Source organism: Mycobacterium sp. NTMscope_Eco_3, from assembly GCF_976985685.1.
On sequence record NZ_CDRJYZ010000001.1, the window covers coordinates 798,201 to 855,871 of the forward strand.

The following is a 57,671-nucleotide window of genomic DNA, read 5'->3' on the forward strand; positions in this document are numbered from 1 at the left end:
CACCTGTCGCGGATCGTGCTGGGCATACCGAGACAGGGGTCGATGCGGGGCGGGGCGTGGCCGCTGACCGCCAGCCAGAAGGCGATGGTGATGGCCGCGAAGATCCTTCCGGCACCGGTGCTGCAGCGCCTGGCATCGCTGGCGGCCAAGCGCCACAAAGGAAACGAGGGGGAATAGTGGAGCAACTTTTCGACGACTTGGAAGACTTCGGCGCGTTCGACGACGCGGTCTCGGGCGACGTGCGCGACCCGTACACCGAGCTGGCCCGGCTGCGCCGCGAGGAGCCGATTCAACGCCTGGACACGTCGGGGATGCCGCATGAGGAATCCAAGCCCGTCTTCATCGTCTACCGTCACGAAGAAGCCCAGCAGATGCTGCGCGACAACGAGACGTTCTCCTCGGCGGCCGTCATCGCCGCGTTCGGCCCGGTGCTGGGGGAGCGCGTCATGCTCGGCATGGACGAGCCGGTGCACGGCCGGCTGCGATCACTGGTGTCCAAGGCCTTCTCGCAGAAGGCCTTGGCGCGGTGGGAAGACGAGCTGGTCGGCCGCGTGGGCAACAGCCTGATCGACAAGTTCGCCGCCCACGGCAAGGCCGATTTGGTCAAGGAATTCACCTTCGACTACCCCAGCCAGATCATCGCCGGCCTGCTGGGCCTGCCGCAGGAGGACTACCCGCAGTTTCAGCGCTGGTCCATCTCGCTGCTGAGCTGGATCCTGAACCCGGAACGCGGCCTTGCCGCCTCGGCCGCGCTGTGCGACTACTTCGCGCCGATCCTCGCGTCCCGCCGCGCCGAGCCCCAGGACGATCTGATCAGCGCTCTGTCCCAGGCGGAGATCGACGGCGAGAAACTCGAGGACGAGGAGATCTACTCGTTCCTGCGCCTGCTGCTGCCCGCCGGGGTGGAGACGACCTACCGGTCGCTGGGCAGCCTGCTGTTGGCGCTGCTGTCCGACCCCGTGCAGCTCGACGCCATCCGCGCCGACCGGTCGCTGCTGCCGCAGGCCATCGAGGAAGGCGTGCGGTGGGAACCGCCCCTGCTGACCATCACCCGGGTGGCCACCCGCGACACCGAGCTCGGCGGGGTGCCGATACCGGCTGGTTCGACGGTAATGCCGATGCTGGGTGCGGCCAATCGGCAGGAAGACCGCTATCCCGAACCGGACACGTTCGACATCTTCCGCGCACCCAAGAGCCACCTGGGCTGGGGGCACGGTGTGCACGTCTGCCTCGGCATGCACCTGGCGCGGCTCGAGATGCGCACCGCCATCAACCTTTTGCTCGACCGGCTGCCGAACCTTCGGCTGGACCCGGACGCGGACGATCCGCACATCCGCGGGCAGGTTTTCCGGTCGCCGACGTCGGTGCCGGTGCTGTTCGACCCGCACTAAGCGGCCCCGCGGCCGGCTACACCTTGCCAATCGGCTAGTTTCCGGTAAGGCTCTCCGTAGCCCCTCAACGACCCAGAAGAGAGTGACAGATATGACTGAGGCTGTAAAGGTCCGCTTCGAGCCGAAGATGATGATCGACGGCAAGCTCGTCGACGGGCAGGCCGGCACCTTCACCAATATCAACCCGGCCACCGAGGAGCCGCTCGGCGAGGTTGCCGACGCCTCGAAGGAGGACATGCAGCGGGCCATCGACGCCGCCCGACGCGCCTTCGACGAGACCGACTGGTCGACCAACCGCGAACTGCGCAAGCGCTGCCTGTTGCAGCTGCACGAGGCGATCGAATCGGAGAAGGAAGAACTGCGCGAGGAACTCATCCTCGAGGTCGGCTCGCCGCGGGCCATCACGTTCGGCCCCCAGTTGGACGCCCCGCTGGAAGACGGGCTGCGCTATCCCGCCCGGTTGATCGACGAGTACGCGTGGGAGACCGACCTGGGCGACAAGGTCATCAGCCTCACGGGCACGCTGACCACCCGCAAGGTATGGCGGGAGCCGGTCGGTGTGGTCGGCGCGATCGTGCCGTGGAACTTCCCGTTCGAGGTCACCCTCAACAAGCTCGGCCAGGCGCTGGGAACCGGCAACACGGTGGTGCTCAAGCCGGCGCCGAACACGCCGTTCAACGCCACCCGGCTCGGCCGGCTGATCGCCGAGAAGACCGACATCCCCGCCGGCGTGGTCAACGTCGTCACCGCGTCGGACCACTTCGTGGGCGAGGAGCTCACGCTGTCACCGAAGGTCGACCTGATCTCCTTCACCGGTTCGACGGTGGTCGGCAAGCGGATCATGGAAAAGGGCGCCGCCACCATGAAGCGGCTGTTCCTCGAGCTCGGCGGCAAGTCGGCCACCATCGTGCTGGAGGACGCCGACTTCGGGACGGCCTGCATGGTCGGCATCGCGCCGTGCATGCATGCCGGTCAGGGTTGCGCCAACCCGACCCGGCTGCTGCTGCCGCGGTCCCGCTATGACGAGGGCGTGGAGATCCTCAAGAACATCTACGAGAACGTCACGTGCGGCGACCCGCAGGACCCCGGCACGCTGTGCGGCCCAGTGATCTCGCAGCGGCAGCTCGAGCGGGTGACCGGCTACATCAAGAAGGGTGTGGAAGAAGGTGCCACCGCACTGGTCGGCGGTCCCGACGCGCCGACGGGTTTCGACAAGGGATACTTCGTGCGGCCAACGCTTTTCACCAACGTCGACAACAAGATGACCATCGCGCAGGAAGAGATCTTCGGCCCGGTGCTCTCGGTCATTCCGTTCGACGACGAGGAGGACGCGATCCGGATCGCCAACGACAGCGTGTACGGGTTGGCCGGCAACGTGTTTGCGGGTTCCCTCGAGCGTGCGCTGTCGGTGACCCGCCGCATCAAGGCCGGCTTCATGGGCGTCAACGGTGGCGCCCCCTACGGCGCCGACACCCCGTTCGGTGGTTACAAGGAAAGCGGCGTGGGTCGCCAGAACGGTGTCGCCGGGTTCGACCAGTACACCGAGATCAAGTCGGTCGCCTACCCCGCCGGTTGAGGGCGGCGCGACTTGGTCGCGCCACCCAAAACGGCTGTGCCGGCCTGCTTTACGTGGCTTTCGAATCCGCTCGCACATGCGGTAGCGCGTGCGACGGCGTAGTTGGTCACCTCGGTCGATACGGGGGAGAAGCACCCCGGGGTTCGCCCTCCCAACCCCTTGGTTGACAATCGAGGCAAGACTCAACTCTTTCGAAGTCCACGTGTCAAAGGAGACAAGACCATGGCTGAAGCCGTCATCGTCGAGGCAGTGCGTTCACCGATCGGGAAGCGCAACGGCGGATTGTCCGGGCTGCACCCGGCGGATCTGTCCGCGCAGGTGCTCAACGGCCTGGTCGACAGGGCCGGCGTCGATCCGGGCATCGTCGACGACGTCATCTGGGGCTGCGTCATGCAGGCCGGCGAGCAGGCCCTCGACATCGGCCGCACCGCGCTGCTGACCGCCGGCTGGCCCGAGACCGTCCCCGGCGTGACCGTCGACCGCCAGTGCGGGTCCAGCCAGCAGTCCATCCACTTCGCGGCCGCCGGGGTGATCGCCGGGCACTACGACGTCGTCGTCGCCGGCGGCGTCGAGTCGATGTCGCGCACCCCGATGGGGGCGTCGCTGGCCAACGGGGGCAGGCCGTACTCCCAGGCCTTCCTGGATCGCTACGAAGGCCAGATCCCCAACCAGGGCATCGGCGCCGAGATGATCGCCGAGAAGTGGGGCTTCGACCGCACCGCGCTCGACGAATTCTCGTTGGCCTCGCACGAAAAGGCCGCGGCCGCACAGGATTCCGGCGCCTTCGACGGCCAGATCGTCGGCATCAAGGATCAGGACGGCAACGTCGTCCTCAAGGACGAGGGCATCCGCCGCGGCACGCCGATGGAGAAGATGGCCTCGCTGAAGCCGGCGTTCAAGGAGGACGGCGTGATCCACGCCGGCAACTCGTCGCAGATCTCCGATGGTTCGGCGGCGCTGCTTTTCATGTCGGCCGAGAAGGCCAAGGAGCTGGGCCTCAAACCGATCGCCAAGGTGCACACCGCGTCGCTGGCCGGGGCCGACCCGGTGATCATGCTGACCGCGCCCATCCCGGCGACGCAGAAGGTGCTGAAGAAATCCGGGCTGTCCATCGACGACATCGGCGCCTACGAGGTCAACGAGGCGTTCGCGCCCGTCCCGCTGGCGTGGCTCAAGGACATTGGCGCCGACGAGAAGAAGCTCAACCCCAACGGCGGCGCCATCGCGCTGGGCCACCCGCTCGGCGGATCGGGCGCCCGGATCATGACCACCCTGCTGTATCACATGCGGGACAAGGGGATTCGCTACGGTCTGCAGACCATGTGCGAGGGCGGCGGCCAGGCCAACGCCACCATCGTGGAACTGTTGTGACGGAAGCGCTCGGCGCCCTGGCGGAACGCCGGGGCAACGTGATGGTGATAACCATCAACCGGCCGGAGGCCCGCAACGCGGTCAACGCCGCGGTCAGCATCGGCGTCGGGGATGCGCTGGAAGCGGCGCAACACGATCCCGAGGTGCGGGCGGTGGTGCTCACCGGCGCAGGCGACAAGTCGTTCTGCGCCGGCGCCGACCTCAAGGCGATCGCTCGCCGCGAAAACCTTTACCACCCCGACCATCCCGAGTGGGGTTTCGCCGGCTACGTCCACCACTTCATCGACAAGCCGACCATCGCGGCGGTGAACGGGACCGCCCTGGGCGGCGGCACCGAGCTGGCGCTGGCCAGTGATTTGGTGGTGGCCGACGAGCGGGCCCAGTTCGGGCTCCCCGAGGTCAAACGCGGGCTGATCGCCGCCGCCGGTGGCGTTTTCCGCATCGCGCAGCAGCTGCCCCGCAAGGTGGCGATGCAGCTGCTGCTGACCGGTGATCCGCTCACCGCGGCCGCCGCCTGCGAGTGGGGGTTGATCAACGAGGTCGCCCCGCAGGGATCGGTGCTGGACGCCGCGCTGGCGCTGGCCGCGCGGGTCACCGTCAACGCGCCGCTGTCGGTGCAGGCCAGCAAGCGGGTCGCCTACGGCGTCGATGACGGGGTCGTCGTCGACGACGAGCCGGGTTGGGAACGCACCGTGCGCGAGATGCGGGTCCTGATCCGCTCCGAGGACGCCAAGGAGGGACCACTGGCGTTCGCCGAGAAGCGGGACCCGGTCTGGAAGGCGCGTTAAAAGGCGCGAGCAGACACAGATCGCACGCGAACTGCCCGCACAACGCGATTCTGCGTCTGCTCGCGCTTCAAAGCCCCGTGTCAGTGCGCAAGGATGTTCACCCCGCGCCGAAACACGCCGGGTAGCAGCGTGCACGCCGGCACGACGGCGCGCCGCACCGCGGGCGGCGTGCTGGCCAGCACCAGCCCGCGGGTGAGCAACCGGTAGTCGCGGGTGATCCGGTGCCACGCCTTCTCGTACGAGGCGGGAGTCTCGTCGGCGATGGCCTCGACGGCCGCGGCGGCCTGCTTGAGGGCGAGGCTGATGCCCTCGCCGGTCAGGGCGTCCTCATAACCGGCGGCGTCGCCGACCAGCAGGACGCGGCCCGCGACGCGCCGCGAGACCACCTGGCGCAGGGGGCCGCAGCCGCGGGGCTGCCCGGCGCCGGCGCCGTCCAGCTGCCGGGCCAGCCGCGGGAACCAGGCCAGGTCGGGCCGTCCACGAGACAGGATCGCCACGCCGACCAGATCGGGCTCGACCGGCGTCACGTACGCCTCGCCCCAGCGCGACCAGTGCACCTCGACGAAGTCGGTCCACGCCGGCACCCGGTAGTGCCAGCGCACGCCGTAGCGTCGCGGTGTCCCCGCGCTCGCCGCGATGCCGACGGCCCGCCGGACCTGAGAATGCAGGCCGTCGGCCGCCACCAACCATTTCGCGCGCACCCCGGCGGCCGAGACGCCGTGCGCATCCTGCCGGACGCCGGTCACCCGCGTGCGGATCCAGTCGGTGTCTTGCTCTTTGGCGCGCGCGGCCAGCGCCGCGTGCAACGTCGTGCGACGCACGCCGCGCCCGGGCCCCCCGCGAAACCGAGCCTGGGCCCGCCGTTGTTCGCTCACATAGGCGATGCCGTGAAACGGCATGCCCACCGGGTCGACGCCCAGCGCGGTCAGTTCGGCCAGTCCGCCGGGCATCAGCCCCTCGCCGCACGCCTTGTCGATGGGGCTCTCGCGCGGCTCGGCCACGATCACCGAAAGTCCAAGGCGTCGAGCGTGTAACGCCGTGGCCAGGCCGCCCGGACTGCCGCCGACGATCAGCAGGTCCGCGTCGTAATCGCTCATGTGTAACCCAGAGCCGAGTTCTCCACCTGCAGACGCACCTTCAGCAACGCGGCGTTGGCCAGGGTGAAGATGGCCGCGGTCAGCCACGCCGTGTGCACCAACGGCAGCGCCAACCCTTCCGCCACCACTGCAACATAGTTCGGATGGTGCAGCCAGCGGTAGGGACCTCGTCGCACCAGCGGGGCCGCCGGCAGCACGATCACCCGGGTGTTCCACCGCCGGCCCAGCGTCGTGATGCACCACCAGCGCAGCGCCTGACTGGCCGCCACCACCGCCAGCATCGGCCAGCCCAGCCAACCGATGAAGGGCCGGTGCAGCGCCCACGGTTCGACGAGGCAGCCGACCAGCAGCGCGGTGTGGATGACCACCATCACCGGGTAGTGCGATCGACCAAACTCCTTGGCGCCCTGGGTAAACGACCATCGCGCGTTGCGGGTGGACACCACCAGCTCGGCGACGCGCTCGACCCCGACGGCCAGCACCAGCAGGTAATACATGGATACAGTCTTTACCAGCCCTACCAGGCCAGCAGCACCAGCTCGGAGCAAAACGCCGGCCCCATCGCGATCATCAGGCCGATCGAGCCCGGTGGCGGCGGATCGGCCATGTTGGCCGCGAGCACGTCGAGCACCGAGACCGACGACAGGTTGCCGTTCTCCCGCAACGACTTTCGCGTGCGGTCGAGGGCGTCCGCGGGCAGGTCCAACACGCTCTCGACGGCCTCGATCACCCGCGGCCCGCCCGGGTGGCAGACCCAGGTTGTGACGTCGTGCGGGCGCAACCCGTGATCGGCGAGGAATTCGCGGACGTCATCGCCCAGGTATTTCTCGGCGATGGTGGCGATGTCGGCGGAGAGCACGATGCGGAATCCGTCCCCGCCGATCTTCCAGCCCATGACGTCTTCGGTGTCGGGATAGATCCGGCTACGGGTGGCCAGCACCCGCGGGCCGGTGTGTTCGGCGCCGGTGCGCTGGGCGCCTTCGCTGATCACCACGGCCGCGCCGTCGCCGAAAAGGCTGGTGGCGACCAGGTTGGCGACCGACGTGTCGTCGCGCTGGATGGTCAGCGAGCACAGTTCGACCGCGAGCAGCGCGGCCGTGTGGTCGGGGAAGGCGCGCAGATAGTCGTGCATGCGCGCCACCCCGGCCGCGCCGGCGACGCAGCCCAGCCCGAACAGCGGGACGCGTTTGACGTCGGGCCGCAGCCCGACCCGCGTCGCCAAGCGGGCCTCCAGCGTCGGAACGGCGAGGCCGGTGACCGTCGTCGAAAACACGATGTCGAGTTCCGACGGCTTCACCTTGGCGTCGTCCAGGGCCGCCACCAGCGCCTGCTCGCCCAGGTCGAGCGCCACGTCGAGATAGGCGTCGTTGGCCTCGGTGAAGCCGTTCAGCTCGCGGTAGCGGGGCAGCCGCAACGCGGTGTTGCGGAATTCGACGCCGCTGCTGAGGCCGAAGCGGCGAAAATCGGGGCCGGCGATGTCGGTCAGCGCGCGGATGGCCTCGTGTTGCGTATAGCGGTTGGGCGGGAACTTCACCGCCACGCCGGCGATGGACGGATATTTCACCGCGACGTCCGCGGTGCCCCCAGTGAACTTCTTCATGCACCCGGGAACGATGCCGCCGCCGCACCGGTTCAAATCCGTCTTTGCGTCGCGCGGGCCAGGGGCCTGGTCGTCGGGCTAGGGTCGGGGTATGCGGGTTCTGGTCACCGGTGCCACCGGCTATGTGGGATCACGACTGGTCACGGCGCTGCTGCAAAACCGGCACCAGGTTGCGGCCGCAACTCGAAACCCGTTGCGTCTCAAGCGCTTCGGCTGGTTCGACGACATCACGCCGGTGACCCTCGACGCCGCTGACCCGGATTCGCTGCGAGCCGCCTTCGCCGGCTGCGGCCCCGTTGACGTGGTGTATTACCTGGTGCACGGCATCGGTCAGCCCGGTTTCCGCGACGCGGACAAGTCCGCGGCCGCCAACCTTGCGACCGCGGCCCGCGACGCCGGGGTGCGCCGCATCGTCTATCTGGGCGGCTTCGTGCCCGCCGCCGAGGCCTTGTCCGAGCACTTGACCAGCCGGGCCGAGGTCGCCGAGGCGCTCACCGTCCCCGACGGCCCGGAGCTGGTGTGGCTGGGCGCGGCGATGATCATCGGTGCCGGCTCGACGTCGTTCGAGATGATGCGCTACGTGGGAGATCGCTTCCCGGTCATCCCCATTCCGAGCTGGATGGACAACCCGATCGACCCGATCTCCATCCGCGACGTTCTGCACTACCTCGTCGCCGCGGCCGATCCCGACCGGGTGCCGGCCGGGGCATATGACATCTCCGGGCCCGAAACCACGTCCTACCGCCGGCTCCTCAAGACCTATGCCCGCATCTCCGGGCGATGGCATACCGGCTTGTCGGTCGGCAGGGTCGACACGGCGCTGGCCTCGCTGATCACCGGCGTCGCCCTGCCGGTGCCCCCGGGCCTGGCCGGGGACCTCGTCCAGTCGCTCGACCACCCGATGGTGGCGTCCGTCAGCGACCTGCGCGACCGGGTACCAGATCCGCCCGGCGGACTGCTCGGCATCGACGACGCCATCGCGCTGGCCCTGGCCGGCCGGTCGAATCAGCGGCCGCGCCCCGTCAATGCCCTGGCCGATCCGCACGACCTCGCCAACACCGATGCCGCCTGGGCCGGCGGCGACGCGCGGCGCATCCGGCAACTCGTCCAGCGCGTCACACCCCCCATCGTGCGGCCGACCCTGGGGCTGGTGAACAGGGTCCCGGGTCCGGTTGCCGGAGCGCTTCGCACCGGCCTCGACGTTCTGCTCGCCCTGACCCCGAAGGTGCGTCCCGCATGAGCCAGTCAACGACCCCCTACCACAGCAGCGCCTTCGCCGAGTTGCGCCGCGCCGTCACCAATGTTGCTGTGCCGCACCATGAATCGCCGTCCGTGGTGCGGCGGCGCCGCGTCATCGTCGCGATCACGCTGGTTGTCGGCGCGGCGGTGCTGGGGTACTCGTTGCGGCGCCATCCGGGGGAGGCCAGCTTCTACTGGCTGACCCTGGCGCTCGCGGCGGTGTGGACCGCCGGTGCGCTGGTCTCCGGTCCGTTGCACCTGGGCGGCATCTGCTGGCGGGGCCGCAACCAGCGGCCGGTCATCACCGGGACGACCGTCGGCTTGCTCGTCGGTGGCGCGTTCGTCGTGGGCGGGCTGATCGCCCGAGAGATCCCGGCCGTCTCCGAGCTGATCACCCGGGTGCTGCTCTTCGCCCATCAAGGCTCTTTCGTGTTGGTGGTGCTGATCACCGTGATCAACGGCGTCGCCGAGGAGCTGTTCTTCCGTGGCGCGCTCTACACCGCGCTGGGCCGGTATCACCCGGTGCTGATCTCCACGTTGCTCTACACCGCCGCGACCATGGCCAGCGGCAACCCCATGCTGGGATTCGCCGCGATCATCCTCGGGACGGTGTGCGCGCTGGAGCGCCGGGCCAGCGGCGGCGTGCTGGCGCCGGTGCTGACCCACGTCGGCTGGGGGCTGATCATGGTGCTGGCCCTGCCGCCCATGTTCGGCGTCTGAGTCAGGCCGACGAGACGACGTTGTGCGCCAGAGCGCGCAGGGCGGCGACCCGCAGCGGCCACACCGTGAGCCGGTACATCCGGCCAGCGACGCCGCGCGGCACGAAGATCACCCGTTGCGTGTACCGGCTGCCGCCGCCGTCCGGCCGCACGGTGATCTCCAGCCAGGCCCGGCCTACTCGACCCGGCATGGAGTGCAGCCGCAGCCTGGCGCCGGGATCGCTTTCCTCCACGCCCCAGCCCGACAGCGGCAGGCGTCGCTGCCAGCGGCGCGCGGCTGTCGCGGCGCGGGCCGCCGACCATACGTCGGCGGGCGCGGCGGCGGCGGTCGCGGTCTGCACGCTGGTGTAGACGATCTCGCCGGCCCAGTCGGGGTCGCTGGGCAGCGGCTCGGCCGGCTCGGACCGCAGCGACGACCAGCTGGCATCGGGGAGGCCGCGCTTTGCGCGCTGCAGCGCCAACTCGACCGCGCGGCGGTATCCGGTGAGTCCGTCCGGTGGCGGCTCGATGATCATGTCGATATCGGAATCACGCGCCACCGCATCGCATTCCAGCGACTCGATCAGTGGCCGCGCCAGGCCGGACGGAATCGGGGTCACCAGCCCCACCCAGAGGCTGGCGATCGCCGGGGTCAGAAACGGCAGTACGAACAGGTAGCGGTTGCCCAGCCCGGCGACCTCGGCGTAGACCCGCATCATGTCCCCGTACTCCAACACGTCGGGTCCACCGATGTCCCAAGTTCGTGACTTCGGGACCGGGGCGCTCGAAACAGAAGCCGCCGCGGCCAGGTAGTACAGCACGTCGCGCACCGCGATCGGCTGGATTCTGTTGTGCACCCACTTCGGCGTGGTCATCACGGGCAACCGGTCGGTGAGGTGCCGGATCATTTCGAACGATGCCGATCCCGAGCCGATGACCACCCCGGCCTGCAGCACCACGGTCTCGATGCCGGAGTCGATGAGGGCCTCCCCGACGGCTTTGCGCGACGCGAGATGTGGTGAGAGGTCGGTGTTTTCCGGATGCAGTCCACTCAGATACACGATCCGACGCACCCCGGTGCGCCGTGCGGCGGTCACCACATTGCGGGCGGCGCGGGTCTCCTCGGCGGCGAAGTCTTTCGAACTTCCCATCGAGTGGACCAGGTAGTACACCACGTCGATTCCGTCGAACGCGGCGATCAGGGAATCGACGTCACCGAGGTCACCGCGCGCCACCTCCGCGTGCCGGCGCCATGGCGCCTGCGCCAGCTTGTCGGGGTTGCGCGCCAAGGCCCGTACGTGATGACCGTCCTCGAGCAGCCGGGGCACCAGGCGCCCGCCGATGTAGCCGGTCGCGCCGGTCACCAAGCACCGCACGGGTTCGGGCATCGATCCTCCGTCGCTCGTCAGCCATTGGGGTCTTACGAGGAGGATTACCGCATCGACGCGGACTCAAGCGTTGCGCCGGGTCAGCGCAACGACATTCAGCGATCGGTGAAGTTCGGCGTGCGGCGCTGCTGGAAGGCCGTTGCGCCCTCGACGAAGTCGGGGGACTTCAGCAGCACCGACTGTCCGTCGAATTCCCGCTGCAGCGCGGGATCCAATTCGGTGAGCGTGGCCGCGTTGATCGCCAGCTTGGTCTTCGCGAAGGCGACGGCCGGGCCGCCCAACAACCGCGCGATCACCTTGTCCACCTCGGCCTCGAAGTCGTCGGCCGGATAAACCGCGGTGACCAGCCCCCAGGACAGTGCGTCGGCGGCGGTCAACCGTTCGGGAAGCAACGCCATCTGCATGGCCCGGATCCGGCCGATCGCGGCCGCGATCAACGCCGATGCGCCGCCGTCGGGCATCAACCCGATCTTGGTGAAGGCGAGCATGAAAAACGCGCTCTCCGAAGCCAATACGACGTCACAGGCCAGGGCGATGGAAACACCGACCCCGGCCGCGGGTCCCTGGACGGCCGCGACCACCGGGTGGGGCAGCGCGGCGATCGCGCGCACCAGCCGGTTGATCTCGAGGATGATCTCGTCCGGCGGGACGGCGCCCCCGCCGGACACGTCGTCGGCGCTGATGCCCGCGCCGGAGCTGAAGCCGCGTCCGGCGCCGCCGATCCGCACCACCTTGACCTCGGGGTCGGTCGCCGCGTACTCCATCGCGTCGGCGATCCCGGTGATCACCGGAATGGTCAGCGAATTCAGGCTGTCGGGCCGATTGATGGTCACCGAGAACACGCCGTCGGACAGCGTGACGTCGAGGCCTGCGACTGGGGCGAGGGTGGCGATCGCGGATGAAGGCATGGGCTCACCATAAGTGACCGGGCTGCGCGGGCCGCGGGCACGGCTGCGAAGATGTCGAACGACCGGTTGTTTGAGCACGAACGGTCAATGTCGTCGGAGCGGACGAAAGGTCGGTGGATCATGGCTGGACCGTTGAAGGGACTGCGCGTCGTCGAGTTGGCCGGCATCGGGCCGGGCCCACACGCCGCGATGATCCTGGGGGACTTGGGCGCCGACGTGGTGCGCATCGACCGCCCGTCGTCCGGTCCGGGCGGTGTGGCAAAGGACGCCATGATGCGTAACCGCCGCGTGGTGACCGCCGATCTGAAGTCCGACGAAGGCCGCGGCCTCGTCCTCAAACTGATCGCCAAGGCCGACGTGCTGATCGAGGGCTACCGCCCGGGCGTCACCGAGCGGCTCGGCCTCGGCCCCGAAGACTGCGCGAAGGTCAACGACCGCCTGGTCTACGCCCGGATGACCGGCTGGGGCCAGACCGGTCCGCGCAGCCAGCAGGCCGGCCACGACATCAACTACATCTCGCTCAACGGCATCCTGCACTCCATCGGCCGGGTGAACGAACGGCCCGTCCCGCCGCTGAACCTCGTCGGGGACTTCGGCGGGGGCTCGATGTTCCTGCTGCTGGGCATCCTGTCCGCGCTGTGGGAGCGGCAGACCTCCGGCAAGGGGCAGGTTGTCGACGCGGCGATGGTGGACGGCTCGAGCGTGCTGGTCCAGATGATGTGGCAGATGCGGTCGTCGGGCATGTGGACCGACGCGCGCGGCACCAACCTGCTCGACGGCGGCGCCCCCTACTACGACACCTACGAATGCGCCGACGGCCGCTACGTCGCGGTCGGCGCCATCGAGCCGCAGTTCTACGCCGCCATGCTCACCGGGCTGGGCCTGGACGGGGCGGACCTGCCCGGGCAGAACGACGTCGGCCGCTGGCCGGAACTACGCGCGGTGCTGACCGAGAAGTTCGCCAGCCAGGACCGTGACCACTGGGCCAAAGTGTTCGCCGACTCCGACGCGTGCGTGACGCCGGTGCTGGCCTTCGGTGAGGTGCAGACCGAGCCGCACATCACCGAGCGGGACACCTTCTACGAGGTCGACGGCGGCCTGCAGCCGCGGCCCGCGCCGCGGTTCTCCCGCACCGCGCCGGAGACACCGCGTCCCGCTGCGCCGGTGGCCGACGCCGAATCGGTACTCAACGACTGGGTATAGTCCCGACCAACCAGTTGGCTGGAATCGAGGGAAATAAGGAAGGACTCGCATGGAGATCAAAGACGCCGTCGCCGTCGTCACCGGGGGCGCCTCAGGGCTGGGCCTGGCCACCACCAAGCGGCTGCTCGACCGCGGCGCCCAGGTGGTCGTGATCGACCTGCGCGGCGAGGAAGCCGTCCGCGAGCTGGGCGACCGCGCCCGCTTCGTCGAGGCCGACGTCACCGACGAGGCCGCCGTCGGCAAGGCCTTGGACGCCGCCGAGTCGATGGGCACGCTGCGCATCAACGTCAACTGCGCGGGCATCGGCAACGCCATCAAGACGCTGTCCAAGGACGGCCCCTTCCCGCTGGACGGCTTCAAGAAGGTCATCGGCGTCAACCTGATCGGCACGTTCAACGTGCTGCGGCTGGCCGCCGAGCGCATCGCCAAGACCGAACCCATTGGGCCCGAAACGAGCCCAGAGCGCGGAGTCATCATCAACACCGCCTCGGTCGCCGCGTTCGAGGGCCAGATCGGCCAGGCCGCCTACTCTGCGTCCAAGGGCGGCGTGGTCGGCATGACGCTGCCGATCGCCCGCGACCTGTCGCGCGAGCTCATCCGCGTGGTGACCATCGCGCCTGGCCTGTTCAAGACCCCGCTGCTGGGTTCGCTGCCCGAGGAGGCGCAGGCCTCGTTGGGCAAGCAGGTGCCGCACCCGGCGCGGCTGGGCGACCCCGACGAGTACGGCGCGCTGGCCGTCCACATCGTCGAGAACCCGATGCTCAACGGCGAGGTCATCCGCCTCGATGGCGCCATTCGCATGGCGCCGCGCTAGCGGCGTACGCCCCTGCGAAAAACATCGACAAAACGAAAGCCCCCCGCATCGGCGGGGGGCTTTCGTGATAACCACGATTCGATGGTTACTTACGGAACCACCGACTGACGGAGGGTTCGGCCATTAACAGCCGTGCGAGCATGCTCATGTCGGGCCTCAGCTCGCCGCTTGCAGTTCGTCGAACTGCTCCGAGGTCTCGCCTTCCACCAGCACGTCGCCGTGGTAGAGGGCCTCGAAGTCGACCTTGATGACGTCGGCACTTGTGTCGTCGATCCACATGACACTGAGCGTATGGGCCACCATTAAGGAAACTTTGAGTCACGATTCGGAAAATGGTGGCAATTTACCGACGGGTAGGGTGGCCGCCATTTCCGCTGGGATTTGCGCCGTGAGCTGCTTACTTGCGACACATTTTTCTGGCCGGACTCTTACCGTCCCCGCGGTTTAAAAGCCGGCGTTGAACGGTCTGCGGGCCCTTTCACGTGCTTAGAGTCAACACTGTTCGACGCGTGGACATTAGCGTTTGTTACGTTGTCGCGGACTAGCCAGCGGCCAGCGCAAAGGGGCACCGGCAGCGGAAGGGCTTGAAAAAATGCTGCAGAAAATCGCCCGGGTCGCCATCGCGGCGCCGCGCCGGATCATTGCGATAGGGCTGCTGGTTTTCATCGCCGCCGCCGTCTTCGGCATTCCCGTCGCCAAGAGCTTGTCTCCCGGCGGCTTCCAAGATCTGGACTCGGAGTCCGCCCGCGCCATCGACGTGTTGACCGACAAGTTCGGGCAGAGCGGTCAGCAGATGCTGATCCTGGTGACTTCCCCCGGCGGCACCCACAGCGAACAGGCCCGCACGGTGGGCACCGACCTCGTCGACCAGTTGCAACGGTCCCCGCTGGTGTACAACGTCTCCTCGCCGTGGGCACGACCCCTCGCCGACGGCGCCCCGGGAGCGTCGGACGATCTGGTGAGCCGCGACGGCAAGTCGGGCCTCATCGTGGTCAACCTCAAAGGCGGCGAAAACTTCGTTCAGCACAACGCGCAGACCCTGGCGGACCAGTTCGTCCACGACCGTGATGGGGTGACCGTCCGCGCCGGCGGCGCGGCCATGCAGTACGCGCAGATCAACAAGCAGAACCAGGACGACCTGCTGGTGATGGAGATGATCGCGCTGCCGCTGAGCTTCGTGGTGCTGATCTGGGTGTTCGGTGGGCTGCTGGCCGCCGCGCTGCCGATGGCGTTGGGCGCGCTGGCCGTTGTCGGCTCGATGTCGGTGTTGCGCCTCGTCACCTTCACCACCGAGGTGTCGATCTTCGCCCTCAACCTCAGCACCGCCCTGGGCCTGGCGCTGGCCATCGACTACACCCTGCTCATCGTCAGCCGCTATCGCGACGAACGGGCCGACGGGCACGAGCGCGACGAAGCGCTCGTGCGGACCATGGCCACCTCCGGCCGCACGGTGCTGTTCTCCGCGGTCACCGTGGCGCTGTCGATGTCGGCGACGGTCGCGTTCCCGATGTACTTCCTCAAGTCGTTCGCCTACGCCGGGGTGGCCACCGTCGCCTTCGTCGCCACCGCCTCGATCGTCATCACCCCGGCCGCGATCGTGCTGCTGGGCGACCGGCTGGACGCGTTCAACGTGCGCCGGCTGCTGCGGCGGGCTCTCCGGCGACCCGAGCCGTCGCGCAAGCCCGTCGAGCAACTGTTCTGGTATCGGTCGAGCAAGTTCGTGATGCGCCGCTGGGCGCCGGTGGGCCTGGCCGTCGTGGGCCTGCTCCTGCTGCTCGGGCTGCCGTTCTTCTCGGTGAAGTGGGGGTTCCCGGACGACCGGGTGCTGCCGCGCTCGGCGTCGGCGCATCAGGTCGGTGACCGGCTGCGCAGCGATTTCGCCGACGATTCCGCGACGTCGGTGCCCGTCGTCATCGCCGATGCCTCCGGCCTGAATCCGGGGGACTTCGACGCCTACGCCGCCGCTCTTTCGCGGGTGCCCGACGTGGCGGCGGTGTTTGCGCCCGGGGGAACCTTCACGGGCGGAAACCGGATGGGGCCGCCGGCCGGGGCGACCGGGCTGGCCCACGGCAGCGCGTTCCTGACCGTCAGCAGCACGGCGCCACTGTTCTCCGCAGCGAACGACACCCAGCTCGCGCGGTTGCACGGCGTCCCCGGCCCGGCGGGCCGATCCGTCGAAATGGGTGGGGTGGCGCAGGTCAACCGCGACAGCGTCGACGCGGTGACCGAACGGCTTCCGCTGGTTCTCGGGCTGATGGCCGCGATCACCTTCGTGCTGCTGTTCCTGCTGACCGGCAGCGTGCTGCTGCCGGTCAAGGCGCTCGCCTGCAACTTCCTGTCGTTGACCGCGGCGTTCGGTGCGCTGGTGTGGATCTTCCAGGACGGCCATCTCGGCGCGCTTGGCACCACGCCGAGCGGGACGCTGGTGGCCAACATGCCGGTGCTGCTGTTCTGCATCGCCTTCGGGCTGTCGATGGATTACGAGGTTTTCCTGCTCTCCCGGATCCGCGAGTACTGGCTGGCGTCCGGCGCCGCCCGACCCGCCAAGCCGACCCCGAAGCAGGCCCACGCCGCCAACGACGAGAGCGTGGCTCTCGGCGTCGCCCGCACCGGCCGGGTCATCACCGCGGCCGCGCTGGTGATGTCGATGTCGTTCGCCGCGCTGATCGCCGCCCACGTCTCGTTCATGCGGATGTTCGGTCTGGGCCTGGTGCTGGCCGTTTTCGCCGACGCCACCCTGGTGCGGATGGTGGTCGTCCCGGCCTTCATGCACGTGATGGGCCGCTGGAACTGGTGGGCGCCCGGGCCCCTGGCGCGGCTGCACGACCGGTTCGGCATCAGCGAAGGCGAACAACCCGCACACCGCGAGCCCACTCCGGCGCCGGTCGCCGGGGCCGCGCTCGGGGAGCCGGTGCCCAATATCGGTTAACGGCGACCCATGCCGTCGCCGAACCCTATTCTGGGCCTCATCCGAGTCGGAAGGTTCACACACGTATGACAACGGCGGTCGACAACCCCTTCTTCGCGCGCGTCTGGCCCGTCGTCGCCAGCCATGAAGCCGAGGCGATCCGGGTCCTGCGACGGGAGAACCTGGCCGGCTTGTCCGGCCGGGTGTTGGAAGTCGGCGCGGGGATCGGGACGAACTTTCCGCACTATCCGGCCTCCGTCGACGAGGTGATCGCGGTGGAGCCCGAACCGCGGCTGGCGGCTCGGGCGCGCGCCGCGGCCGACGCGGCGCCGGCCCGCATCATCGTTTCCGGCGAGACGGCCGAAAGCCTCAGCGACGGGGAGCCATTCGACGCGGTGGTGTGCTCGCTGGTGCTGTGCTCGGTGCGCGACCCGGGCGCCGTGCTGCGGCGCCTGTACTCGTTACTGCGACCGGGTGGGGAACTGCGCTACCTCGAGCACATCGCCAGCGCCGGCGCGCGGGGCCGTTTTCAGCGTTTCGTCGATGCGACGTTGTGGCCCCGGCTATTCGGTAACTGCCACACCCATCGCGACACCGAACGCTCGATCGTCGAGGCGGGATTCGAAGTCGACACGTCGCGGCGGGAGTGGACGCTGCCGGCCTGGGCGCCGATGCCGGTTTCCGAGCTCCTGCTGGGCCGCGCGCGCCGGCCCGCCTGAGGGGCCCGCCTACTTGAGCAGTGCCGGCAGCCGCTGCAGCAGTCCGGGCAACGCCTGGCCGGCCGACTCGCGGATGCTGAGGGTGGCGTTGGCCGATAGCGGCGTGACTTCGGGATTGACCTCGATGACGGCGGCGCCGCGCGCCAGCGCCAGCTCCGCGAGCCCGGCCGCCGGATAGACGATCGCCGACGTCCCGACCACCACCATCACGTCGGCGGACTCGGTCGCCTCGAGGGCGCGCTGCCAGGGCTCGTCGGGCAATTGCTCACCGAACCACACGATGTCGGGCCGGATCAGGCCGCCGCATTGACACACCGGAGGCTCCACCTCCAGCGCCGGCTCGGCCATCTGCGGCAGCGCGCCGCTGTACGGCACAGCGCAACGCGCACAACGGAATTCGAAAAGGCTCCCGTGCAGGTGGTGGACGGAGTCGCTGCCCGCCCGCTCGTGCAGGTCGTCGACGTTCTGGGTGATCACGGTGACCTGGGCATCGTCTTGCCAGGCGGCGATGGCGCGATGACCCGCATTGGGTTGCACATCGGCGACCAGGTAGTGCCGCCACAGATACCAGCCCCAGACGCGCTGCGGGTTGTCGCGCCACCCTTGTGTGCTGGACAGCTCGTAGGGATCGAAGCGTGCCCACAACCCGTTCTTGTCATCGCGGAAGGTCGGCACACCGCTTTCCGCGGAGATCCCCGCGCCGCTGAGCACCGCTACGCGCATCCCACCAAGATAGCCGGAGCTGGGGGATACTGAACGGGTGGAACTGGGTGACTGGTTGCGGGTCGACGTGAAGGCGGGCAAGCCGTTGTTCGACCAGCTCAGGACGCAGGTGATCGACGGAGTCCGCGAGGGCGCGCTGCCGCCGGGCACCCGCCTGCCCACCGTGCGGGACCTGGCCGGCCAGCTCGGGGTCGCGGTCAACACCGTGGCTCGCGCCTACCGCGAGCTGGAAACCGCCGCCATCATCGAAACCCGGGGCCGCTTCGGCACATTCGTCGCCCGCTACGACCCGACCGACGCCGCGATGGCGGCCGCCGCCCGCGAGTACGTTCGGGTAGCGCGGGGACTCGGGTTGGACAAGGCCGATGCCCTGCGCTACATCGAATCGGTGCCCGACGAGTAAGCGGTATCGTCCGGCATCGAAAAGTGTTGGCGCACAGTCTGTGTGGTGCTGCCGCTCAGCGCAACACCTTGTCGAGCGTACGCAGGTTGCGCGTCGTGGTCGACGACTTGTAGCGGGCCTTGCCCATCGTCTTGCCGATGGTGCTGTCCAGGGTGGCGCCCTTGCGGACCTGCCAGTAGAGCACGCCGTCACCGCGGCTGATCCTCTCGTCCGGACCCGCGTCCTTGCCCAGCCCGGCGAGCTCGTCGAGCACCGCCTCATCGGCGACGAACGTGACGTAGGACTGGTAGCCGTCGGCGTCGCGCTCGAACGGATAGGCGGCGACCACGTCGCGCACGGTGCCGAGGTCATAGGCCAGCACCCAGGCGTCGTAGCCGAACCGTTCGCGCAACGCGGACTCGGCCTTCTTGCGCACCGCCGCCGCGCCGGCCGACGACTCCAGCAGGACGTTGCCGCTGGCCAAGACGGTTCGCACCGTGGTGAAGCCCGCGTCGGTCAGCGCGGCAGCCACCTCGGCCATCTTGAGGTTGACGCCCCCGACGTTCACGCCACGCAGAAACGCCGCGTACTCGGCCATGCCCCGATTCCACCAGCCCGGCCGCCAAACGGCCATCCCGGGCCGCCCGGGCGGCGCGCGACGTAGGCTTTCGTCATGGGACGCCAAGTCTTCGACGACAAGCTGCTGGCCTTGATAAGCGGACATTCCCTCGGGGTGCTGGCCACCATCAAGCGCGACGGGCGACCCCAGCTGTCGAACGTCAGCTACCACTTCGACCCGCGCAGCATGGCGATCCAGGTGTCGATCACCGAGCCGCGCGCCAAAACGCGCAACCTGCGCCGCGACCCGCGGGCGTCGATCCTGGTCGACGCCGACGACGGCTGGTCGTACGCCGTCGCCGAGGGCACTGCCGAACTGACGCCCCCGGCGGCCGCGCCCGGCGACAGCACCGTGGAGGCGTTGATTGCCTTGTACCGCAACATCGCCGGCGAACACCCGGATTGGGACGAATACCGTCAGGCGATGGTCACCGACCGGCGGGTGCTGCTGACGCTGCCGATCACCCACCTGTACGGCATGCCCCCGGGCATGCGGTAGCCGCGCCGGCCGCGGGCCCGCCCGGCAGACCGGGGCTAAGCTGCACCCATGGCTGAATCGAATGCCCGGCAGGGTTCAAAGTCGTCCAAATCTTCGGGGGCTTCTGAATCGCCCGGGTCGGACGAGGACACCAAGCGCAAGTTCCGCGAAGCCCTCGACCGCAAGATGGCGAAATCCTCGAACGCGTCCGACCACAAAGACGGCGCCGGCAAGCAGTCCCGGGCGCACGGCGCGGCGGGAAACCGCCGCGAATTCCGCCGCAAGAGCGGCTGACCCGAGAGTCGTTGGCAGACAGCCTGATTCGTTTATCCCCGGGGTGGGTAGAACAGGCCGACCGACGGGTCGTCTTGCCCCGGTCTGCCGCGTAGGCTTCCCCGCGTGCTGGGGTGTCCGAAGTTCACTTGGGACGGGTCGTTTTGGTATGCCCAGTCCGCCACGATGGTGCGTCGACTGAACTTCCAGCGCCCGTCGTGCTTGGTGTACTCGTCCAGGTACCGGCCGCCGATGACCACGTCGACGTCGTGCTCGGGGCCGGCGAAGGTGTGAAACACCAGGCAGTAAACCTCACCGCGGGCCGCCTCGCCCTCGATCACGAAGTTCGTCGTGGTGATGTTGTGTTGGGAGACACGCACATACGGCTCCGCGGCCTGCAACTGCGCGATGAACTGTTCGACACCGCCGGTCGAGAACGACCCGTGCGCGTCGGTCGCGTCGGGGTGATACAGGCCCCGGAGGCCGTCGTAATCGGCGCGGTCGACGGCCCGGCAATAGGAGGTGACGAGCGCGTGCAGTTCGTCGCGGGCCAGCATCAGCGCCAATCGGGCCTCATCCACCACCACGTCACGATAACTCGATGGTTAGGGTGCTGGTCATAGGCGCAATTTCGGTGGTTGGTGTCGCGCCAGGCGGTCTCGGTCGTAGGGTGTTCAGCGGAAGGAAGGTCGTTGACGGTGAAACTTTGGCTGGCTCAAGATCCCGAGGCCGACGCGCTGCTGGACGAGAATCCGTTGGCCCTGCTCATCGGGATGGTCCTCGATCAGCAGGTGCCGTTCGAGACCGCCTTTTCGGGACCGAAGAAGATCGCCGACCGCATGGGCAGCTTCGGCGCTCACGAGATCGCGGAGTACGACCCGGACAAGTTCGCCGCGCTGTGCTCGGAAAGGCCTGCGATCCACCGGTTTCCGGGATCGATGGCCAAACGTATCCAGACCCTGGCCCAGATCATCGTGGACGATTACGACGGCGACGCCGCGGGCTTGTGGACCGCGGGCGACCCCGACGGCGAGGAGCTGCTGCGGCGCATCAAGGGGCTGCCCGGTTTCGGCGCCGTTAAGGCGCAGATCTTTCTGGCGCTGCTGGGCAAGCAGTACGGGGTGACGCCGTCCGGGTGGCGACGAGCCGCCGGCGAGTTCGGCAAACCGGGCACGCACATCTCCGTCGCCGATATCGTCGACGCCGAATCGATGGGCGCGGTGCGTTCCTATAAGAAGCAGATGAAAGCGGCAGCCAAGGCGGCGAAGTAGTGGGTGCACAGAAGGGAAGGGCGGCAACGTGAAGACACACCTGACGTGTCCGTGCGGCGAAGCCATTGTCGGCAAGGACGAGGACGAGCTGGTCGAATTGACCCAGGCTCACCTCGCCAGCGTTCATCCTGGCCTCGAGTACGACCGCGACGCGATCCTGTTCATGGCGTACTAGTAGCGAACGCGCGTGACCCCGGTGCGGGGACACGCGCGTTCGCAGGTGGCGAGACGGTGACGGCGCCGGTCTGTTACGGCACCACCGTCGAGCCGATCGTGGGCATGAACTGGCACTGCTTTTCCTTGGTCGTGACCTGCCCGAAGATCGTCGACATGATGCTGCCCGAGCCCGTGTCGGCGATCGCGCTCAACGTCGTCGGCCCCTCCGGGTTGATGTCCGAACGCGGCTTGAGGGCGACGGTGCCGGACTTGCCGGTGGTCAGGTTCACCCAGGTGACGTTCAACGGCAGCTTCTGCACCTCGGCGGGTCCGGGCGTGCCGACCGCGGTGAACACGTAGGCGGTCTGCCCGGGCCCCGGGCCGGGAAGCGGAATCTTGGCCGGGCCCGCGACCGACAGTGCGGTGGCGATGGCGCTGCTGCCATCGGCAAGGCAGTTGGTGCCGATCGAGGGATACATGAAGTCCTGGGTCGGCGGCGTGTCGGCGCCGAACCCGGGGGCGGCCGCCGTCGGGGCGGCGTCCGGCGCAGCGGCGGGCGCCGGGGCTGGCGCCGCCGCGGCCTCCGGTGCCGGCGGCGCGGCGGCCGGCGCAGGTGGCGCCGGAACCGGTGCCGCGGCGGGCACATTCGCGGACTGGGCGGCGGGCTGGGCGGGCACGGGTGCCGGCGCTGGCCCGGCCGCGTGCGCCGGGTCGACGCCGGCGGGCAGGTGCGCCTCCGGTGCCGCTTCGGGTGCGGGACCCGCCGCGTGCACCGGGTCGATTCCGGTCGGCAGGTGCGCCTGCAAACCGGGTTCCACGCCGGTCGCGGGAACGTGTTGCACGGGTGCGGTGGGCTCTTGGACGAACTGATTCACCGCCGCCGCCACGTTTTTCGACTCGCTGGGAGCGGTCGGGCTGTGGGCGAAGGCTTGCGCGGCGGCCATCAGCAGTTGCGTCGCTTGCTGCGGGTCGCCCGCCGCTTGCTGGATGAGCGGGCTGAGCTGCGACAGGGCAGGCAGACCCGGCAGCTGTTGGGCCGCGTTGGATTGTGGTGTCGGCTGCGGCGCCGCCGGATCGGCTACCGCGCTCGGGCTAAGCCCGAGCGCGGCAACCGATGCCGTGACGACAGCGGCCAAACCTTTGGACAGATTCCAAGTGGTTGCCACGGTGTCCTCCGGTTCTCAGTGGTTGATTGGTCCGACTACGACGCTGCTCAAGGCAATGCGGCAAGCAGCGGCGCTGCCGGTCCGGCCGGGCTGGCAGCCGGCGCGGGTGCGGCCGGAGCGGCTGGTGCCGCCGGAGCCGCCGGGGTCTGGCCCGAAGCCAGCGCCGGCAGATCCTGCGGGAGCCGCACCTGCGAGGGCACCGGAAGGCCCGCGGGCATCGCCGGCATGTTGACCTGCGCCTGCGGGATTTGCGGTGCGGGCGGCGTGGCCGGCGCGCTCGGTGCCGACAGCCCCGGGATCGCGGGCAGGCCCGGGATCGACGAGGACGCCGGAGCGGCCGGGCTCGCGGCCGCCGGCTGTGCGCCGGTCAGGCCCTGAATCATTCCCGGAATGCCGGACGCCGCGGAAGGTGCCGCCGGCGCGGCCGGCGTCGCCGACTGCGCCAGCCCCGGAATGGACGGGAGCGCCGCCGGAGATGACGCGGGAGCGGCGGGTGCCGCCGGCGTCAGGCCGGGGATCGACGGGATGCCCGCCGTGGACGCCGACGCCGGCGAGGCGGCGGCCGGAACACCCGGGAAGCTGATGCCCGGTGTGGCCGGCGCCGAGGGCGGCGTGGCGCCCAGTGCGGTCGCGAGGTTTTGCAGGATTTGAGGTGCGTTGGCCGCCGAGCTGATCAGCTGCTGCGGAATGTTCGGCACCGCCGGAGCCGGCACGGGGTCGGCGTGGGCGATACCGCCCGTCAATAGTGCTGCGGACGAACCGGCCACGACGGCGGCTGCACGCAAGTAAGTCCAGATGGTTGGCATGACTCTCCCTGATTGATCGATTACAGGTCCCGCCGCTGAAGCTACTTTGATGCAGATGGGACTCAAGTGACACGTGTGGCATTTATTCATTCGTTACGGAGACGAGTGAGAGCGGTGACCGAAAGCGCGAAATGCGGTTCCCTAAATAGAAGTCCGGGACCGACGGGGCGGCGCCGCACGCCCCGATCGCTAAAGTCGGGCGGATAGAAACCATCTCGGCCGCCCCGGCGGCACCCATCACCCAGCGGTTGGCGAGTCTCCTCGAAGGGGGCGCGCCGATGCTGCTCATCGTGAGCCTGGCCCCCAACGGCGCGAACTTCGTCGACCTGCACGTCTATCGCCGCGCCTGGCCTGGACCTACCTGGCCCCCAACGGCGCGAACTTCGTCGACCTGCACGTCTACCTCGGCGGGGCCGCCGCGATCGACCATCCCGGCGCCCTGTACAGCTACGTCTACGCCGACCAGACACCGGACTTCCCGCTGCCGTTCACCTACCCGCCGTTCGCGGCCGTCGTCTTCTACCCGCTGCACCTGCTGCCGTTCGGGCTCGTCGCATTTCTGTGGCAGGTCGCGACCATGGCCGCCCTGTACGCCGCGATCCGGATCAGCCAGCGCCTGACGGGTGTGGCGGCCGGCCCCCGCGGCCGCCGACTCGCGATGGCGTGGACGGCGATCACGATCTGGATCGAGCCGCTGCGCAGCACATTCGACTACGGCCAGGTCAACGTGTTGCTCATGACCGCGGTGCTGTGGGCGGTCTACACCACGCGATGGTGGCTGTCGGGATTACTGGTCGGCGTGGCGGCCGGAATCAAGTTGACCCCCGCCATCTCCGGGGTCTATCTGGCCGGCGCCCGGCGGTGGGCCGCGGCGGTGTTCTCGGCGGTCGTTTTCGTTGCCACCATTGGGATTTCGGTCGTGGTGGTCGGGGATCAGACCCGCTACTACTTCACCGACCTGCTCGGCGACGCCCACCGGGTGGGCCCCATCGCCACCTCGTTCAATCAGTCGTGGCGCGGCGGCATCTCGCGCATCCTGGGCCACGACGTCGGGTTCGGCCCGCCGCTGGTGGTCGCCCTCGTCGTCACCGCGGTGCTGGCCGTCCTGGCCTGGCGCGCGCTGGACGCCGCCGACCAATTGGGCAGGCTGCTCGTGGTCGAGTTGTTCGGGCTGCTGCTCTCGCCGATTTCCTGGACCCACCACTGGGTGTGGCTGGTGCCGTTGATGATCTGGGCGATCCACGGCGCGGGGCGCACGCTGCGCGGGGCGCGAATCGTCGGCTGGGGCTGGTTGGTGCTGACCCTGATCGGCGTGCCGTGGTTGCTGAGCTTCGCTCAACCGACCATCTGGCAGATCAGCCGCCCGTGGTACCTGGCCTGGGCCGGGTTGATCTACACCGTGGCCGCGGTGGCGACGTTGATCTGGATCGCGGCCACCGGCAGCCGCGGGCGGTTCGCCACGCCCGGCGAACGCGCCGAGGCCACCGGCTAGCTGTCGACGATGCCGTTGATATCGCGGGCCATGTCGATATCGTTTTGTGTGATGCCACCCTCGGAGTGCGTGACGAGAGCGAAAGTGACTGTCCGCCAACGAATATCGATGTCCGGGTGATGGTCCTTGCTCTCCGCGTGCTCGCCCACCCGGCGCACGGCGTCGATGCCGGCGAGAAAACTCGGAAATTTGATTGAGCGGCGCAGGGCCCCATCGGCCCGCTCCCATCCGTCGAGCTCGGGCAGTGCGGCGTCTACTTGCTCATCCGTTAACACGGCCATATCGGACTCGTCCTCTCCTGTCGGATAACGGGTTGATCGAGGGGGCGGCCCCGAACGCGACCTCCCGCGAAGGTGGTCACCTACGAGGCTACGGCGGAGTTACCCGGTGCTTGCTTTTTCTGGTCCAACGCCACCACGACGTCCGCCTCCGGGAGGCTCTGTCTTTGCTGGTAAGCGGACTCCAGGCTGGTGGGAACGCCCTCTAGGTCGCGGGCCACGCCCATCAGTTCTTCCAGGATCATGATCCGTTGCTGATTCGCCTCGTCCATCGCCCGGTGGGCTCGCTCATCGAACTCGTGAGCTTTCTGCTTTGCGTCGGCGAGCAGCTGCTCACGTTCATGCTGGGCGTCCCGCGAGGCCGCATCGATCAATGCCTGGGCTTCGGCCCGCATCCCGGCGAGGTCGGCGTCGAGCTTCTTCCTGGTTTCCTCACACTCCACTTCGAGCGCTTTTCGCTGCACGGCCATGTGCTCCAACAACTCTCGGTGTTCTCGCCGCGCGGCCTCCCCCTCGGCCACGGCATCCGCGATCAGGGCATCCGCCTCGGCGCGCGCCTCGTCCTGCATCCGGGAAACCTCATCGAGCGTGCGCCGCAGCAGCTTCGCCATCCGATGCTGCATCGCATAGGGCGTCGGTGACGTGTCCGACAGTGCGGCGACCTCGTCCTTGAGGCAGGCGACCTCGATCCGCAGCCCGGCCGCTTCATTGCTGGATTCGTCTCGCTGGGTCCTGAGGTTCAGGACTTCGTCGATCAGTACCTTCTCCTTGGCGAGCAACGCCTCGATGTAGGGGTCGACCAGAGCCGGGTCATAGCCCCGGAAGATCCGAGTGAACGACTTTGCGGGTTTGGCGATCATTGTCAACTCCCCTCGTTGGAAGTGCCTGTAGTGGTCGTGACCGACTAGGGTCGAGTATTCCACGGCGGCGACTAAACCGTAAGAGAGTCGTTGTGTCCCAACATAATTCGATAGAGAAATCGACTGGGGTGGCCGTCTCGGCGGCAGTTTCGCGGGCGAGGCTGCACGGCCCTTGCTCCGATGCCGAGACGTTCGCCCTCGCGTGCGGGGCCCGAAGCTGTCCGGATCCCACCGGCGGTGCGGCCGGCGTTGCCGAGCGGTGGTGATTCGCAAGGGCGCCGTATACCGTCACTGGCCATGCCGACCCAGATCGTCGTCGCCGGCGCCCTCATCTGCGACGCGCGCGTCCTGGTGGCACAGCGCGTCCGCCCGCCGGAGTTGGCCGGCCGCTGGGAGCTACCCGGGGGCAAGGTCGCGCCCGGCGAGACCGAGCGCGACGCCCTGGTCCGCGAGCTGGCCGAGGAGCTGGGTTTGGCGACGGGCGACGTCGCGGTGGGCGACCGGCTCGGCGCGGACATCGCGGTGGACGGCGGGATCACGCTGCGCGCCTACCGGGCGCGTTTGCTCAGCGGCCGCCCGGACGCGCGTGATCACCGAGCCCTGCGCTGGATTACCGCCGCTGAGCTGCATGATCTCGACTGGGTGCCGGCCGACAGGGGCTGGCTGGCGGACTTGGCCGGCGCCCTGTGAACGCCCCTCATAACAAGCCCACAGACTTCCCGCAGCTGATGCACAGCCGCGTTGCAGGTCGCCACAGTCAACTGAATACGACGATATGACTTGTAGTAACGCCACACGAATCTGCCCTGGATGTGCGTGCCGATAGCCAGCCGAATGATTGTTCAGACCCTGCCGTCCCGGCTCGGTGCCCGACCGGGAGGCCCTCGCGTGCGCGAAAACCGATGCTCATGACCCTGTTTTCCCGGATTCACCGCGCGCGGCGAAGGTGATCGGCCCGTCCACGCCGACCTATGCTGGTGCTGTATCGCCGCCCAGGCCGCGGTCCCGAACTGCCGATGGTTGAGCCGATCCGAGTTGGTGCGGACGGGCGGATCACGGGGATGATCGCCGCACACAACTCAACTGGGATCACACGCAGGGCCGGACGACGAGGCGCGACGCTATCGACGAGGAGGAGTACTTCTTGACTGCCACACCGCACATTGGTGGAGTGCTCGAGGAGCTCTTGGAGCGCAGCGGGCGGTTCTTCACGCCGGGCGAGATCTCGGCTGACCTGCGCACCGTGACGCGGCAGGGCGGACGCGAGGCCGACGTGTTCTACCGCGACCGGTGGAGCCACGACAAGGTGGTTCGCTCCACGCACGGCGTGAACTGCACCGGGTCATGCTCGTGGAAGATCTACGTCAAAGACGGGATCATCACCTGGGAGACCCAGCAGACCGACTATCCGTCGGTGGGTCCGGACCGTCCCGAGTACGAGCCGCGTGGTTGCCCCCGCGGCGCCTCCTTCTCCTGGTACAGCTACTCGCCCACCCGGGTGCGCTACCCCTACGCCCGCGGCGTGCTGGTCGAGATGTACCGGGAAGCCAAGGCGCGGCTTGGCGATCCGGTGCTGGCGTGGGCCGACATCCAGGCCGATCCCGAGCGCCGCCGGCGCTATCAGCAGGCCCGCGGAAAGGGGGGACTGGTCCGCGTCACCTGGGCCGAGGCCACCGAGCTGATCGCCGCCGCCCACGTGCACACGATCAAGACCTACGGCCCGGATCGGGTCGCCGGATTTTCCCCGATCCCGGCGATGTCGATGGTCTCCTATGCCGCCGGCTCGCGCTTCTTCGAGCTGATCGGCGCCCCCATGACGTCGTTCTACGACTGGTACGCCGACCTCCCGGTGGCCTCACCGCAGGTGTTCGGCGACCAGACCGACGTCCCCGAGTCCGGAGACTGGTGGGACGCAGCGTATTTGATGATGTGGGGCTCCAACGTGCCGATCACCCGCACGCCCGACGCGCACTGGATGGCCGAGGCGCGCTACCGCGGCACCAAGGTCGTCACCGTCAGCCCCGACTACGCCGACAACACCAAGTTCGCCGATGAGTGGATGCCGTGCGCGGCCGGCACCGACGGGGCGCTGGCCATGGCGATGGGCCACGTCATTCTCTCGGAATGCTATGTGCAAAAGCAGGTCCCGTTCTTCACCGACTATTCGCGTCGCTACACCGATCTGCCGTTCCTGATCAAGCTGGAAGAACGCGGCGACATGCTGGTGCCGGGCAAGAACCTGACGGCGGCGGACCTGGGTGAGGCGGTCGAGAACGCGGCACTCAAGCCCGCGGTGCTGGACGAAGCCACCAATTCGGTTGTGGTTCCGCATGGTTCGCTGGGCTTCCGGTACGGCGAGTCCGGGGTGGGAAAGTGGAACCTGGATCTAGGTGACCTGGTGCCGGCGCTCAGCGTGCGAGACGCCCACGGCTCCAACGGGGATGGCAGCACCGCGCTGGTGCACATGCCCAGCTTCGACACCGTCGACGGCGAGGGCACGACCGTGGCGCGCGGTGTCCCGGTGCGCCGCATCGGTAAGCATGTGGTGTGCACCGTCTTCGACCTGATGCTCGCGCAGTACGGGGTGGCGCGCGAGGGGTTGCCCGGCGAATGGCCCACCGGCTACGACGACGCGACGCAGCAGAACACCCCGGCGTGGCAGGAGGCGATCACCGGTGTGTCGGCCGCCCAGGCCATCCGTGTGGCACGGGAATTCGCGCACAGCGCGGAGGAATCCGGCGGCCGCTCCATGATCATCATGGGCGGCGGCATCTGCCACTGGTTCCACGCCGACGCGATCTACCGTGCGGTGCTGGCGCTGCTGATGCTGACCGGGTCGATGGGCCGCAACGGAGGCGGCTGGGCCCACTACGTCGGCCAGGAAAAGGTGCGCCCGCTCACCGGATTTCACACGATGGCGATGGCCACGGACTGGGTGCGGCCGCCGCGGCAGGTGCCCGGTGCCTCGTACTGGTACGCGCACACCGACCAATGGCGCTATGACGGCTACGGGGCGGACAAGCTGGCCAGCCCGGTGGGCCGGGGCCGCTTCGCGGGCAAGCACACCATGGACCTGCTGGCGTCGGCGGTGGCCATGGGATGGAGCCCGTACTACCCGCAGTTCGACCGGTCGAGTTTGGACGTCGCCGACGAGGCGCGCGCCGCGGGCCGCGACGTCACCGACTACGTCGCCGAGCAGCTCGGCCAGCGCAAACTCAGACTCGCGGTGACCGATCCCGACAACCCCGTCAACTGGCCGCGGGTGCTTACCGTGTGGCGCGCCAACCTGATCGGGTCGTCGGGCAAGGGTGGCGAGTACTTCCTGCGCCACCTGCTGGGAACCGACTCCAACGCCTCAGCGGTGCCGCCCGAGGACGGGGTGCGCCCCGTCGATGTGACGTGTGAGGGGGACATCCCCGAGGGCAAGCTCGACCTGATGATGTCGATCGACTTCCGGATGACCTCGACGACGCTGGTTTCGGATGTCGTGCTGCCGGCGGCGACCTGGTACGAGAAGGCCGACATCTCCAGCACGGACATGCACCCCTACGTGCACGCGTTCAGCGCCGCGACCGACCCGCCCTGGGAAACCCGTTCGGACTTCGAGGCTTTCGGCGCGATCGCGCGCGCCTTCAGCGCCATGGCCAAGGAGCACCTGGGCACCCGCACCGACGTCGTGCTCAGCGCGCTGCAGCACGACACGCCCGACGCGATGGCCTATCCCGATGGCACCGAGCAGGATTGGCTGCACAACGGTGGGACGCCGGTGCCGGGCCGCACCATGGGCAAGCTGACCGTGGTGGACCGTGACTACGGTGCCATCTACGACAAGTGGCTGACGCTGGGTCCGCTGGTCGACAAGTTCGGGTTGACAACCAAGGGCATCACGGTGCACCCGTTCCGGGAGGTGGAGGAGCTCGCCGCCAAATTCGGTGTGCTCAAATCCGGTGTGGCAGCGGGCCGTCCGGCCGTCACCACCGCCGCACGGATGGCCGATGTGCTGCTGCTGTTGTCGGGGACGACCAACGGCCGGTTGGCGGTCGAGGGTTTCCACGAGCTGGAGAAGCGCACGGGTCAGCGCCTGGTGCATCTGGCCGAGGGCAGCGAGGACAAGCGCATCAGCTACGCCGACACCCAGGCGCGGCCCGGACCCGTGGTCACCAGCCCGGAATGGTCGGGCAGCGAAACGGGCGGTCGCCGCTACGCACCGTTCACCATCAACATCGAAAACCTCAAGCCGTTCCACACCCTGACCGGGCGGATGCATTTCTATCTGGCCCACGACTGGGTCGAGGAACTCGGCGAGCACCTGCCGGTCTTCCGGCCGCCGCTGGACATGGCCCGCTTGTTCGGCCAGCCACAGCTCGGCCCGACGGACGACGGAATCGGGCTCACCGTGCGGTACCTGACGCCGCACTCGAAGTGGTCCTTCCACTCCACCTACCAGGACAACCTGTACATGCTGTCGTTGTCCCGCGGCGGCCCGACGATGTGGATGAGCCCGGGCGATGCGGCGAAAATCCAAGTGCGCGACAACGATTGGGTCGAGGCGGTCAACGTCAACGGCATCTACGTGTGCCGGGCGATCGTCTCGCACCGGATGCCCGACGGGGTGGTGTACGTCTACCACGTGCAGGAGCGCACCGTCGACACCCCGCGCACCGAAACCAACAACAAGCGTGGCGGCAACCACAACGCGCTCACCCGGGTGCGGATCAAGCCCAGCCACCTGGCCGGCGGCTACGGTCAGCACGCGTTCGCATTCAACTACCTGGGGCCGACCGGCAACCAGCGCGACGAGGTGACCGTCGTGCGTCGCCGCAGCCAGGAGGTGACGTACTGATGAAGGTCATGGCGCAGTTGGCGATGGTGATGAACCTAGACAAGTGCATCGGTTGTCACACCTGCTCGGTGACCTGCAAGCAGGCGTGGACCAACCGATCCGGGACCGAATACGTGTGGTTCAACAACGTCGAAACCCGTCCCGGCCAAGGCTATCCGCGCACGTATGAGGACCAGGAGAAGTGGCGGGGCGGCTGGATTCGCGACAAGAAGGGCCGGCTGCGGTTGCGCGACGGCGGCCGCATCCAAAAGCTGCTGCGCATCTTCGCCAACCCGAAGCTGCCCGTCATCGGCGACTACTACGAGCCGTGGACCTACGACTACGAGAACCTGATCACCGCACCCGCGGGTGACACCTTCCCGACGGCCGCGCCCCGCAGCGCGATCAGCGGTGAGCCGATGAAGGTGTCGTGGGGGCCGAACTGGGACGACAACCTGGCCGGCTCGTCGGAGATCCTGGCCGAGGACCCGATCCTGAAGAAGATCAGCGAGGAGATCAAGCTTTCGCTCGAAGAGACCTTCATGTTCTACCTGCCCCGGATCTGCGAGCACTGCCTCAACCCCTCCTGCGTGGCGTCGTGCCCGTCAGGGGCGATGTACAAGCGCAGCGAGGACGGCATCGTGCTGGTCGACCAGGACCGCTGCCGCGGCTGGCGGATGTGCGTGTCCGGATGTCCTTACAAGAAGGTCTATTTCAACCACAAGACCGGCAAAGCCGAGAAGTGCACGCTGTGCTATCCGCGCATGGAGGTCGGCCTGCCGACCATCTGTTCGGAAACCTGTGTGGGGCGGCTGCGCTACCTCGGGGTGGTCCTCTACGACGCCGATCGGGTGCTGGCAGCGGCGTCGGTGGAAAAAGACACCGATCTCTACCAGGCGCAGTGCGAGATCCTGCTGGACCCTAACGATCCGAACGTCATCGCCGGTGCGCGGGCCGAGGGCATCCCCGACGAGTGGATCGAGGCCGCGCAACGTTCCCCGATCTACGCGCTCATCCACACCTACAAGGTGGCGCTGCCGCTACACCCGGAATACCGCACCATGCCGATGGTTTGGTACATCCCGCCGCTGTCGCCGGTGGTCGACGCGGTCAGCCGCGACGGGCACGACGGGGAGGACATCGGCAACCTGTTCGGCGCGCTGGACGCGCTGCGCATCCCGATGCAATACCTGGCCGAGCTGTTCACCGCCGGCGACACCGCCGTCGTCGAAGGGGTGCTGCGGCGGCTGGCGGCGATGCGCTCCTACATGCGCGACATCAATCTCGGCCGCGACACCCAGCCGCACATCCCGCATTCGGTCGGCATGACCGAAGAACAGATCTACGAGATGTACCGGCTGCTCGCCATCGCGAAATACGAAGAGCGCTATGTGATTCCGACGGCCTTCGCCCCGCAGGCGCGCGAGCTCGAGGAGATGGGCTGTTCGTTGACGGGCGAGGGCGGCCCGGGCATGTACGAATCGGAGCCGGTCCCGGTGTCGGTGGAGACCTTCCACGCGCTCCAGCGTGGCGGCGCCGCAGAAGCGGAACCCGCTCACGCGCGGCCGCGGGTGAACCTGCTCAATTGGGACGGTGGCCAGGTGCCCGCGGGAATGTTCCCCGAGGAGCAGAAGCGGTGAGGCTGCTGTCCGCGCTCCGCGAGCGTTCCACCGGCCGGGCGATGCAGGACCGCCTGGTGTGGCAGGCGGCGTCGCTGCTGTTGGCCTACCCGGACGACGGGTTCGCCGAGCGCCTGGACGCCGTCGACGAAATACTCGGCCACATCAGCGGTCCCGCGGCGGCGCTGCTCGAGCAGACGGCGGCGGCGCTGCGTGCCCGTGAGCCGATGGCCGCCGCGATGGACTATGTCGCGACGTTCGACCTGCGCCGGCGCGCCACGATGTATCTGACGTACTGGACCGCGGGGGACACCCGCAACCGCGGCCGGGAGATGCTGGCGTTCGCCACCGCGTACCGGGAGGCGGGTGCGCAGCCGCCGAGCGGGGAGGCGCCCGATCACCTGACCGTGGTGCTCGAATTCGCTGCGACCGTCGATCCCGAGGCCGGCCGGCGACTGCTGGTCCAGCACCGCGTGCCGATCGACGTGTTGCGCGGCGCCCTGGCCGACGCCAAGTCACCGTACGAGCCGGTGGTTGCGGCGATCTGCGAGACCCTGCCGGCTGCCACCGATCAGGAGGTGCGCCGCGCCGAGCGGCTGGCGCAGGCCGGCCCGCCCGCGGAAGCCGTTGGGCTGCAACCGTTTACCTTGACCGTGCCACCCCGCAAAGGAACGCCAGGTGTTTAGCAACGTCCTGTTCTGGGATATCGCCCCGTACGTCACGCTGTCGGTCCTGATCGTGGGGACCTGGTGGCGCTACCGCTACGACAAGTTCGGCTGGACCTCACGGTCCTCGCAGATCTACGAGTCGCGACTGCTGAGCATCGCCAGCCCCGTCTTCCACTTCGGCATCCTGGCGGTGTTCGCCGGACACGTGGTGGGGCTGTTCATCCCGCCCAAGGTCACGCAGATGATGAAGATGAGCGACCACCTTTACCACATGCAGGCGGTCATCGCGGGCTCGGCGGCCGGCATCGCGACGCTGGTCGGGATCGGGCTGCTCGTGTACCGGCGGTTCACCCGCCCCGCGGTGTCCATGGCGACCACCCGCAGCGACAAGGTGATGTATGTGGTGCTGGTGCTGGCGATCGTGGTGGGCCTGTACTGCGACCTGATCGGCACGGGCCCGCACGGCGGCGAGTTCCACTATCGCTACACGGTCGGTTTGTGGTTCCGCCGGATCTGGATATTGCAGCCGCACGGCGAGGTGATGATCAACGCGCCGCTGGACTATCAGCTGCACGCGTTGATCGGCATGGTGCTGTTCACGCTGTGGCCCTTCACCAGGCTGGTGCACGTGTTCAGCGCCCCGGTCGTCTACCTGTTCCGGCCCTACATCGTCTACCGCAGCCGCGAGGCGGCGGGCAAGGGCCAGCTGGTGGGCACGGCGCCGCGGCGCCGGGGCTGGTAGCGGACCGTCAACGCGCGAGGCGCCGTCTCGCCGTTCGGTGTGCGACGTGGGTTTTGGTTGTGCAGCCAGGCCGACGACACGCCGATCCGCCACGCCGCCACCGCACACTCAACGTCGCCACCGCACACTCGACGCCGGCGCCGGCCACCAGCCGGTTCGGTAGCCAGTTCGCTTTGACAGCCCCCCGCTGCCACAATCACCGACGTGTCATTTCGCAACGTCGCTATCGTCGCCCACGTCGACCACGGCAAGACCACCCTGGTTGACGCGATGCTGCGGCAGTCGGGCGCGCTGCACCACCGCGGTGACGACACCCAGGAACGCATCATGGACAGCGGTGACCTGGAGAAGGAAAAGGGCATCACCATCCTGGCCAAGAACACCGCGGTGCATCGCCATCACCCGGATGGGACCGTCACGGTGATCAACGTGATCGACACCCCCGGTCACGCCGACTTCGGCGGGGAGGTCGAGCGCGGGCTGTCCATGGTGGACGGGGTGCTGCTGCTGGTCGACGCGTCCGAGGGCCCGTTGCCGCAGACCCGATTCGTGCTGCGCAAGGCGCTGGCCGCCCACCTTCCGGTGATCCTGGTCGTCAACAAGACCGACCGGCCCGACGCGCGCATCGCCGAGGTCGTCGAGGCCAGCCACGACCTGTTGCTCGACGTCGCGTCGGACCTGGACGACGAGGCGGCCGCGGCCGCCGAGCACGCGCTGGGCCTGCCGACGCTGTACGCGTCCGGGCGCGCGGGCATCGCCAGCACCGAGCAGCCCGCCGACGGCGAGGCGCCCGCCGGCGACAACCTGGACCCCCTGTTCGACGTGCTGATGGAAAACATCCCGGCGCCGTCGGGCGACCCGGAGGCCCCGCTGCAGGCGCTGGTGACCAACCTCGACGCCTCGGCGTTCCTCGGCCGGCTCGCCCTGATCCGGATCTACAACGGCAAGCTGCGCAAGGGCCAGCAGGTCGCGTGGATGCGCGAGGTCGACGGGTTGCCCGTCATCACCAGCGCCAAGATCACCGAGCTGCTCGCGACCGAAGGCGTCGAGCGCAGCGCCACCGACGAGGCGGTCGCTGGCGACATCGTCGCGGTGGCGGGCATCCCCGAGATCATGATCGGCGACACCCTGGCCGATCCCGACCACGCCCACGCGCTGCCGCGCATCACGGTCGACGAGCCCGCGATCTCGGTGACGATCGGCACCAACACCTCGCCGCTGGCGGGCAAGGTGTCCGGCCACAAGCTGACCGCGCGCATGGTCCGCGGCCGGCTGGACGCCGAGCTGGTCGGCAACGTGTCGATCCGGGTCGTCGACATCGACCGGCCCGACGCCTGGGAGGTGCAGGGCCGCGGCGAGCTCGCCCTGGCCGTGCTGGTCGAGCAGATGCGCCGGGAGGGCTTCGAGCTCACGGTCGGCAAGCCGCAGGTGGTGACCCGCACGATCGACGGCAAGCTGCACGAGCCGTTCGAGGCGATGACGATCGACTGCCCGGAAGAGTTCGTCGGCGCGATCACGCAGCTGATGGCCGCCCGGAAGGGCCGCATGGAAGAGATGGCCAACCACGCGGCGGGCTGGGTCCGGATGGACTTCATCGTGCCCAGCCGCGGACTGATCGGGTTCCGCACCGACTTCCTCACCCTCACCCGCGGCACCGGCATCGCCAACGCCGTGTTCGACGGCTACCGACCATGGGCCGGGGAGATCCGGGCCCGCCACACGGGGTCGCTGGTCTCCGACCGCGCGGGCACCATCACGCCGTTCGCGATGATCCAGCTCGCCGACCGGGGTCAGTTCTTCGTCGAGCCCGGCCAGGACACCTACGAGGGCATGGTCGTCGGAATCAACCCGCGCGCAGAGGATCTCGACATCAACGTCACCCGCGAGAAGAAGCTGACCAACATGCGGTCCTCGACCGCCGATGTCATCGAGACGTTGGCCAAGCCGCTCGAGCTCGACCTGGAGCAGGCCATGGAGTTCTGCGCGCAGGACGAATGCGTCGAGGTGACTCCGGAGATCGTGCGGGTGCGCAAGGTCGAGCTGGACGCCACCGCCCGGGCGCGCAGCCGGTCGCGCGCCAAGGCCCGGGGCTAACCTCTGGTGGTCGAACGGGCCGCTGCGCGGCTGCTCGCTACCCTGATCAGCGTGCCGAGACGCGTCCGCCGCTTGTTCATGGTGCTCGGCGGCCTCGTCTCGTTGGTCGGGCTGGTGGTTTCGGCGTGTACGGTCAACCCGCCGCCGGCGCCGCAGAGCACCGATACGCCGCACAACTCGGTTCCGCCGCCGCCCCGGGTCAGCGAGATCATCATGGGCATCGACTCGATCGGCGCGGGCTTCAATCCGCACCTGTTGTCCGACCTGTCCCCGGTGAACGCGGCGATCAGCGCGTTGGTGTTGCCGAGCGCCTTTCGGCCGGTTCCGGACACCACCGCGCCCACGGGCTCACGCTGGGAGATGGACCCGACGCTGTTGGTGTCCGCCGACGTGACGAGCCAGAACCCGTTCACCGTGACCTACAAGATCCGGCCGGAGGCGCAGTGGACCGACAACGCCCCCATCGCCGCGGACGACTTCTGGTACCTGTGGCGCCAGATGGTCAGTCAGCCCGGAGTCGTCGACCCGGCCGGTTATGACCTCATCACCGGCGTGCAGTCGCTCGAGGGCGGCAAGCAGGCGGTGGTGACGTTCGCGCAGCCGTATCCGGCGTGGAAAGAGTTGTTCAGCAACATCCTTCCCGCGCACATCGTCAAGGACGTGCCCGGCGGATTCGCGGCCGGGCTGGCCCGGGCGCTTCCGGTCACGGGTGGGCAGTTCCGCGTGGAAAGCATCGACCCCCAGCGCGACGAGATCCTGGTCGCCCGCAACGACCGCTACTGGGGGCCGCCGGCCAAACCCGCGCTCATCCTCTTCCGGCGCGCCGGGGCGCCCGCCGCGCTGGCCGACTCCGTGCGCAACGGCGACACCCAGGTGGCGCAGGTCCACGGCGGCTCGGCGGCCTTCGCGCAGCTGTCCGCCATTCCCGACGTCCGGACCGCGCGGATCGTGACGCCGCGGGTCATGCAGCTCACGCTGCGCGCGACCGAGCCCAAACTGTCTGACACGCAAGTCCGTAAGGCGATCCTGGGGTTGCTCGACGTCGACCTGCTCGCCGCCGTCGGCGCGGGCAGCGACAATACGGTCACCCTGGATCAGGCCCAGATCCGCGCGCCGAGCGATCCCGGCTACGAGCCGACCGCGCCGCCGGCGATGACGACGGCGGCCGCGCTGACCCTGCTGCAGGGGGCCGGATACCGGGTCGAACCCAATGCCTCGGCGTCACCCGCGCCGACCCCGGCGAACACCGGGCCGCCCGAGGTCATCCGGGGCCGGATCAGTAAGGACGGCCAACAGCTGTCGCTGGCGATCGGGGTGGCGGCCAATGACCCGACCGCGGTGGCGGTGGCCAACACCGCCGCCGACCAGTTGCGCAACGTCGGCATCGCCGCGACGGTGCTGGCGCTGGACCCCGTCACCCTCTACCGCGACGCGCTGAACGACAGCCGCGTGGACGCGATCGTCGGCTGGCACCAGGCGGGTGGAAACCTGGCGACCCGCCTCGCCTCCCGCTACGGCTGTCCCGCGCTGCAATCGACCCAGGTCCCGGCCACCGGGGAGGCGACGCCGGCCTCGTCGGCTCCCGCCGGGCCCGCGCCGTCCACAGGGCCGGGCACCACGACCGCCCCCACCTCGACACTGCCGACGTCCGCACCGCCGCCCAGCCGGCCCGCGGATCCCAACGCTTTGGTGCAGGCGCCGTCGAACTTCACCGGGATCTGCGATCGCAGCATCCAGTCGAACATCGATGCCGCCCTCAACGGCACCAAGAGCATCAACGACGTCATCACCGCGGTCGAACCGCGGCTGTGGAACATGTCCACGGTGTTGCCGATCCTGCAGGACACCACGATCGTCGCGGCCGGACCGAGCGTGCAGAACGTCAGCCTGTCCGGCGCCGTTCCGGTCGGCATCGTGGGCGACGCCGGCCAGTGGATCAAAACCGGGCCCTAAGCGGTCGGCCGCGAGGCCCGCGGCGGGATCACGGTGTCGACGATGAGCGCCAGCTCCCGCCGGTTCGGCGCCGACCCGTTCAGCAGGAAGTGCTGGTTGATCAACGCCGGCCCGATGCGCGCGGTCAGCGGTGTGATCGTCGTCGGATCGAGGTCACCGTCTGCCACGGCGGCCTGCAGGATCGATTCCACGATCCGCAGGCGCGGCCGCACCACGGCGTCGGCGAAAATGGTCCGCATTTCCGGTTCGTGCAAGAGCTGATGGATGACGTCCAAGCCGGGAAAGGCGGTCTTTCCGGCCAGCAGGTCGCGCTGGGCGGTGAACATCGCCAGCAAGTTCTCCCGGGCCGAACGACCCGAACGCAGCTCGGGCAGCGGCGGCAGCGCGAAAACCAAAGCGGCGTGCACCAGCTCGCACTTGGTGTCCCAGCGGCGGTAGAGCGCGGCCTTGCCGGTGTGGGCGCGCGCCGCGATCCCCTCCATGGTCAGGCCCCCGTACCCGACTTCGGTCAGTTCGGCCAGGGTGGCCTCGTAGAGGGCGCGTTCGAGGACCTCGCCTCGCCGGCGGCTTCGGCTGCCGGTCTGGTCTGCGTCCGTGAGCTGAGGCATTTTTCGATAGTAGCCGTGCGCGTTCCTATCTGCTGCGTGTCGGTAGGGTGCCGTCCATGCCTGAGACGCCGCGGCTGTTGTTCGTCCACGCACATCCCGACGACGAAAGCCTCGGCACCGGCGCCACCATCGCCCACTACTCCGCCCGCGGCGCGGACGTCCGCGTCGTCACCTGCACGCTCGGCGAGGAGGGCGAGGTGATCGGCGATCGGTGGGCCGAGCTCGCCGTCGATCGCGCCGACCAACTCGGCGGCTACCGCATCGGCGAATTGACCGCCGCGTTGCGTTCGCTGGGGGTCGACGGCCCCAGCTATCTCGGCGGCGCCGGCCGGTGGCGCGATTCGGGCATGCGCGGCACCCCCACGCGGCACCGGAAACGCTTCATCGACGCCGACGAGCGCGAGAGCGTCGGCGCGCTGGTGGCCCTCATTCGCGAGCAGCGCCCCCACGTCGTCGTCACCTACGATCCCGCCGGCGGCTACGGGCATCCCGATCACGTGCATGCGCACACGGTGACCACGGCCGCCGTCGCCGCGGCGGCCGGCGCTTCCGAGTTTCCCGGCGAGCCGTGGGCCGTGCCGAAGTTCTACTGGTCGGTCTTCTCCACCCGGGCATTCGAGGCGGGCCTGGCCGCGCTGACGCCCGAGGACCTGCTGCCGGAATGGTCGCTCCCGTCGGAGGAGGGGTTCACGTTCGGATACGACGACGGCGACATCGACGCCGTCGTCGAGACCGGCGCGGATGCCCTGGACGCCAAACGGGCGGCGCTCGCGGCGCACGCCACCCAGGTGGTCGTCGGGCCCACCGGCCGCGCGTGCGCCCTGTCCAACAACGTGGCGCTGCCGATCGTGGGGCATGAGCATTACGTCCTGGCCGCCGGCGATGCGGGGGAGCGCGACGGGCGTGGCTGGGAGACCGATCTGCTCGCAGGGCTCGATCTCAGCGCGGCCAGCACGCGGTAGGCTCCAAACAGGCAGCCACGGAAGGAATTCGCATGGACCCCGACCTGGACCCTAATCAGCAGCACTGGCAGGACCGGCTCGACAGCCTGCAGTGGGTTATCGGCTCGATACTCTCCAACATCGACAGCGTTCCGACCTGACCGACATCCAGCCACGCGTCGCCTCCGTTGAAGACAGCGGCGCAACAGACCCCGCGATTCGTTTCGTTGTCCTGTCCCTCTTGGCGGTCGATGGGGTTCTTTCCGCACTAGCCGGGGCCCTGCTGCTGCCTTTCTATATCGGGACGGTTCCGTTTCCCCTCAGCGGATTGATTTCCGGGCTGGTCAACGCGGCCCTGGTGTGGGCCGCGGGGCGATGGGCCCGGTCCCCCCGGGTGGCGGCACTGCCGCTGTGGACGTGGCTGCTGACGGTGGCGGTGATCAGCCTGGGCGGACCGGCCGACGACGTCATCCTGGGCGGTCGCGGCCTGATGGCCTACGCGGCCCTGCTGCTGCTGGTGCTCGGGGTGGTGCCGCCGGTCTGGGTGCTGTGGCGGCGCGGCCACAGCGGCTGATCTTGGCCTGCGCCGAGCGATCGTTTCGGCCGGGATGTCGCCCGCTTGTGCCCACGGGCATGGCGCTACTGTTGACTGTTGCCCATACGGGACCCGCCGCGGGTGCCACGATTTCACATGTTGGGACGCACGGATGAAATTCGATCGTGGGGAAGTTACACCAAGGTGCTGTTGACTCCGGGCGAGGAGCCTACCGCTTTGCCTGATCCACAGATTCCGGCGAAGGCCAGTGCGTCGAAGGCCGACGCGTCGGCGCTGCGACGGGTATTGCGGCGGGCGCGGGATGGCGTTGCGCTGAACATCGACGAGGCCGCGGTGGCGATGACCGCGCGCGGCGCGGATCTGGCCGACCTGTGCGCCAGCGCGGCCCGGGTGCGCGACGCGGGCCTGGAGTCGGCCGGACGGCGCGGCCCCGGCGGCCGGCTGCCGATCACCTACTCCCGCAAGGTCTTTATCCCGGTCACCCACCTGTGCCGCGACAACTGCCATTACTGCACGTTCGTCACCGTGCCGGGCAAGCTGCGCGCCGAGGGCGCCGGCATGTACCTCGAGCCCGACGAGATACTCGACATCGCCCGCCGTGGCGGCGAACTTGGTTGCAAGGAAGCACTATTCACGCTCGGGGACCGTCCCGAGGATCGCTGGCCGGAGGCGCGTGAGTGGCTCGGTCAACGAGGCTACGATTCGACGCTGTCCTACGTGCGGGCGATGGCGATCCGGGTGCTCGAGGAGACCGGGTTGCTGCCGCACTTGAACCCCGGCGTGATGAGCTGGTCGGAAATGGCCCGCCTCAAGCCGGTGGCGCCGTCGATGGGCATGATGCTCGAGACGACCTCGCGGCGGCTGTTCGAAACGAAAGGGCTTGCGCACTACGGCAGCCCGGACAAAGACCCGGCGGTCCGGTTGCGCGCGTTGACCGACGCGGGACGGCTGTCGATTCCGTTCACCACCGGGCTGCTGGTCGGCATCGGCGAGACACTGGAAGAACGCGCCGACACCTTGCACGCGATCCGCAAGTCGCACAAGGAATTCGGCCATGTGCAAGAAGTGATCGTGCAGAATTTCCGGGCCAAGGAACACACCGCCATGGCCGCGGTCCCCGACGCCGGCATCGAGGATTACCTGGCGACGGTGGCGGTGGCGCGGCTGGTGCTCGGCCCCGGCATGCGTATCCAGGCGCCGCCGAACCTGGTCTCGCGCGAGGAGTGCCTGGCGCTGGTCGGCGCCGGAGTCGACGACTGGGGCGGTGTCTCGCCGCTGACGCCCGACCACGTCAACCCGGAGCGGCCGTGGCCGGCCCTGGACGAATTGGCCGCCGTCACCGCCGAAGCCGGTTACGAGCTGGTCCAGCGGCTGACCGCGCAACCCAAATACGTGCAGGGCGGCGCGGCCTGGATCGACCCGCGGGTGTCCGGACACGTGCAGGCGCTGGCCGACCCGGCGACCGGTCTGGCCCGCGACGTCAACCCGGTCGGGTTGCCGTGGCAGGAGCCCGACGACGTCGGTTCGGTGGGCCGGGTCGACCTCAACGCCGCGATCGACAGCGAGGGCCGCAACACCGAAACCCGCAGCGACATCGACAGCGCGTTCGGCGACTGGGAATCGATCCGCGCGCACGTCCACGAACTGGCCGCGCAGGGCGCCAAAGCGCCAGAACGCCTGGACACCGACGTGCTTGCCGCGCTGCGCTCCGCCGAACGCGACCCCGCCGGGTGCAGCGACAACGAATACCTGTCACTGGCCACCGCCGACGGTCCCGCGCTGGAAGCCGTTGCCGCACTGGCGGATTCGTTACGCCGCGACACCGTCGGTGACGACGTGACGTTCGTCGTCAACCGCAACATCAACTTCACCAACATCTGCTACACCGGCTGCCGGTTCTGCGCGTTCGCGCAGCGCAAGGGCGACGCCGACGCGTATTCGCTGTCCACCGACGAGGTCGCCGACCGCGCCTGGGAGGCGCACGTCCAGGGCGCCACCGAGGTGTGCATGCAGGGCGGCATCGACCCCGAGCTGCCCGTCACCGGCTACGCCGACCTGGTCCGGGCCGTCAAGGCGCGGGTGCCGTCGATGCACGTGCACGCGTTCTCTCCGATGGAGATCGCCAACGGGGTGACCAAGAGCGGGTTGAGCGTGCGCGACTGGCTGACCAGCCTGCGCGAGGCGGGCCTGGACACCATCCCGGGCACCGCCGCCGAAATCCTGGACGACGAGGTGCGCTGGGTGCTGACCAAGGGCAAGCTGCCGACCTCGATGTGGATCGAGATCGTCACCACCGCGCACGAGGTCGGGCTGCGGTCGTCATCGACCATGATGTACGGCCACGTGGACAGCCCGCGCCACTGGGTCGGCCACCTCAACGTGCTGCGCGACATCCAGGACCGCACCGGCGGTTTCACCGAGTTCGTGCCGCTACCGTTCGTGCACCAGAGTTCGCCGCTGTACCTGGCCGGCGCGGCCCGGCCCGGGCCCACCCATCGCGACAACCGAGCCGTACACGCGCTGGCGCGAATCATGTTGCACGGCCGCATCTCCCAGATCCAGACCAGCTGGGTCAAGCTCGGTGTCGAGCGCACGCAGGTGATGCTCAACGGCGGCGCCAACGACCTGGGCGGCACGCTGATGGAGGAGACCATCTCGCGGATGGCCGGCTCGGAACACGGGTCGGCCAAGACGGTCGCCGAACTGACCGCGATCGCCGAAGGCATCGGGCGACCCGCCCGCCAGCGCACCACCGACTACACGCCGTTGGCCGCGTAGCCGCTTGCCGGTCAGGCGCGGCAGGTATACCCGACGCCGTGACGCGACGAGTTGACGAAGACCGATTCCCGGAGTGGCGGCCGTTCGTGGATGCCGTGCAACGGCACGGCCCGGACGCCGGCACCTGGTGTGAGGCCTGGACGGTGCGCGACTCGCTTTCGTAGGTCGTCCTCGGCCTGGAAACGCCGAAGAACTCGCGCGAGTGCTCGGCGGCCACCTGGCCGGTCAGCCGGTGGCCACCCGCGGGTTCGAGGAGCGCGAGGGTCCGCTGCGCGCCTTGAACGACGCGGACCTGTGGGACGCGCTGCTAGACCGGATGGCCACCCTCGGTGACGTCGCGGCGGCGGCCGAAGGAGCGCCCGCCGACACCGACGTCGCCTGGACCGGCCGCAAGATGAAGGTGCCGTGGTTCGCCGAGCACATGCGCGAAGAGCTCGTCCTGCACAGCTGGGACATCACCGGCGACGAACCGGCCGCCCAGGCCCGGCTGGCCGAGCCATGGATGACCACGCACAGCGTCGTCGCGGTCGGCAAGCCGCTGTTGGCGAAGGGGGCCAGGCTGCTGAACCCAGGTGAGCGCATCGAGGCTCGCCTGCGGGCCGAGGGCACCGACGACGTCGTCCTGACCGCCGATCCGGATCAGGTCACCATCGGATTCGCCGAGCCGGACGGCCCGGCCACCCTGGACACCGACGCGGCCGCGCGCGTGCTGCTCCTGTGGGGGCGCAGGCCCGCCGACCCGTCACGCATTCGCAGCCGCCTCGGGCCGGAGACCCTGGGACGGGTGCGCCGCCTGCTCGGCGGCTACTGAACCGCTTCGTACGAAGCGATCGGCTCAGTAGTTGTTACAGGTGACCGCGACCTGGTTGATGGTGTTGTAGTACTTCTGCGCCGCCGGCATGGCCTGGATCTGCTGGGCCATCTGCTCGCGCTTGGGCGGCGGCGCGGCCAGGAAGTTGCGGATGTAGGACTGCGCCACCGGCGACGAGTTCAACTGCTGGGCAGCTGCCGGGTCGGTCGCGTTGAGCGCCGCAATCACCTGTCCGTAGTTGCAGGTGGTGTTGATGATCGCGTCCGTGGGGTCGGCGGATGCGATCCCGGCCGCGGCGGTCAACGCCACTGCCGCGCTGCCAACCGCAACGCCCAATTTGCTCAACGACACCCTCATGTGTGGACACCTTCCCCAGTTAATGCACCGCTCTTACGGCGAAAAAATCTGCCCAGCGGTTGCCGTCCTTCGGTTGAGATTACCAGGCCCCGCGAGCGTGCCGGCAACGCAACAGATATCGAAGCCTACCGCCCGGCCGTAACTCTGTGCAGGTCAGCGCGTTGTGCGCCATGTTCGCCCTCGGCGAAAGGGGGGCCGCGCGCGGGGTCCGAGACTGTCAGTCTTAAATCGGTATTTCGACAGGCGCGCCAAATGGTTGACCTGTATCTGCAACGTCTAGTATCAGTAACCGAAAGCTTCACCGGAAGAGGACGGACGCGCCGGTGCGAGCTGAACCGCAGCCCACGTTGAGTAGTACATGGAGGAGACGTCTGTGACGTACACGATCGCCGAACCCTGTGTCGACATCAAGGACAAGGCCTGTATCGAGGAGTGCCCGGTCGACTGCATTTACGAAGGCGCCCGGATGCTCTACATCCACCCCGACGAGTGTGTGGACTGCGGCGCATGCGAGCCGGTCTGCCCCGTCGAAGCGATCTACTACGAAGACGACGTGCCGGACCAGTGGAGCCAGTACACGCAGATCAACGCCGACTTCTTCGCCGAGCTGGGATCGCCCGGCGGCGCGGCCAAGGTCGGCATGACCGAGAACGACCCGCAGGTGGTCAAGGATCTGCCGCCGCAGGGCGAAGGCGACTGAGCGGCCCGGTGCCACACCAGCTCAAGAAGCGCCGGCCGGCCGTGTCGGCGTCCCTGCCGGAATTCCCCTGGGACACGCTGGCCGACGCGAAAGCGCGGGCCGGCGCCCACCCCGACGGGATCGTCGACCTCTCCGTCGGCACGCCGGTCGACCCGGTGGCCCCGGTAATCTCCGACGCGCTGGCCGCGGCCGGTTCGGCGTCTGGCTATCCGGCGACCGCGGGCACCGCCCGGCTGCGCGAGGCGGCGGTCGCCGCCCTGGCCCGCCGCTTCGGCGTCACCGGGCTGGCCGAGGCGGACGTGCTCCCGGTGATCGGCAGCAAGGAGCTCATCGCGTGGCTGCCGACATTGTTGGGTCTGGGCTCCGCGGACACGATCGTGGTGCCCGAGCTGGCCTACCCGACCTATGACGTCGGGGCGCGGCTGGCCGGGGCGCGGGTCCTGCGGGCGGATTCGCTGACCCAGCTGGGCCCGCAATCGCCGACGCTGTACTACCTGAACTCCCCGAGCAATCCGACCGGGCGGGTGCTGGGCGTCGACCACCTGCGCAAAGTGGTCGGTTGGGCCCGCGACCGGGGCTGTCTGGTGGCCTCCGACGAGTGCTACCTCGGACTGGGCTGGGACGCTCAGCCGCTGTCGATCCTGCATCCCTCGGTCTGCGACGGCGACCACACCGGGCTGCTCGCGATCCATTCCCTGTCGAAGAGCTCGTCGCTGGCCGGGTATCGGGCCGGCTTCGTCGCCGGCGATTCCGATCTCATCGCCGAGCTGCTCGCCGTGCGCAAGCACGCCGGGATGATGGTGCCGACGCCGGTGCAGGCGGCCATGGTGGCCGCCCTGGATGACGACGCCCACGAGCTGCAACAGCGGCAGCGCTACGAGCGGCGCCGGGCCGCCCTGTTGCCGGCCCTGCGTGCGGCCGGCTTCACCGTCGACTATTCCGAAGCCGGCCTTTACCTCTGGGTCACCCGCGGCGAGCCCTGCCACGACAGCGTCGCCTGGCTGGCGCAGCGCGGCGTCCTGGTGGCCCCCGGCGATTTCTACGGCCCGCGCGGCGCACAGCACGTGCGCGTTGCGCTGACGGCCACCGATGAGCGGATCGACGCGGCGGTACGCCGGCTCGCCTAACTGCGCCCGGTGACGCTGTGCGCCGCCCCCGACGCGGTCCGAACGTGCACAATGCTTCGGAGGCGTTTCACGTTCTTGAACCTCGGGTAAGGACGGTGCTTGTGACCAGTTCGACCGGCAAGCTGCGCATCCCGCTCTCGGTCGGGGACGTCGCCAGGCGCGTGTTCCTCGGTAAGCCGCTGATCACCGAGGACATCGCGGCCGAGAAGTTGTCCAATGGCGTTGCGCTCGGGGCGCTTTCACCTGATGCGGTGTCATCGGTCGCCTACGGTCCCGAGCAGATCCTGATCGAACTGTTGCCGCACGCCGGGTTGGCGGCGTTCCTGCTGTTGCTTCCCATCACCGGCGTCATCCTGTTCATCCTGGTGTTGGTGGCCGCGTCGTACCGGCAGGTGGTGATGGCCTACACCCGGGCCGGCGGCTCCTACATCGTCGCGCGCGACAACTTCGGCCCCCGCGTCGCGCAGATCGCCGCCGCGGCGCTGCTGATCGACTACGTGGTGACCGTCGCGGTGCAATCGGCGGCGGGGACGGTCGCGGTGGTGTCGGCGATCCCCGCATTGGGTCCCTACAGCTTGGCGATCACGGTCGGCGTGGTGCTCATCATCTGCTACGCGAACCTGCGGGGATTGCGGGAAGCGGGAATGCCGTTCGCGGTGGCGACCTACTCCTTCATCGCCATGGTCGGCCTGACCATCCTGGTCGGCGTCGTCCGCGCAATCGGCGGGGGTTTGCCGGTCTACGACCCGGCGCACACGGCCGGCACCGTGCCGGTTCATCAGGGCAACGGATTGGTGCTGGGCGCAACGATTCTGGTGTTGTTGCGCGCTTTCGCCAACGGAGGCTCGTCGCTGACCGGTGTCGAGGCCATCTCCAACACGGTCGACTACTTCCGAAAGCCCCAGGGCCGCAACGCCCGCCGGGTGCTCACCGCGATGGCCTGCATTCTGGGCTTCCTGCTCGCCGGTGTCGCCTACCTGGCCCACGCCACCCATGCCACGCCGTATCTGACCGAATATCCGTCGGTGTTGTCGCAGATCGGTCGCGCCGTCTACGGCAACGGCACGCTCGGTGACGTGTTCTACGTCCTGGTCCAGGCCTCGACGGCGGCCATCCTGTTCACCGGCGCGAACACCAGCTTCAACGGCTTCCCGGCCTTGGCCAGCTTCGTCGCCGAGGACCGCTTCCTGCCGCGGCAGCTGACGAAACGCGGTCACCGCCTGGTGTTCTCGAACGGGATCATCACGCTGACGGCGCTGTCGGTGGCCCTGCTGGTGGTGACCGGCGGCTCGGTCAACGCGCTGGTTCCCTTCTACGCGATCGGCGTGTTCACCGGATTCTCGATGGCCGGCTACGGCATGACCAAACACCACCTGACGCATCGTGAACCGGGCTGGCGGCGCCGGCTGGCGATCAACCTGTCCGCGGCGATCCTCTCGACGATCGTGGTGGGCATCTTCGCGGTGGCGAAGTTCACCGAGGGCGCCTGGTTGGTGGTGGTCGTGTTCCCGCTGTTGGTGTTCGTGCTGACGCGGCTGAACCGCGAATACCGCGCCGAGGCAGCCATTCTCGAGATGTTCCGCACCGATCGCCCCGAATTGGTGAAGTACGCGCGGCACAAGGTGCTGGTGTTCGTCGACTCGGTCGACCTGGCGGTGATCGAAGCCTTGCGTTACGGCCGCGGCCTGCGGGCCGACGAGCTGGTCGCCGTGCACTTCATGGTCGACCCGGCCCACGCCGCGCAACTGCGAAATCGTTGGGACCACTTCGGTCTCGACACCCCGCTGCGGATCGTGGACTGTCCCGACCGGCGGATCAGCAGGTCTGCGCAGCTGCTGGTCGCCAAGGCGCGCGACGAGCATCCGAACACCAACGTGACGGTCCTCCTGCCGCGCCGGACGTTCGCGCGGCTGTTGGGGCGGCTGTTGCACGACCGGACCGCGGACAAGGTCGCCCGGGCCGTCAGCCTCATCCCGGACGCCGCGGCGACGATCGTTCCCTATGACGTGGAATCGCGGATCAGGGAGGCCTACCCGGACTCATTCGAACAGCGCATCGGGCAGGAGATCGACAAGATCCAGGCCTGGGTCTCCCAGGACGAGGACCAGTCGGTGGAGGCCTACGAACACCCCGAACGGCCGTCGTCGGTGATCATGGTGGCCGGCCTGATCTCCGGGCAACGCGCGACCGTCGAAGGACGCGTCAGCGAGGTCGAAGACGTCGCCGAACGCGGACGAACCCGACGACAGATCGTCGTGGGGGACAGCAGCGGCGAGCTCACCGTGACGTTCCGTCCCGGCCGCGGGGGTGCGGACATCCAGCCCGGTCAGCTCTTGCGAATCAGCGGCAAAGCCCGCCAGGTCGGCCATCGTTCCCTGTCGATGGTCGATCCGGCATATCAGGTCATCGAGGATCCGGCGAAGGACGCCGAGTCCGGGGCGACGGAACAAGCCGACCAGTCTTAGGGCCTCCCGCCGACTCATGTGACGCGCGCGCGGTGTGAAACACCGTGAAAGGCAGGGCATTTCGACATCCCGGCCCCGGCGCACCCGCCAGACGTGGTGCGTCTGTGGTGCGCGGACGAAATTGTTTAATCCCGCTAACTGACGTGGGTCCGGTAGGTAAACTGACGCCTGCACAATTACGCCCGACCACGTGCGAAGAGACGGTGCGCGCCGCCGCTCACGGGCGGTCGGCGAGAACAGGGGACTGCACATTGCGCGCCGCGAACGCCACACCCGTGGCCGTCATCGGAATGGCCTGCCGACTTCCCGGCGGGATCGATTCCCCGCAGCGCCTCTGGGAGGCGTTGCTGCGCGGTGACGATTTCGTGGGCGAGATTCCCGCCGACCGGTGGGACGCGGACCTGTACTACGACCCCGAGCCGGGCGTGCCCGGCCGCTCGGTGACCCGGTGGGGGGCGTTCCTCGACGACGTCGGGGGCTTCGACTGCGATTTCTTCGGGATGACCGAGCGTGAGGCCACCGCGGTCGACCCGCAACACCGCCTGCTGCTGGAAACGTCGTGGGATGCCGTCGAGCACGCCGGCCTCGCCCCCGCGTCCCTGGCCCAAACGCTGACCGGCGTGTTCGTCGGCCTGACGCACGGCGACTACGAACTCCTGTCCGCCGACTGCGGCGCCGCCGAAGGGCCGTACGGATTCACCGGCACCAGCAACAGCTTCGCGTCCGGACGGATCGCCTACACGCTGGGGTTGCACGGCCCGGCGGTCACGGTGGACACGGCGTGCTCGTCCGGGCTGATGGCCGTCCACCAAGCGTGCGGCAGTGTCGGCAGCGGCGAGAGCGACCTCGCCCTGGCCGGTGGCGTGGTGGTGACCCTGGAACCGCGGAAATCCGTTTCCGGTTCGCTGCAAGGCATGTTGTCCCCGACGGGGCGCTGCCATGCCTTCGATGTGCGGGCCGACGGCTTCGTGTCCGGCGAGGGCTGTGTCATGCTGCTGCTCAAGCCGCTCGACGCCGCGCAGCGCGACGGCGACCGTATCCTGGCGGTGCTGCGCGGCACGGCCGCCAACCAAGACGGCCGCACCGTGAACATCGCGGCGCCCTCCGAAACGGCTCAGATCGCCGTCTACCGAACGGCGTTGGGTGTGGCGGGCGTCGAGGCGACCACGATCGGCTACGTCGAGGCGCACGGCACCGGCACCCCGGTCGGCGATCCGATCGAATTCTCCAGCCTCGCGACCGTGTACGGGACCGAGGGGCCCTGTGTGCTGGGGTCGGTGAAGACCAACTTCGGCCACCTGCAGTCGACGTCCGGGCCGCTGGGATTGATGAAGGCGATTCTCGCGCTGCAGCACGGCGTGGTGCCGCAGAATCTGCACTTCACCCGCCTGCCCGATGAGATGGCCGGGATAAAGACGGAACTCTTTGTGCCGCAATCCGATACACCGTGGCCCGCCAACGCCCATCACCCGCGCCGCGCCGCGGTGTCGTCGTATGGGATGTCCGGCACCAACGTGCACGCCATCGTGGAGCAGGCACCGGCAGAAGCCCCGGCGCGGGCACCTGACGGGCCTGCTGCACCCGGGATCGCCGGGCCAGCGCTGTTTCCCCTGTCGTCCACGTCGGCTGAGCAGCTGCGCGCCACGGCCGCCCGGCTCGCGACTTGGGTCGACGGGCGCCGCGGTGCTGTCCCCGACGGCGACAGCGGCGCCCCCCTGTGGGACCTGGGCTACACGCTGTCGCGCCGCCGCGCGCATCGGCCGGTGCGGACGGTGGTCTCCGCGAACAGTTTTGACGAGTTGAGCGCGCGACTGCGCGCGGTCGCCGAGAGCGACATTCCGTATGAGCCGGCCGTGGGACAAGACGACCGCGGGCCGGTGTGGGTGTTCTCCGGGCAGGGTTCGCAATGGCCGCAGATGGGCGTCGAACTGTTGGCCACCGAACCGGTGTTCGCCGCGACGATCGCCGAGATCGAGCCGTTGATCGCCCGCGAATCGGGGTTTTCGGTCATCGAGGCCATGACGGCACCGGAGCCGGTGACCGGCATCGACAAGATCCAGCCGACGATCTTCGCGATGCAGGTCGCGCTCGCCGAGGCGATGAGGTCCTACGGGGTGCGCCCCGGCGCCGTCATCGGCCATTCGCTCGGCGAATCCGCGGCGGCCGTGGTCGCCGGCGGGTTGTCGCTCGACGACGGCGTCAAGGTCATCTGCCGCCGCTCGCGGATGATGGCGCGGGTCGCCGGGAGCGGCGCCATGGCATCGGTGGAACTGCCGGGCCAACAGGTGCTTTCGGAACTGTCCATCCGCGGAATCTCCGACGTCGTGCTCTCCGTGGTCGCTTCGCCCACCTCGACGGTCGTCGGCGGTGATGCCCAGGCAATCCGCGACCTCGTCGCGGCCTGGCAGGAACAGGATGTGATGGCACGCGAGGTGGCGGTGGACGTCGCCTCACATTCGCCGCAGGTGGAGCCGATCCTCGACGCGTTGGCCGGGGTCCTCGCTGACCTGCAACCGACGGCGCCCGAGGTTCCGTACTACTCCGCCACCTTGTGGGACCCCCGCGAACGGCCGTCTTTCGGCGCCGACTACTGGGCCGAAAACCTGCGGTACACCGTGCGATTCGCGGCGGCCGTGCAGGCCGCCCTTAAAGACGGGTTCCGCGTCTTCGGTGAGCTGTCGCCGCATCCGCTGCTCACCCACGCCGTCGAGCAGAACGCCGCCAGCCTGGACATGCCCATCGCCGCACTCGCGGCCATGCGCCGACGCGAGCCCGGGGTACCACCCGCTCGCGGGGGAGAGCTGCCAATCGGCTTGCGCGGCTTCGTCGCCGACGTGCACAGCGCCGGCGCGCTGGTGGACTTCGCCGTCCAATACCCCAGTGGGCGTTTGGTGGACGCGCCGCTGCCGACGTGGACCCATCGCCGGTTGATGCTCAGTCGCGAGACGGTGGAGCGGCCACACGGAGCCTCGCTTCAGGCCGTGCACCCGCTGCTCGGGGCGCACGTGCATCTGCGCGAGGAGCCCGAGCGCCACGTCTGGCAAGGGGAGGTCGGCACCGACGCCCACCCGTGGCTCGCCGACCACCAAATCCACGGAGTCGCAGCCTTTCCCGGCGCCGCCTACTGCGAAATGGCGCTGGCGGCCGCCGCCGCCCTCGGTGAACGCGCCGAGGTCCGCGACGTCACGTTCGAGCAGACGCTGTTACTGGGCGGGCACACGCAGGTTTCGTCGACGGCCACGGTCATCGCGCCCGGGGTGCTCGACTTCACGGTGGACACGCACGAGGAAGGCGAACGCCTCCGCCGGGCGGGCGCGATCCTGCACGTTCCCGGCGACGACGCGGGACCCGAGCCGCACCCACCGCCCGCCTACGACCTGGAAACCCTGATCGCCGACCACCCGTCGCGCATGGAGGGCGCCGAGCTGCGAAAGGCCTTCGACGCCGTGGGTATTCAATACGGCCCGGCGTTTTCGGGTCTGTCCGCGGTGCGGGTCGGCGACGCGGACACCGCGACGGCGCTCGCGGAAGTGGCGCTGCCGGGGGCGATCCGATCGCAGCAGTCGGCCTACTCCACGCACCCGGCTCTGCTCGACGCCTGCTTCCAGTCGGTGATCGTCGCGCCCGAGGTGCAGAAGGCCGGCGACGGAGGACTGCTGTTGCCGGTGGGGGTGCGCAGGCTGCGCAACTACCACTCGACGCGCAACGCGCAATACTGCCTCACCCGGGTCACGTCCTCGGGCCCCGGCGAGTGCGAGGCCGACGTCGACGTGCTGGACCAATCCGGAACGGTGTTGCTGACCGTCGAGGGGCTACGGCTGGCCGGTGGAACGTCCGAACGCGAACACGCCCACCGGCTGCTCAACGAGCGGTTGTTGACCATCGAATGGGAGCCCCGCGAACTTCCCGAGCCGGCGCAGAGCGGGCAGGGATCCTGGCTTGTGCTCAGCGCCTCCGACGGCCACGACCGGTTGGCGGTGCAACTCGACGCTGCCCTGAATTCCGATGGGGCGCAATGCACGACGGTGTCCCTGCCCGTCGGATCGGTGGACACCGCGCGGTTGCGTTCGCTGCTGTCCGGTGGTGGCCAGGCCGGCGCCAACGGCCACGGGTCCCTCAGGGGGCTGGCCGGTGTCGTCGTGGTGACCGCGGCCGCCGATGACCGCCCGGACGACCCGCAGGGCCGGCGCGGGCGGGACTGCGTGTCGCACCTCGCGGCCATCGCCCGTGAGCTCTCGGAGCTTCCCGGGGAATCGCCGCGGTTGTTCGTGGTGACCCGTGACGCCGCGAGCGTGACCGCCGGCGACGTGCCGAACCTGGCGCAGGGCGGCCTGCGCGGGCTGATGCGGGTGATCGACGCGGAGCATCCGCATCTGAGCGCCACCCTTATCGACGTCGATGACGCTACCGACCCGGAAAAAATTGCGCTGCAACTGAAGAGCGGCTCGGAAGAAGACGAGACCGCCTGGCGCGACGGCCACTGGTACACCGCGCGGCTGCGGCCCGGTCCGCTGCGTCCGGCCGAGCGGCGGACCACCGTCGTCGACCACGGGCGTGACGGCATGCGACTGCAGATCCGGACCCCCGGTGACCTGGAATCGCTGGAGTTCATTGCGTTCGACCGGGTTCCGCCCGGGCCCGGCGAGATCGAGGTGGCGGTCACCTCGTCCACCATCAACTTCGCCGACGTGCTCGTCGCGTTCGGGCGCTATCCGACGTTCGAGGGTTATCAACAGCGTTTGGGCGGCGACTTCGCCGGCGTGGTGACCGCCGTCGGGCCCGGTGTCACCGAGCACAAGGTCGGCGACCACGTCGGCGGGGTGTCGCGGAACGGATGCTGGGGCACGTTCGTCATCGCCGATGCGCGGCACGCGGTCACCCTGCCTCCCGAAGTGCCGTTGCACGACGCCGCCGCCGTGCCGACCGCGTCGGCGACCGCGTGGTACGGCCTGCACGACTTGGCCCGCATCGCCCCGACGGACAAGGTGCTGATTCACTCGGGCACCGGCGGCGTCGGGCAGGCGGCCATCGCGATCGCCCGGGCCGTGGGTTGTGAGATCTTCGCGACCGCCGGCAGCCCGCAACGCCGGGAACTGTTGCGCGACATGGGCATCGAACACGTCTACGATTCGCGCAGCACGGAATTCGCCGACCAGATTCGCCGTGACACCGACGGCTACGGTGTCGACGTGGTGCTCAACTCGCTGCCCGGCGCCGCGCAGCGCGCGGGCATCGAACTGCTGGCCGTGGGCGGGCGCTTCGTCGAGCTGGGCAAGCGCGACATCTATGGCGACAGCCGTCTCGGGCTCTTCCCGTTCCGCCGCAACCTCTCCCTGTTCGCCGTCGACCTGGCGCTGCTGACCTTCAGCCACCCGCACACCGTCCGGCGCTTGCTCACCACCGTGTACGAGCGCACCGCGGCGGGCGAATTGCCGTTGCCGCGCTGCACGCACTATCCGATCCACGACGCGGCCGCCGCCGTGCGCCTGGTCGCCGCCGCCGGGCACACCGGCAAGGTGGTGCTCGACATGCCGCGCGCGGGCAACAGCGTGGCGGCGGTGCCCCCGGAAAAGATCCGGCCGTTCCGCGCCGACGGCGCCTACATCATCACCGGCGGGATCGGCGGCCTGGGCCTGTTCCTGGCCGGCGAGATGGCTTCGCGTGGCGGCGGAGCGGGTTGTGGGCGCATCGTGCTCAACTCCCGCTCGCAACCCAACGAGCAAGCGCGCCAAGTGATCGAACGCCTTCGCGCCGCGGGGGCCGACATCGCCGTGGAGTGCGGTGACATCGCCGAACCGCGGACGGCCGAGCGGCTGGTCGCGTGCGCGACGGCCACCGGGCTACCGGTGCGCGGCGTGCTGCACGCAGCGGCCGTCGTCGAGGACGCCACGCTGGCGAACGTCACCGATGAGCTCATCGACCGGTGCTGGGCCCCAAAGGTGCACGGCGCGTGGAACCTTCACCACGCCACCGTGGGCGAGCCACTGGATTGGTTCTGCTCCTTTTCGTCGGCCGCCGCGCTGGTGGGTTCGCCGGGGCAGGGCGCCTACGCCGCGGCCAACAGCTGGCTGGACGCGTTCGCTTATTGGCGTCGCGCCCAGGGCCTGCCGAGCACCGCGATCGCGTGGGGGCCCTGGTCAGAGGTCGGCCGCGCCACGGCCCTGGCCGAAGGCGCCGGCATGGCGATCACGCCGGCCGAGGGTTTCCGCGCATTCGAGACGCTGCTGCGCTACGACCGCCCCTACTCCGGCTACGCCCCGATCGTGGGCACGCCGTGGTTGACGTCCTTCGCGCAACGCAGCCGCTTCGCCGAAGCGTTCGGATCGGTGGGGCAGGGCAAACCGGACACGGGCAAGTTCCTCGCCGAGCTGCAGGCGTTGCCGCGCGAGGAATGGCCGTCGGCGATCCGGCGGCTGGTGTCCGGTCAAATCAGCCTATTGCTGCGGCGCACAATCGATCCGGATCGCCCGCTATCCGACTACGGCCTGGATTCGCTGGGGAACCTGGAATTGCGGACCCGCATCGAAACCGAAACGGGTGTGCGCATCAGCCCCACCAAGATCACCACCGTCCGCGACTTGGCGGACCACTTATGCGACGAGCTGACGGGTGTGGAAGCGGCACCGTCAGCACCCTGACCCACCGGCGTCGCTACCCGCCGTATGCCGGGCGCGGCATCTTGAAGATGCGACGTCCGTTGCGCAACACCGGGACACCGGCGGCGTGGCCCGCGGTGCGCGCCGCGGGCATGGGCCCCGGGACGCTGGAAGGGTCGGCCGCGGACGCCGAAGCTACCCGGAATACGTTGTGCGGCAGCGGATTCGACACCGCAGCGGCAGTGGACGCGGGATTCGCGGCCGTCCAGGCCTGCGGGACGGACAGCTCGCCCACCAGTGCCGCCCGGCCCAGACCGCCCAACACGGGACCGCGAACGGCCGCGACCGCCGGCGCGGCAGGTGCCGGGATGTCCGGCACGATGGGCACGCCGCCCTCCGCGGCCTTGGCGGCCTGGATATCGGACAGGTCGAGCCCGTACCCCAATTGCCCCCACCCCAGCAATGTGCGGGCGCCCGCCAGAAACGTCTGTCCCGGTGTGGTGATGAGCGTGTTGAAGTCGCCGACCGAACCGATAAGGGACAGACCGGATCCGGACGCCGGCGCCTCGCCAAGGGCGGCCGGGGCAGCGTTCGTGAACACACCCGCGGCCAGCGCCCCCCGGGCCTGACCCGCGGCGGCACTCGCGGCTTCGTTGACCGCGGCGGCCTGGGCCGATTGGCCGTGCGCATTGGTGGTGCGGGGCGGCTCGGTGAACGGCGTGAAAGCGGTGGCGGCCGACGACGACGCGGCGTAGCCGCACATGGCGGTGGCATCCTGCGCCCACATCTCGGCGTACGCGGTCTCGGTGGCCGCGATCGCCGGCGCGTTCTGTCCGAAGAAGTTGGTCGCGATCAGGGTGAGGAGCGCAACTCGGTTGGCGCCGACCACGTGTGGCGGCACCGTCGCGGCGAACGCCGCCTCGTAGGCCGCCGCCGCGGCGCGAGCCTGCGCGGCGGCCTGCCCGGCCGCAGCCGCCGTGGTGAACGCCCACGCCACATACGGTTCGACCGCGGCCGCCATGGCCGCTGACGCTTCGCCCGACCACGCGCGCCCGCGCAGCTCCGAAAGCGTGGCGGAGTAACCCGCGGCGTGGGACTCCAGTTGCGCCGCCAACGCGTCCCACGCCGAAGCGGCAGCCGACAGCGGGGCCGAACCCGGCCCGGCATACATTCTGGCCGAATTGATCTCGGGCGGCAGCGCCCCGAAACCAAGCATCGGCGATCCTTTCTGAACAAGCGCACACGCGGCCGCTGCAGGTCCATGCCTGCACTGAAGGGTGGAACTGGTGGCTATCCGCCCGCGGAAGGACGCGGCATCTTGAATTGGCGTGGCGCCACGCGCAAGACGTTGTTGACCGAGGGCCGCGACAGGAGCGCCGACGAGGCGCCCGCGCCCGCCGCCGGCGCGCCGCCCCACATGTTGGTCGCCGGGCCTTCATGCCATGACGGCCCACCGTCGAGCTCGGCGTCCGACAGCCAGTGCGACTCGGCGACGGTGGCGATCGTCGGGTTCGTCGCCGCCCAGCTTTGCGGGACCGACAATCGGCCTACCGCGCTCGCGCTGCCCGTGCTCGCCAGGGTCGGGCCGGCGACACCCACGGTGCCGGTCGAGAGACTCGCCGTCGCGGCGGGGGCGACGGCCGCCTTGGCGGCTTCGCCCGCCGCCTGCAGGTTGGCGCGGAAGGCCCCGGTGCCGAAGGTGCCCGCCGACGTGACGGTGCGGCTCATGGCGTCGCCGAGGTTCACCGGCGCCGTCAGCGTGTTGAAATCATCGACGGCGTCGAGCGCGGAGCCTGTCGAAGGGCTGCCACCAGTAGAGCCAGGCGGTGGTGTTTCGGAGAGGTTGTGCAACTTCTGGGGCACGCTCGACATCGTCCGGGACAGTGCGGCGTGGGACTGCGACGCGGCCGAGTTATTCGTGGCTTGGGCGACCGCGGAGGCTTGCGCGGGCTGCCCGTCGGCGTCGGTGGTCCGCGGAGGCTCGTGGAACTGCGTCAGCGATGTCGCGCCCGACGACGACGCGGCGTAGCCGTACATGGCGGCGGCATCCTGGGCCCACATCTGTTCGTAGGCGCCTTCGGTCACCCCGATCATCGCCGTGTTCTGTCCCAGAATGTTGCTCGCGACCAGTTGCGCCAGGAGGGTGCGGTTGGCCGTGACCAACGCGGGCGGCACCGTCGCTCCGAAGGCGGTCTCGTAGGCGGCCGCCGCGGCCCGAGCCTGGCTTGCGGCCTCCTCCGCTTGTGCCCCCGCCGTCGCCAGCCATGCCACGTACGGCGCGGCCGCGGTGGCCATCGCGGCCGAGGCGCTGCCGGTCCAGCTTTCGCCTTCCAGCTGGGCGATCACCGCGGAGTACCCGCGCGACGCGGTCTCCAGCCCGTTGGCCAGTACGTCCCAGGCGGCCGCCGCGGCAACCATCGGCGCCGAGCCGGGGCCGGCATACATTCTGGTCGAGTTGATTTCTGGCGGCAGGGCCCCGAAATCGAGCATCCGTACTTCCTCTTCGTCAGTCGGCTCCGGGAACGCACCGCCACGAGGCGGCAGGGCCGGCTGGCGGTGACCCCGGGACCGTTGGATCGGTACGCGCTCGCTGTCGCGGGCGACGACGGCCTCGTGCGTTGCGGCCCGGGC

The 57,671-nt window shown here is 69.1% G+C and carries 48 protein-coding genes and 1 pseudogene (1 of these 49 only partly in view); 32 read left to right on the forward strand and 17 right to left on the reverse strand.

What is annotated here, in order from left to right:
- The 5 genes from AC0KTM_RS03890 to AC0KTM_RS03910 all read left to right on the forward strand — a co-directional run.
- Positions 1-177, forward strand: partial view of an SDR family oxidoreductase gene (locus AC0KTM_RS03890; protein ID WP_472415004.1) — the 3' end only. Its footprint begins 828 nt before the window's first position; 177 of the gene's 1,005 nt are visible here — the last part of the coding sequence; the start codon falls outside the window, past its left edge; the stop codon is at positions 175-177.
- The gene (locus AC0KTM_RS03895) at positions 177-1,391 is read left to right on the forward strand and encodes a cytochrome P450 (protein ID WP_238958154.1); all 1,215 of its coding nucleotides are present in this window, start codon (positions 177-179) and stop codon (positions 1,389-1,391) included. The genes AC0KTM_RS03890 and AC0KTM_RS03895 overlap by 1 nt, the downstream gene beginning before the upstream one ends.
- A 91-nt stretch (positions 1,392-1,482) precedes the next feature.
- Positions 1,483-2,967, forward strand: a complete 1,485-nt coding sequence (locus tag AC0KTM_RS03900) for an aldehyde dehydrogenase family protein (protein WP_225328133.1) — start codon at positions 1,483-1,485, stop codon at positions 2,965-2,967.
- Positions 2,968-3,189: 222 nt separating this feature from the next.
- The gene (locus AC0KTM_RS03905) at positions 3,190-4,338 is read left to right on the forward strand and encodes a thiolase family protein (protein WP_225328134.1); all 1,149 of its coding nucleotides are present in this window, start codon (positions 3,190-3,192) and stop codon (positions 4,336-4,338) included.
- Positions 4,335-5,126 (forward strand): crotonase/enoyl-CoA hydratase family protein, encoded by a 792-nt coding sequence (locus AC0KTM_RS03910; protein ID WP_472415006.1) that lies wholly within the window; start codon positions 4,335-4,337, stop codon positions 5,124-5,126. The genes AC0KTM_RS03905 and AC0KTM_RS03910 overlap by 4 nt, the downstream gene beginning before the upstream one ends.
- 80 nt (positions 5,127-5,206) lie before the next feature.
- Here the strand turns inward: AC0KTM_RS03910 and AC0KTM_RS03915 are convergent, their stop codons facing one another.
- The 3 genes from AC0KTM_RS03915 to AC0KTM_RS03925 are packed head-to-tail and all read right to left on the reverse strand — an operon-like array spanning position 5,207 to position 7,823.
- Entirely contained in the window at positions 5,207-6,223 is a 1,017-nt protein-coding gene (locus tag AC0KTM_RS03915; RefSeq protein ID WP_472415008.1) for an NAD(P)/FAD-dependent oxidoreductase, read from the reverse strand.
- The gene (locus AC0KTM_RS03920; protein ID WP_225328137.1) at positions 6,220-6,720 is read right to left on the reverse strand and encodes an isoprenylcysteine carboxyl methyltransferase family protein; all 501 of its coding nucleotides are present in this window, start codon (positions 6,718-6,720) and stop codon (positions 6,220-6,222) included. The genes AC0KTM_RS03915 and AC0KTM_RS03920 overlap by 4 nt, the downstream gene beginning before the upstream one ends.
- Positions 6,721-6,740: 20 nt before the next feature.
- The gene (locus tag AC0KTM_RS03925; protein WP_238958152.1) at positions 6,741-7,823 is read right to left on the reverse strand and encodes a type III polyketide synthase; all 1,083 of its coding nucleotides are present in this window, start codon (positions 7,821-7,823) and stop codon (positions 6,741-6,743) included.
- 91 nt (positions 7,824-7,914) lie between these two features.
- On the opposite strand from AC0KTM_RS03925, the gene AC0KTM_RS03930 reads away from it, so the two are divergent.
- Positions 7,915-9,063, forward strand: coding sequence for an NAD(P)H-binding protein (locus tag AC0KTM_RS03930; protein WP_472415009.1), 1,149 nt, complete (start codon positions 7,915-7,917; stop codon positions 9,061-9,063).
- Positions 9,060-9,782 (forward strand): CPBP family intramembrane glutamic endopeptidase, encoded by a 723-nt coding sequence (locus AC0KTM_RS03935; RefSeq protein WP_225328140.1) that lies wholly within the window; start codon positions 9,060-9,062, stop codon positions 9,780-9,782. Before AC0KTM_RS03930 ends, AC0KTM_RS03935 begins: the two co-directional genes overlap by 4 nt.
- A gap of 1 nt (position 9,783) precedes the next feature.
- Here the strand turns inward: AC0KTM_RS03935 and AC0KTM_RS03940 are convergent, their stop codons facing one another.
- A complete protein-coding gene (locus AC0KTM_RS03940; protein ID WP_225328141.1) occupies positions 9,784-11,148 on the reverse strand; it encodes a DUF2867 domain-containing protein in 1,365 nt (454 codons plus the stop codon).
- 95 nt (positions 11,149-11,243) lie between these two features.
- On the reverse strand, positions 11,244-12,056 hold the full coding sequence (locus AC0KTM_RS03945; protein ID WP_225328142.1) for an enoyl-CoA hydratase: 813 nt from the start codon (positions 12,054-12,056) through the stop codon (positions 11,244-11,246).
- A gap of 120 nt (positions 12,057-12,176) precedes the next feature.
- Between AC0KTM_RS03945 and AC0KTM_RS03950 the strand changes: the two genes are divergently transcribed.
- Together AC0KTM_RS03950 and AC0KTM_RS03955 are read left to right on the forward strand one after the other, a co-directional pair.
- Positions 12,177-13,259, forward strand: coding sequence for a CaiB/BaiF CoA transferase family protein (locus tag AC0KTM_RS03950; protein WP_225328143.1), 1,083 nt, complete (start codon positions 12,177-12,179; stop codon positions 13,257-13,259).
- 49 nt (positions 13,260-13,308) lie between these two features.
- Entirely contained in the window at positions 13,309-14,073 is a 765-nt protein-coding gene (locus AC0KTM_RS03955; protein ID WP_238958151.1) for a 3-hydroxyacyl-CoA dehydrogenase, read from the forward strand.
- A 156-nt stretch (positions 14,074-14,229) separates the two neighbouring features.
- Here the strand turns inward: AC0KTM_RS03955 and AC0KTM_RS03960 are convergent, their stop codons facing one another.
- Positions 14,230-14,352, reverse strand: a complete 123-nt coding sequence (locus AC0KTM_RS03960) for a hypothetical protein (RefSeq protein ID WP_003878506.1) — start codon at positions 14,350-14,352, stop codon at positions 14,230-14,232.
- Positions 14,353-14,665: 313 nt separating this feature from the next.
- Between AC0KTM_RS03960 and AC0KTM_RS03965 the strand changes: the two genes are divergently transcribed.
- Positions 14,666-17,002, forward strand: a complete 2,337-nt coding sequence (locus AC0KTM_RS03965) for an MMPL family transporter (protein WP_225328145.1) — start codon at positions 14,666-14,668, stop codon at positions 17,000-17,002.
- Between the two features lie 65 nt (positions 17,003-17,067).
- Positions 17,068-17,700, forward strand: coding sequence for a class I SAM-dependent methyltransferase (locus AC0KTM_RS03970; protein ID WP_225328146.1), 633 nt, complete (start codon positions 17,068-17,070; stop codon positions 17,698-17,700).
- 9 nt (positions 17,701-17,709) lie between these two features.
- Here the strand turns inward: AC0KTM_RS03970 and AC0KTM_RS03975 are convergent, their stop codons facing one another.
- Positions 17,710-18,423, reverse strand: coding sequence for an NAD-dependent deacylase (locus AC0KTM_RS03975; protein ID WP_238958149.1), 714 nt, complete (start codon positions 18,421-18,423; stop codon positions 17,710-17,712).
- A 37-nt stretch (positions 18,424-18,460) separates the two neighbouring features.
- Between AC0KTM_RS03975 and AC0KTM_RS03980 the strand changes: the two genes are divergently transcribed.
- On the forward strand, positions 18,461-18,826 hold the full coding sequence (locus AC0KTM_RS03980) for a GntR family transcriptional regulator (protein WP_008254464.1): 366 nt from the start codon (positions 18,461-18,463) through the stop codon (positions 18,824-18,826).
- A 55-nt stretch (positions 18,827-18,881) separates the two neighbouring features.
- Here AC0KTM_RS03980 and AC0KTM_RS03985 read toward each other — a convergent pair whose 3' ends face one another.
- Positions 18,882-19,403: a DUF1697 domain-containing protein gene (locus AC0KTM_RS03985; protein ID WP_238958148.1), complete on the reverse strand. Its 522-nt coding sequence runs from the start codon at positions 19,401-19,403 to the stop codon at positions 18,882-18,884.
- Between the two features lie 75 nt (positions 19,404-19,478).
- Here AC0KTM_RS03985 and AC0KTM_RS03990 point away from each other — a divergent pair, with 75 nt between their 5' ends.
- Both AC0KTM_RS03990 and AC0KTM_RS03995 read left to right on the forward strand, forming a co-directional pair.
- Positions 19,479-19,922, forward strand: a complete 444-nt coding sequence (locus AC0KTM_RS03990) for a PPOX class F420-dependent oxidoreductase (protein ID WP_225328149.1) — start codon at positions 19,479-19,481, stop codon at positions 19,920-19,922.
- A 48-nt stretch (positions 19,923-19,970) separates the two neighbouring features.
- A complete protein-coding gene (locus AC0KTM_RS03995; protein WP_225328150.1) occupies positions 19,971-20,195 on the forward strand; it encodes a DUF5302 domain-containing protein in 225 nt (74 codons plus the stop codon).
- A 32-nt stretch (positions 20,196-20,227) separates the two neighbouring features.
- Here the strand turns inward: AC0KTM_RS03995 and AC0KTM_RS04000 are convergent, their stop codons facing one another.
- The gene (locus AC0KTM_RS04000; protein ID WP_238958147.1) at positions 20,228-20,761 is read right to left on the reverse strand and encodes a nuclear transport factor 2 family protein; all 534 of its coding nucleotides are present in this window, start codon (positions 20,759-20,761) and stop codon (positions 20,228-20,230) included.
- A 111-nt stretch (positions 20,762-20,872) separates the two neighbouring features.
- Here AC0KTM_RS04000 and AC0KTM_RS04005 point away from each other — a divergent pair, with 111 nt between their 5' ends.
- Together AC0KTM_RS04005 and AC0KTM_RS04010 are read left to right on the forward strand one after the other, a co-directional pair.
- Complete coding sequence (locus tag AC0KTM_RS04005; RefSeq protein WP_225328153.1) at positions 20,873-21,445, forward strand: HhH-GPD-type base excision DNA repair protein; 573 nt, start codon at positions 20,873-20,875, stop codon at positions 21,443-21,445.
- A 28-nt stretch (positions 21,446-21,473) separates the two neighbouring features.
- Positions 21,474-21,620, forward strand: coding sequence for a hypothetical protein (locus AC0KTM_RS04010; protein ID WP_007169078.1), 147 nt, complete (start codon positions 21,474-21,476; stop codon positions 21,618-21,620).
- A 73-nt stretch (positions 21,621-21,693) separates the two neighbouring features.
- Here AC0KTM_RS04010 and AC0KTM_RS04015 read toward each other — a convergent pair whose 3' ends face one another.
- Positions 21,694-22,767, reverse strand: coding sequence for an Rv1157c family protein (locus tag AC0KTM_RS04015; RefSeq protein WP_238958146.1), 1,074 nt, complete (start codon positions 22,765-22,767; stop codon positions 21,694-21,696).
- A gap of 47 nt (positions 22,768-22,814) precedes the next feature.
- Entirely contained in the window at positions 22,815-23,573 is a 759-nt protein-coding gene (locus tag AC0KTM_RS04020) for a hypothetical protein (protein ID WP_225330461.1), read from the reverse strand.
- 346 nt (positions 23,574-23,919) lie between these two features.
- Between AC0KTM_RS04020 and AC0KTM_RS04025 the strand changes: the two genes are divergently transcribed.
- Positions 23,920-25,065 (forward strand): mannosyltransferase, encoded by a 1,146-nt coding sequence (locus AC0KTM_RS04025; protein ID WP_472417371.1) that lies wholly within the window; start codon positions 23,920-23,922, stop codon positions 25,063-25,065.
- On the opposite strand, the gene AC0KTM_RS04030 is transcribed toward AC0KTM_RS04025, so the two are convergent.
- Together AC0KTM_RS04030 and AC0KTM_RS04035 are read right to left on the reverse strand one after the other, a co-directional pair.
- The gene (locus AC0KTM_RS04030) at positions 25,062-25,346 is read right to left on the reverse strand and encodes a 4a-hydroxytetrahydrobiopterin dehydratase (protein WP_066868689.1); all 285 of its coding nucleotides are present in this window, start codon (positions 25,344-25,346) and stop codon (positions 25,062-25,064) included. The genes AC0KTM_RS04025 and AC0KTM_RS04030 overlap by 4 nt on opposite strands.
- An 80-nt stretch (positions 25,347-25,426) precedes the next feature.
- The gene (locus AC0KTM_RS04035; protein ID WP_225330460.1) at positions 25,427-26,203 is read right to left on the reverse strand and encodes a cell division protein DivIVA; all 777 of its coding nucleotides are present in this window, start codon (positions 26,201-26,203) and stop codon (positions 25,427-25,429) included.
- A 297-nt stretch (positions 26,204-26,500) separates the two neighbouring features.
- On the opposite strand from AC0KTM_RS04035, the gene AC0KTM_RS04040 reads away from it, so the two are divergent.
- From AC0KTM_RS04040 to AC0KTM_RS04070, 7 genes are all read left to right on the forward strand, one after another.
- Positions 26,501-26,893 carry a (deoxy)nucleoside triphosphate pyrophosphohydrolase gene (locus AC0KTM_RS04040; protein ID WP_225330459.1) on the forward strand — a complete coding sequence of 131 codons (393 nt, stop codon included), beginning with the start codon at positions 26,501-26,503 and terminating at the stop codon, positions 26,891-26,893.
- A 454-nt stretch (positions 26,894-27,347) separates the two neighbouring features.
- Positions 27,348-31,046: a nitrate reductase subunit alpha gene (locus AC0KTM_RS04045; RefSeq protein ID WP_472415011.1), complete on the forward strand. Its 3,699-nt coding sequence runs from the start codon at positions 27,348-27,350 to the stop codon at positions 31,044-31,046.
- Positions 31,046-32,665 (forward strand): nitrate reductase subunit beta, encoded by a 1,620-nt coding sequence (narH, locus tag AC0KTM_RS04050; protein WP_472415013.1) that lies wholly within the window; start codon positions 31,046-31,048, stop codon positions 32,663-32,665. The genes AC0KTM_RS04045 and narH overlap by 1 nt, the downstream gene beginning before the upstream one ends.
- A complete protein-coding gene (narJ, locus tag AC0KTM_RS04055) occupies positions 32,662-33,330 on the forward strand; it encodes a nitrate reductase molybdenum cofactor assembly chaperone (RefSeq protein ID WP_225330456.1) in 669 nt (222 codons plus the stop codon). Before narH ends, narJ begins: the two co-directional genes overlap by 4 nt.
- Entirely contained in the window at positions 33,323-34,054 is a 732-nt protein-coding gene (gene narI, locus AC0KTM_RS04060; RefSeq protein WP_225330455.1) for a respiratory nitrate reductase subunit gamma, read from the forward strand. Before narJ ends, narI begins: the two co-directional genes overlap by 8 nt.
- A gap of 204 nt (positions 34,055-34,258) precedes the next feature.
- A complete protein-coding gene (gene typA / locus AC0KTM_RS04065) occupies positions 34,259-36,148 on the forward strand; it encodes a translational GTPase TypA (protein WP_238958144.1) in 1,890 nt (629 codons plus the stop codon).
- Positions 36,149-36,193: 45 nt separating this feature from the next.
- On the forward strand, positions 36,194-38,101 hold the full coding sequence (locus AC0KTM_RS04070; protein WP_238958386.1) for an ABC transporter family substrate-binding protein: 1,908 nt from the start codon (positions 36,194-36,196) through the stop codon (positions 38,099-38,101).
- On the opposite strand, the gene AC0KTM_RS04075 is transcribed toward AC0KTM_RS04070, so the two are convergent.
- Positions 38,098-38,709, reverse strand: coding sequence for a TetR/AcrR family transcriptional regulator (locus AC0KTM_RS04075; protein WP_225329960.1), 612 nt, complete (start codon positions 38,707-38,709; stop codon positions 38,098-38,100). The genes AC0KTM_RS04070 and AC0KTM_RS04075 overlap by 4 nt on opposite strands.
- A 56-nt stretch (positions 38,710-38,765) precedes the next feature.
- Between AC0KTM_RS04075 and mshB the strand changes: the two genes are divergently transcribed.
- From mshB to AC0KTM_RS04095, 4 genes and pseudogenes are all read left to right on the forward strand, one after another.
- A complete protein-coding gene (gene mshB, locus AC0KTM_RS04080; RefSeq protein ID WP_472415015.1) occupies positions 38,766-39,671 on the forward strand; it encodes an N-acetyl-1-D-myo-inositol-2-amino-2-deoxy-alpha-D-glucopyranoside deacetylase in 906 nt (301 codons plus the stop codon).
- Between the two features lie 91 nt (positions 39,672-39,762).
- Positions 39,763-40,224, forward strand: coding sequence for a hypothetical protein (locus AC0KTM_RS04085; protein WP_225329958.1), 462 nt, complete (start codon positions 39,763-39,765; stop codon positions 40,222-40,224).
- 117 nt (positions 40,225-40,341) lie between these two features.
- On the forward strand, positions 40,342-42,984 hold the full coding sequence (locus AC0KTM_RS04090; RefSeq protein ID WP_472415017.1) for a bifunctional FO biosynthesis protein CofGH: 2,643 nt from the start codon (positions 40,342-40,344) through the stop codon (positions 42,982-42,984).
- 38 nt (positions 42,985-43,022) lie between these two features.
- Positions 43,023-43,795 (forward strand): annotated as a pseudogene (locus tag AC0KTM_RS04095) (maleylpyruvate isomerase N-terminal domain-containing protein).
- A 24-nt stretch (positions 43,796-43,819) separates the two neighbouring features.
- On the opposite strand, the gene AC0KTM_RS04100 reads toward AC0KTM_RS04095, so the two are convergent.
- Positions 43,820-44,152: a hemophore-related protein gene (locus AC0KTM_RS04100; RefSeq protein WP_008254522.1), complete on the reverse strand. Its 333-nt coding sequence runs from the start codon at positions 44,150-44,152 to the stop codon at positions 43,820-43,822.
- A 373-nt stretch (positions 44,153-44,525) separates the two neighbouring features.
- Here AC0KTM_RS04100 and fdxA point away from each other — a divergent pair, with 373 nt between their 5' ends.
- The 4 genes from fdxA to pks2 all read left to right on the forward strand — a co-directional run bounded on the left by fdxA (position 44,526) and on the right by pks2 (position 55,082).
- Positions 44,526-44,852 (forward strand): ferredoxin, encoded by a 327-nt coding sequence (fdxA, locus tag AC0KTM_RS04105; protein WP_007773662.1) that lies wholly within the window; start codon positions 44,526-44,528, stop codon positions 44,850-44,852.
- Between the two features lie 41 nt (positions 44,853-44,893).
- Entirely contained in the window at positions 44,894-45,979 is a 1,086-nt protein-coding gene (dapC, locus tag AC0KTM_RS04110; RefSeq protein WP_225329961.1) for a succinyldiaminopimelate transaminase, read from the forward strand.
- A gap of 101 nt (positions 45,980-46,080) precedes the next feature.
- Positions 46,081-48,444: an APC family permease gene (locus AC0KTM_RS04115; RefSeq protein ID WP_225329956.1), complete on the forward strand. Its 2,364-nt coding sequence runs from the start codon at positions 46,081-46,083 to the stop codon at positions 48,442-48,444.
- A 251-nt stretch (positions 48,445-48,695) separates the two neighbouring features.
- Positions 48,696-55,082: a sulfolipid-1 biosynthesis phthioceranic/hydroxyphthioceranic acid synthase gene (gene pks2, locus AC0KTM_RS04120; RefSeq protein ID WP_472415019.1), complete on the forward strand. Its 6,387-nt coding sequence runs from the start codon at positions 48,696-48,698 to the stop codon at positions 55,080-55,082.
- 13 nt (positions 55,083-55,095) lie between these two features.
- On the opposite strand, the gene AC0KTM_RS04125 is transcribed toward pks2, so the two are convergent.
- Both AC0KTM_RS04125 and AC0KTM_RS04130 read right to left on the reverse strand, forming a co-directional pair.
- Positions 55,096-56,256: a PPE family protein gene (locus AC0KTM_RS04125; RefSeq protein WP_472415021.1), complete on the reverse strand. Its 1,161-nt coding sequence runs from the start codon at positions 56,254-56,256 to the stop codon at positions 55,096-55,098.
- Positions 56,257-56,330: 74 nt separating this feature from the next.
- Positions 56,331-57,530 (reverse strand): PPE family protein, encoded by a 1,200-nt coding sequence (locus AC0KTM_RS04130; RefSeq protein ID WP_225329953.1) that lies wholly within the window; start codon positions 57,528-57,530, stop codon positions 56,331-56,333.
- Positions 57,531-57,671 lie beyond the last annotated feature (141 nt).

Excerpts from the sequence above, each read along its gene's own strand:
- mshB (WP_472415015.1), top strand. The coding sequence starts at position 38,766 with ATGCCTGAGACGCCGCGGCTGTTGTTCGTCCACGCACATCCCGACGAC.
- AC0KTM_RS03970 (WP_225328146.1), top strand. The coding sequence starts at position 17,068 with ATGACAACGGCGGTCGACAACCCCTTCTTCGCGCGCGTCTGGCCCGTC.
- AC0KTM_RS03965 (WP_225328145.1), top strand. The coding sequence starts at position 14,666 with ATGCTGCAGAAAATCGCCCGGGTCGCCATCGCGGCGCCGCGCCGGATC.
- AC0KTM_RS03905 (WP_225328134.1), top strand. The coding sequence starts at position 3,190 with ATGGCTGAAGCCGTCATCGTCGAGGCAGTGCGTTCACCGATCGGGAAG.
- AC0KTM_RS03985 (WP_238958148.1), bottom strand. The coding sequence starts at position 19,403 with ATGGCCGAGTACGCGGCGTTTCTGCGTGGCGTGAACGTCGGGGGCGTC.
- AC0KTM_RS04075 (WP_225329960.1), bottom strand. The coding sequence starts at position 38,709 with ATGCCTCAGCTCACGGACGCAGACCAGACCGGCAGCCGAAGCCGCCGG.
- narH (WP_472415013.1), top strand. The coding sequence starts at position 31,046 with ATGAAGGTCATGGCGCAGTTGGCGATGGTGATGAACCTAGACAAGTGC.
- AC0KTM_RS04090 (WP_472415017.1), top strand. The coding sequence starts at position 40,342 with ATGTTGGGACGCACGGATGAAATTCGATCGTGGGGAAGTTACACCAAG.
- AC0KTM_RS03945 (WP_225328142.1), bottom strand. The coding sequence starts at position 12,056 with ATGCCTTCATCCGCGATCGCCACCCTCGCCCCAGTCGCAGGCCTCGAC.
- AC0KTM_RS03940 (WP_225328141.1), bottom strand. The coding sequence starts at position 11,148 with ATGCCCGAACCCGTGCGGTGCTTGGTGACCGGCGCGACCGGCTACATC.
- AC0KTM_RS03930 (WP_472415009.1), top strand. The coding sequence starts at position 7,915 with ATGCGGGTTCTGGTCACCGGTGCCACCGGCTATGTGGGATCACGACTG.
- AC0KTM_RS04130 (WP_225329953.1), bottom strand. The coding sequence starts at position 57,530 with ATGCTCGATTTCGGGGCCCTGCCGCCAGAAATCAACTCGACCAGAATG.
- AC0KTM_RS03920 (WP_225328137.1), bottom strand. The coding sequence starts at position 6,720 with ATGTATTACCTGCTGGTGCTGGCCGTCGGGGTCGAGCGCGTCGCCGAG.
- AC0KTM_RS04100 (WP_008254522.1), bottom strand. The coding sequence starts at position 44,152 with ATGAGGGTGTCGTTGAGCAAATTGGGCGTTGCGGTTGGCAGCGCGGCA.
- AC0KTM_RS03950 (WP_225328143.1), top strand. The coding sequence starts at position 12,177 with ATGGCTGGACCGTTGAAGGGACTGCGCGTCGTCGAGTTGGCCGGCATC.
- AC0KTM_RS04020 (WP_225330461.1), bottom strand. The coding sequence starts at position 23,573 with ATGCCAACCATCTGGACTTACTTGCGTGCAGCCGCCGTCGTGGCCGGT.
- AC0KTM_RS03925 (WP_238958152.1), bottom strand. The coding sequence starts at position 7,823 with ATGAAGAAGTTCACTGGGGGCACCGCGGACGTCGCGGTGAAATATCCG.
- AC0KTM_RS04125 (WP_472415021.1), bottom strand. The coding sequence starts at position 56,256 with ATGCTTGGTTTCGGGGCGCTGCCGCCCGAGATCAATTCGGCCAGAATG.
- AC0KTM_RS03960 (WP_003878506.1), bottom strand. The coding sequence starts at position 14,352 with ATGTGGATCGACGACACAAGTGCCGACGTCATCAAGGTCGACTTCGAG.
- AC0KTM_RS04035 (WP_225330460.1), bottom strand. The coding sequence starts at position 26,203 with ATGATCGCCAAACCCGCAAAGTCGTTCACTCGGATCTTCCGGGGCTAT.
- AC0KTM_RS03935 (WP_225328140.1), top strand. The coding sequence starts at position 9,060 with ATGAGCCAGTCAACGACCCCCTACCACAGCAGCGCCTTCGCCGAGTTG.
- AC0KTM_RS03990 (WP_225328149.1), top strand. The coding sequence starts at position 19,479 with ATGGGACGCCAAGTCTTCGACGACAAGCTGCTGGCCTTGATAAGCGGA.
- AC0KTM_RS03995 (WP_225328150.1), top strand. The coding sequence starts at position 19,971 with ATGGCTGAATCGAATGCCCGGCAGGGTTCAAAGTCGTCCAAATCTTCG.
- AC0KTM_RS04030 (WP_066868689.1), bottom strand. The coding sequence starts at position 25,346 with ATGGCCGTGTTAACGGATGAGCAAGTAGACGCCGCACTGCCCGAGCTC.
- AC0KTM_RS03900 (WP_225328133.1), top strand. The coding sequence starts at position 1,483 with ATGACTGAGGCTGTAAAGGTCCGCTTCGAGCCGAAGATGATGATCGAC.
- AC0KTM_RS03955 (WP_238958151.1), top strand. The coding sequence starts at position 13,309 with ATGGAGATCAAAGACGCCGTCGCCGTCGTCACCGGGGGCGCCTCAGGG.
- AC0KTM_RS03975 (WP_238958149.1), bottom strand. The coding sequence starts at position 18,423 with ATGCGCGTAGCGGTGCTCAGCGGCGCGGGGATCTCCGCGGAAAGCGGT.
- AC0KTM_RS04040 (WP_225330459.1), top strand. The coding sequence starts at position 26,501 with ATGCCGACCCAGATCGTCGTCGCCGGCGCCCTCATCTGCGACGCGCGC.
- AC0KTM_RS03915 (WP_472415008.1), bottom strand. The coding sequence starts at position 6,223 with ATGAGCGATTACGACGCGGACCTGCTGATCGTCGGCGGCAGTCCGGGC.